Below are 42,183 nucleotides of genomic sequence, written 5' to 3' on the forward strand. Positions count from 1 at the left end.
TCTCTCGGATCGTATCGGTAGAACCCCGATCCTACTGGTCGTGCCGGTCACCGTTCTCGCCATCGCCTTTCCCCTGATGAGCTGGCTCGTCGCGGCACCGACATTCGGAGCGCTTGCAGCTGTTCTGCTGACTTTCTCCGCATGCTTTGGACTCTATAATGGGGCGCTCATCGCGAGACTCACCGAGATTATGCCTCCCGCCATTAGAACCCTTGGCTTCTCGCTGGCGTTCAGTCTCGCGACCTCGCTGTTCGGCGGCTTCACCCCATTGGTAAGTACGGCGCTAATCCACGCGACGGGCAGCAATTCCGCGCCTGCAATCTGGCTCTGTTTTGCGGCTTTCATCAGCTTCGTCGGTGTGGCCGCATCGACCCGGCTGAGCCGGCCAATCGCCGAAGGCGCCAGATAGGACAATCAGAGAATGCCCGTGCGGCAATGAAGCGAGATTCGGGCGGTAGGTGCGCTGGCGGCACCTCGCGAAGAGCCGTTGCGGACGGCTGAAACGATGATGGTATGAATGGGCTAAGACATGAGAGCAGTAGTTTACCGAAATGGCGAACTTGTCCTGGGGGCCTATGCTGATCCGATACCCGCCGCCGGGCAGGTGCTCGTCAAGACCAGAGCATGCGGCATCTGCGGATCTGACCTTCATTTTTGCGATCATGCGCAGGCGTTTACGAACCTTGCATCGCGGGCGGGTATCGCCTCTATGGAAGTTGATTTGTGTCGAGACATCGTTCTGGGGCATGAATTCTGTGGCGAGATTATGGAGTTCGGGCCCTCTGCGGATCGTCGCTTCAAACCCGGACAGCTTGTGTGCTCGCTGCCGCTGGCGATCGGTCCGACCGGAGCGCGGACGATTGGCTACTCGGATGAGTATCCCGGCGGGCTCGGCGAATATATGGTCCTCACGGAAGCGCTCTTGCTGCCTGTTCCGAACGGCCTTCCGGCGACCTGCGCGGCGTTGACGGAGCCGATGGCGGTGGGATGGCATGCCGTCGAGATCGCGCAGGTTCAACCACATCACATCCCTGTGGTGATCGGGTGCGGACCGGTCGGGTTGGCAGTCGTCGCTGCCCTGAAACATAAGCAAGTTGCTCCGATTATTGCGTCGGATCCATCGCCCGATCGGCGTGCTCTTGCTCTGCGGATGGGCGCCGACGCCGTTGTCGATCCGCGCGAAGAATCACCCTTTCGCCAGGCCGAGAAGATCGCACGCCCGGTCGGACAAGGTGGGGCCCTGTCCAGCTCATTGCTGTCAAAGTCTCAAATGATATTCGAATGCGTAGGGGTGCCGGGCATGCTTCGGCATGCGATGGACGGCGCGTCCGACGGGTCCGAGATCATGGTCGTTGGCGCATGCATGCAGCCGGACGCGATCGAGCCCATGATCGGGATGTTTAAAGCGCTCACGATCAAATTCTCGCGAACTTACACGGGTGAGGAATTCGCCGCGGTGCTTCACATGATAGGTGAGGGCGCACTCGACGTATCTCCGCTCGTTACCGATGTGATTGGCCTGTCCGATGTCCCGTCCGCGTTTGAGGCTCTACGGAGTCCAGGCGCCCAAGCAAAAGTGATTGTGGACCCTTGGCGCTGAGCCTGAGGATGCCAAGGGTGCGACGTTGGGCATCGTCAAAGAAGGCGACGTTGACCCGGTATGTGAACATCCCCATATTCTTCCGCAGCTGAAGCAGTTGGTAAACATGCCAAAATATGAACTGTAGTATTGCGTCGGGGTTCTCATTGTGGGGTTTGCCATTGTCATCGCTCGCACCCGGCGACAAAGATTAGATGTACTTCCGATAATCCGTGCTCTCGACCTGGCCTTCCTTCATATATTTCAGGACCTCTCCGACCATGCGTGCGGCGCGGATCGGGATCGGCAGGCGTTGGTTCATCTGGGTCGAGTTCCAGTTGATCTTCGTAAGAGAGAACACCTCCTCGGCTAACTGCGCCGCGGTACTATCGCAGGATCCGTGCGGGCATAGGAGCAGAGGGCGAGGATCATATTGCCCAGGATAGGTGCCGTAATAGGGCATGCTGCCATTGGTATAGAGCAGTCCGTTGCTACCGAGTTCCACGAAGGTCCCGCGCAGAACTGGATAATTGCCGTCGCGTAGCAGCTTCGCCGAATAGGATTCCTGTATCCATACCAAGTCCCGGAGCTCAGTTCCTGCCTCGTCGAGCGCTTCGAGGATGCCTTCGGCTTCCTCGTCCTTGAAGCGCGAGGTCTTGAGCACGATCACCCGGGCCGGAAGCGTCTTGTGGTGGGTCTTGTAAGCGGCGAGCACATTCTTGACGATATCGCGCGCATCGTCGCGCGTCATATAGGGATGCCGGCCTCGGCTTTCGGTGTGCGCACGCTTGCCTTTCAAGACGAATCCGCGACCGCGCTCGTCGAACATCTGCGCCGCGCTGGTGAAAAGCTGTTGTCCGCCAGCCTCGCGATAGAAGCTGATCCCGATATAGCAGGAAGTGAATTCGCCTTCCTTGGGCATGCGCCGCCAAGGGATGCGGCCGCTGCCCTTGTAGTAGAGCGTTGTCAGCAGGTTCCAACTGCGTCCAGCCAAGTCCTGGATATTGCGGGCACTGCTCTCCTTGATCTTCTGAGGGATCGCGACCTTGTCGTCGACGACATCTTCCCACACGATTTGGATCGGGAAGCTCAGACCCATTGCCCGTGCCTTCAGCATGCCGCGGAAGTTGGGGGCGTCCGTGCCACTGCTATCATCGGATTCCACCGTGCCGCTAGCGTCGACCTTCGCGTTCCAGACCCGCTCAAGCAGCCGAACCGGCAAGGTGATTATGGCGACGTCAGGACGATGTCCGCCTTCGTCGAGGGATCGGAGTTCGGCAATAATCTCGTCGACCGCCATTTCAACAGCGCGTTCGTGATCCGGCTCTTTGGCGATCTTGTCGAGCTTGCTCTGCGAAAGAGCTGCTGTCGCACCATCCTCGATCTCGAAACGGCATCGATAGGGACTCTGGTTGCCCAAGCCAGGGAAGGCTGGATGCATGTTCGGATGCTTTTCGGACTTTCCCTCGATACCCTTTGACGCGGTGTCGAGGAATTTCTGGGTGTCCTCGATCGTCTTGGCGCTTCCGACAACGCCGATCTTGATGACGTCGCCCACATAGGGCTGTAGCGGCCCCGCTTCGAAAAGCCCGAGCCGGGGGTCGGGATGATGATGATGGTCGCCAAACTCGAGCTCGGGCTCCGCGAAGACTCGGGTGTCAAAGGTGCTCACGCGAAAAGATCCGCGGGCGTTTCGATAACTTCCGGCTTCTTCTGTCCACCGCCCCAGCCATCATCTGGCACGCGTGTTTCAAGCTCAACGGTCGGCGGTTCGCCAAATTGCAGCCTCGGCTCGGTCGCCGATACGATGCCGAACAGGCCGTTGGCATCGCGTTCGGCGGCACGATCAGCCTGAGTCAGGTGGCGGTGCCACATGATCACCTGGCCGCGCAATGCCGCGCTTTTGTCGAGGCGCTTCTTACCGGCGAGCAACGCACTGGGGTAGGAGTGCGGCGTGAAGCCGTTGGTGGTGAAGAAATATGTGGGTGAGATTATCAGGTACCAGATGTCGCCCAGCCGTTCGAAACGCGGCGTGAACGCATGGTGTCGGACAAAAGAGACTTTGCCTTCCTCTTTGTCGCTCATGGCCACCGTAACGACGTCGGCGTCGGTCTTCTTTTTCACGGAATCGTAAGCGAAATTCCGCGGCGCGTCCGCTTCGATGGCACGAAAATAAAGGATCTTGCGATCTTTGCTCCAGTTCAGATCCTCACGCGTCTGATGGCGGAGAGCTTGGCGCAACAGGTGCATGAAACGGTTCTGTTCATCGGCGTCATCGTGAAATGCCAGATCGGCTGTGTCGATGGCGTCCACTTGGTCTACGTCGATGATCTCGCGGCAGCAGGAGGTGCGTGGGTCATGGAACGACCAGAAACTTCCGCCAGAAATGGACCAGTCGAACCGTGCGGGCTCGTCGCCGTCCAGCAGGATCGCCGTCGCCCGCCTGCCGTTATAGGGCGTCGACGAAACATACATTTCGGCCGGGAGTTTGATGGGCAGGATGTTGACCAGTGCTTGCTCGCCACCGCCAAGGGCAGGGACGTAGTAGCCGAAGCCCGCCTTCGGAACCGTCAACCCGGCGAGGCGGTTCACCGTACTATTGTCCAACACGTCGAGGGTCTTGTCTATTTGAAGGCGGCGATCATTCTGGCCGTGGTCGCGCGAGACTTCCTTCCAATAGAAGCTGTCGTCGGACCTGCGGTAGAAGACAACGATCACCGGCAGGTTCGGCCCTTTCCAATAATCGAGATCCTGCATTCGAAGGAGGTAGGTGAAACCCTCGTCGGTTTCCGAGGCATACCGGCCCTCATCCGTCGATTTGACTTGCACCGCGATCATACGAGCCAACGGGCGCCCGTTCTCCATCACCTCAGCGATGCCATCCACACCAGCCTCCAGCCGAGATCGTCCGTCAAACTGGAAGCCCATAGTCAGAAAGCGGCCGCGGACCGCATTCTCCCCAATCTCGCCGATGATCTGATTTCGTGTAAGGAACTTAGGCATGCATCTACCAAGTTAGAACATTTGAAGAACTTTTGATAGCAGATTCGACATGGCAAATCGGTGAGCGACCGCCAACCCGCCTGACATGCCCCAAGATCGCACCGATAGTGAGATGCGCGTGACGAGAAAACCGAAACAAGCTGGACGACCCGCGACTATTGCGCTGAAATGCATGTTGCTGGATTGATGGCCGATCTTGGCTGAAACGTCTGTTTTCCGCATCGCGATCAAGGCTTTGACATGATTGCGACCTATTCGGACGGGGATGGAACCATCGTTCGTCAGATTCAGGTGAAGAGCAAGTATCCTACCTAAGGCAAGACCGATAAGGCGCGCTACGGCTACCGGTCGCTTCGTGTCATTTCATAAGTGCTTACAGCGAATGTCAACTTACCGCGATCTCCGTCTGAAAGCGGTCTGGCCGCAAGCGGCCAATTTTGGCAAAAAACGGACGCATCTGAGAGCGGACCGGCCGTTTTTGGGCAGTGGAAGCGGACGTCCAACTGCGTTTGATTTCCCTGATATTTGCCATGAATTCCTCCTGCCGCACCGAACGGCAGAGTAGGTTCGATAATTGCAAACAGGCGCGTTGACCCCACATCATTTGGCGGGCGGGAAGAGCGGACGTCGGGCGGACACCGGCGAAGCAGTGTAGCGGCAATTCTTCTCGACCCCATTCGATGCGATTCTCTCCGGATCAGGACGCCCCCGTCCTCCCGGAGCTGAATCGTGACCCCTACCAAGCTGCTCATCGGCCAAATCCTCGTCGTGTTCGCGATCGTCATCCTGGGCGTGTGGGCCGCGACGCAATGGTGTGCCGCGCAGCTTGGCTATCAGCCGCAGCTTGGAAACGCATGGTTCACCCTGTTCGACATGCCCATCTATTGGCCGTGGGCGATATTCCCGTGGTGGTATCGCTACGAAGCCTATGCGCCAGAGGTGTTCGACAAGGCCGGGATGATCGCCGGAGCCAGCGGCTTTCTTGGCTGCGCGTCCGCCATTGCCGGGTCGCTCTGGCGCGCGCGCCAGTCGCGCCACGTCACGACATATGGTTCGGCGCGCTGGGCGACGAAGCGCGAAATCGACCGCGCCGGACTGCTCAGCGACAGCGGCGTCTTTCTCGGCCGCAAGCGGTGGCGCTACCTTCGCCACGACGGCCCGGAGCATGTCATGGCCTTCGCGCCGACGCGCTCGGGCAAAGGGGTCGGCCTTGTCATCCCGACCCTGCTGAGCTGGACCGGCTCGGCTATCATCCACGACATCAAGGGCGAGAACTGGCAGCTCACAGCGGGCTGGCGCGCGCGCTTCTCGCATGTCCTGCTGTTCAACCCGACCGATCCGCGTTCGGCCAAATATAATCCGCTGCTGGAGGTCAGGAAGGGCGCGAACGAGGTTCGCGATGTTCAGAACATCGCGGATATTCTCGTCGATCCCGAGGGCGCGCTGGAACGGCGCAACCACTGGGAAAAGACCAGCCACAGCCTACTGGTCGGCGCGATCCTCCACATCCTCTATGCCGAGGAAGAAAAGACCCTCGCGCGGGTCGCGACCTTCCTGTCCGATCCGCAGCGGCCGTTCGTGACGACCCTGCGCCGGATGATGACCACCAATCACCTCGGCACGAAGGACACGCCACAGGTTCATCCCGTTGTCGCCAGCGCGGCGCGCGAGGTGCTGAACAAGAGCGAGAACGAACGCTCGGGCGTCCTCTCCACCGCCATGTCGTTTCTCGGCCTCTATCGCGATCCGACCGTCGCGGTCGTCACGTCGCGCTGCGACTGGCGCATCGCCGATCTCGTCGAGGGCGACCATCCCGCCTCGCTCTATCTGGTCATTCCGCCATCGGACATTTCGCGGACGAAGCCGCTCGTGCGCCTGGTCCTCAATCAGATCGGGCGCCGGCTGACAGAGAAGCTGGACGCTGACGGCGCACAGGGGCGCAAGCACCAGCTTCTGATGATGCTCGACGAGTTCCCGGCGCTCGGGCGGCTGGACTTCTTCGAGACGAGCCTGGCCTTCATGGCGGGCTACGGTGTCCGCGCTTTTTTGATCGCCCAATCACTCAACCAGATCGAGAAGGCGTATGGCGAGCATAATAGCATCCTCGATAACTGCCACGTCCGCGTCGCCTTCGCGACCAACGACGAGCGGACGGCCAAACGGATTTCCGATGCACTCGGCGTCGCGACCGAACAGCGCGCAATGCGCAACTATGCCGGGCATCGCCTCGCGCCCTGGCTCGCGCACGTCATGGTCAGCCGGCAGGAAACCGCGCGCCCGCTGCTGACGCAGGGCGAGGTCATGCAGCTTCCGCCTGCCGATGAGCTGGTGCTGATATCGGGATTGGCACCGATCCGGGCGAAGAAGCTGCGCCACTTCAAGGATCGCAATTTCACGGCGCGTGTGATGCCGCCGCCCGCACTTGCCAATGGCGACTATCCTGATCGCCCGAAGGGTCGCCCCGATGACTGGACGGGGCTGGTCAGCGCCACGGATAACAGGCTCGGCAAGGCGGATGAGGAATCCGGCGCCGACGAGGACGGCGGGTTGCAGCAGCAGCGGCATCCCGGCCTTGGCGACGAAGCGGCGAAAAAGCCCGAAACGCCCAAGCAGCTCGATCTGCTCGGGCTCGATCGCGACGACGCCGATCCGGTTTCGGACAAAGTTGCCATGGACCGGGCTGGCACAACCGGCACGCTGATCCGCGCGCACAGCATCAATCAGGGTCGCGATAGCGACACGCTGCCGAGCTTCTGACGATGGCCGCGACCAAACCCAGGCGCATTCGCTACCAGCTTTTCTTGCTGGAGGAGTTGAGTCAGCGTTTCGAGGCGCTAGCGGCAGCGCCCGGCGCGTCCAAGTCGGCGATCCTGACCGACGCGCTCACCGCCTGGCTGAACCGGCAGGCGGCAAGCGAGCTCGAAAACCGCTTCAATCACCGGCTCGACCGCATGTCGATGGCGCTCGGGCGCATCGAGCGCGACGGCCACATCCTGCTCGAAAGCCTCGCGCTGTTCATCCGCTACGAACTGATGGTGCAGGCACCGCTTCCCGACGCCGACGAGGCGGCGCGCGCGATCGGCCGCGACCGCTTCGAGGCATTCGTTACCCGCGTGGGCGAGGCGCTGGCGAGCGGCCAGCGCACCTTTGCCGCACCCCCGACAGACAATGGAGGCTCAAGATGAGCGACGCGCTTTCTTCTGATCGCCGCCGCGCGATGCTCCGCACCGCTATGGGACCGGGCATCGCCGCCGCGCTGTCCGACCCCGCCGTTATCGAGATCATGGTGAACCCCGATGGGGGCTTGCGGCTCGATCGGCTCGGCGAGGGCCGTATCGACACCGGCGCCCGCTACGACTCGGCGCAGATCGAACGCATCATTCGGCTGGTTGCGAGCCACGCGCGAACCGAGGCCCATGCGGCGGCGCCAATCATTTCGGCCGAACTTCCGCCGCACGGCGAAGGTGCGGGCGAGCGGTTCGAGGGCGTCCTGCCGCCCGTCAGCCTCGCACCCTGCTTCTCGATCCGAAAGCCCGCCGCGCGCATTTATACGCTGCTCGATTATGTGAACGACGGCATCCTGCCCGCCGATACGGCGCGGCTGCTGTCGATGGCGGTCGTCGAACGGCGGAACATCCTGGTCGCGGGCGGCACATCATCGGGCAAGACGACGCTCGCCAATGCGCTACTCGCCGAAATGGCCGGCCTCGATGAGCGCGTCATCATCATAGAGGACACGCGCGAGCTTCAATGCGCCGCGTCCGATGTCGTCGCGCTCCGCACCCGCGTGATCGGCCCGACCGAAGCCGGCGCGGTCACGATGGCCGATCTCGTTCGCTCGACGCTTCGGCTGCGTCCCGACCGCATCATCGTCGGCGAGGTTCGCGGGCGCGAGGCGCTCGACATGCTCAAGGCATGGAACACCGGGCATCCGGGCGGCATCGCGACCGTCCATGCGAACAGCGCGGTCGCCGCGCTCTACCGGCTCGAACAGCTTGTCCAGGAAAGCGTCGTCACCGTTCCGCGGCGACTGATTGCCGAAGCCATCGACATGATCGTCTTCATATCCGGGCGCGGCCTCGCCCGCCGCGTCGAGACCGTCGCGCGCGTCGGCGGCCTCGACGCGCAAGGCCATTACGCCGTCCACGACCTCACCCCCGATCAAAAAGGAGAATGACCATGCGGCTATCCCGCGTTCCCGATTGCCAATCTGCTCTGCTCACCACCGCGGCCATCGGACTCGGCCTTGCCCTTGGCGCCACGGCACATGCCGCCGGATCAGGGATGCCGTGGGAGGAGCCGCTGCAACAGGTCCTGGAATCGGTCCAAGGCCCGGTCGCCAAGATCGTCGCCGTCATCATCATTATCGTGACCGGGCTGACGCTGGCGTTCGGCGAAACGGCGGGTGGATTCCGCAAGCTCATCCAGATCATCTTCGGTCTGTCGATTGCGTTCGCGGCGTCGAGCTTCTTCCTGTCCTTCTTCTCCTTCGGCGGCGGGGCGCTGATCGCATGATCGGCCCAAACACCTACAACTCGCAGCACATGGAGGGCTTCGAGGCGCCGCTACACCGCGCGCTGGCCGAGCCTATCCTGCTCGGCGGCGCGCCGCGCACCATCGCGATCGTCAATGGCACGATCGCGGCCGCGCTCGGTCTCGGCCTCCAGCAATGGATTGCGGGCCTGGTGATGTGGGCGCTCGGCCACACGGTCGCGGTGTTCGCGGCGAAACGTGACCCCGATTTCGCGTCCGTTCTGGTGCGACACCTTCGCCAGCGGGGGTATCTGACATGCTGAACCTCAAGGAATATCGCAGCCGGGCGGACCGGCTTGCCGACCATCTGCCGTGGGCGGCGCTGGTCGCCCCCGGCGTGGTGCTCAACAAGGACGGCAGCTTCCAGCGCACCTTGCGCTTTCGCGGTCCGGACCTGGAATCCGCCACGGAAGCCGAACTGGTCGCCGCGTGCGCGCGGGCGAACAACGTCCTGAAGCGTTTCGGATCGGGTTGGGCTTTGCACTTCGAGGCCGAACGCCGCGAAGCCTTGGGCTATCCGGGCAGCGACTTTCCCGACCCGGCATCCTGGCTGGTCGATCAGGAGCGTGCGGCGGCGTTCGAGAGCGCGGGCGCCCATTTCGAGAGTCGCTATCATGTGACGCTCACCTTCCTGCCGCCGCCCGATCAGGCGGACACCGCGGGCCGCGCGCTGGTCGAGCGCAGCGAGGATGTGAAGGGCCGCGACTGGCGGCAGGTGCTCGCGAGCTTCGTCGCCGAGACCGATCGCGCGCTCGATCTCTTTTCGGGCTTCATGTCCGAGGTGCGGGCGCTGGACGACAGCGAGACGCTGACCTTCCTCCACGGCACGATCTCGCCGCGCCGTCATGCCGTCTCCGTGCCAGACACGCCCATGTATCTGGACGGCCTGCTTGCCGATACGCCGCTGACCGGCGGTCTCGAACCCATGCTGGGCGATGAACACCTCCGCACCCTGACGATCCTCGGCTTTCCGAATGTCAGCAGGCCGGGAATCCTCGACGCACTCAATCACGAGGATTTTGGCTACCGTTGGGTGACGCGCTTTATCGCGCTCGACAAGACCGACGCGACCAAGGCGCTCACGAAGCTCCGCCGGCAATGGTTCAACAAGCGCAAGTCGGTGACGGCGATGCTGCGTGAGGTCATCTACAATCAGCCCGCGCAGCTGCTCGATTCCGACGCCGACAACAAGATGCTCGATGCCGACATGGCCTTGCAGGCACTCGGCGGGGATCATGTCGCCTTCGGCCATCTGACTACGACGATCACGGTTGCCGACGAGGACCGGGGCCGCGTCGAAGAAAAGGTGCGTGCCGTCGAGCGCATCATCAATGGGCTCGGCTTCACTTGCATCCGCGAGAGCGTCAACGCTGTGGAGGCGTGGCTAAGTTCGCTGCCCGGTCACGTCTATGCCAATGTCCGGCAACCGATCGTCCACACGCTCAATCTCGCGCATCTGATGCCGCTGTCGAGCGTTTGGGCGGGACCGGCCCGCAACGCGCATTTGGGCGGCCCGCCCTTGCTCACTGCCGAAACCAGCGGATCGACACCGTTCCGGCTCAGCACTCATGTCGGCGACGTCGGCCATATGCTGATTGTCGGGCCGACGGGCGCGGGCAAATCTGTCCTCCTGGCGCTGCTCGCGCTCCAGTTCCGGCGTTACCCGGATTCCCAAGTCTATATCTTCGACAAGGGGTATTCCGCCCGCGCCGCGGTGCTGGCGATGGGCGGCACGCATCATGCGCTCGGCCTTGGCGGCGACAGCGGTCATGCTGACGACGAGGGTGGCCGCACCATCGCCTTTCAGCCGTTGCGCCATATCGACCGTGCTGACGAGCGGGCATGGGCGGCCGAGTGGATTGGCGCATTGCTCGCCCATGAATTGATCGTGGTGACGCCGGAGATCAAGGAAGCCGTCTGGTCGGCGCTGACGAACCTCGCGACCGCGCCGGTCGAGGAACGAACGCTCACCGGCCTGTCGCTGCTGCTGCAATCCGCCCCGCTGCGCTCCGCGCTGGCACCCTATACGCTCGAAGGGCCATTCGGCCGCCTGCTCGATGCCGCCGAGGACGATCTCGTGATTGCCGATGTCCAATGTTTCGAGACCGAGGCGCTGATGGGCCAGGCGGGCGTCGTCGCCCCCGTCCTGACATACCTGTTCCACCGGCTCGAAGAACGCTTCACCGGGCGGCCGACCCTGCTCATTCTCGATGAAGCCTGGGTGTTCCTCGACCACCCGCTGTTCGCGGCGCGCATCCGCGAATGGCTCAAGGTGTTGCGCAAAAAGAATGTGTCGGTGGTGTTCGCGACGCAATCGCTAGCCGACATTGCGGATTCCACCATCGCGCCTGCGATCATTGAATCCTGTCCACAGCGGATATTGCTGCCGAACGATCGGGCGATCGAGCCGCAATCGCGCTCCGCCTATGAGCGCTTTGGCCTCAACGACCGACAGATCGAGCTGGTCAGCCGCGCCGTGCCGAAGCGGCAATATTATCTGCAATCGGCGCGCGGCAATCGCCTGTTCGAGCTTGGGCTAGGCCCGATCGCGCTCGCGCTATGCGGGGCGTCCGATCCCGAGACGCAGAAGGCCATCGACAGGGTCCTGGTCAAACATGGCGTGGACGATTTCGCCGCGCACTTCCTGACCCAAGCCGGCCTTGCATGGGCGGCCGAGCTGCTTGGCCGATTCCCCGCCGTCCAACCTCCAGCAGAAAAGGAATAGCATCATGCCCCGCTTTCCCCTCCGCAAATATCTGATCGCGTCGGCGCTCGGCCTAAGCGCGGTCGGCGCCGCCATCGCCGGCGTCGGCATGACGAGTGTGCCGGCCTCCGCGCAGATCAGCGTGTTCGACCCGACCAACTACCGGCAGAACCTGCTCACGGCCGCTCGGACGCTCCAACAGGTCAACCAGCAGATCCAGTCGCTTCAAAACGAAGCGCAGATGCTCATCAACCAGGGCAAGAATCTCGCGCGTATCGACTTTCCGCAGCTCGACGAGCTTCGCCGGACGCTCGGCGAGATCGACAAGCTGATGGGGCAAGCGCAGGGCATCGACTTCCGCGTCGATCATCTGGGCGAGCAATTTCGCCGACAGTTCCCCGACAGCTTCGCGTCGGTGATGAAGCGCGACCAGCGGCTTGCGGTCGCCAAGCAGCGGCTCGATAATGAAATGGCGTCTTTCCGGCAGACAATGGCGGTGCAGAGCGGCATCGTCGAGAATGTCCGCGACGACACGCAGGCGCTCGCGGCGATTGTTGCCAAGAGCCAGGGCGCCGAAGGCAGTTTGCAGGCGCAACAAGCCACCAATCAGCTTCTCGCGCTAGCGACCAAGCAGCAGTTCCAGCTTCAGACCCTGATGGCGGCGCAGTTCCGAAAGGAATCGCTCGAAGCCGCGGCGCGCGGACAGAGCGCACGCGAGGCGCGCGCCCGAACGAACCGATTCCTCGGCGACGGCAAGGCCTACACGCCGCGCCAGTGAGCTTGGGCGGCGCTGCGCCCCAGCTCCCCGGCGAGCGCCGTCCCGTCGTGGGGGCCGCATGGCTTCTCCTCTCCAGGCCAAAGCGGCTCCCGCGACACCCATTCCCTTTCCGCGAAGGAGTCTGCGCGTGCAGGATCTCAACGTCATCGACCAGTTCATGCAGGCGTTCATCACCTACATCGACAGCGGCTTCGGGCTGCTCGGCGGTGACGTTGGGTTCCTGACCACGGTCCTGATCGGCATCGACATCACACTCGCCGGCCTGTTCTGGGCGCTCGGCGGCGAGGATGATGTCATCGGCAAGTTCTTGAAGAAGATTCTCTATGTCGGCGCCTTTGCGCTGATCTTGAACAGTTTTCCGCTTCTCACCGACATCATCTTTCGCAGCTTCGCCGGGCTGGGACTGACCGCCGGCGGCAGCACGATCGGCGCGCAGGATCTGCTGATGCCCGGGCGACTCGCGGGAACCGGGTTCGACGCGGCCTGGCCTCTTCTCGTACAGGCGGCCGAGCTGGTCGGGCCGATCGATTTCTTCGACAATTTTGTCCAGATCGCGGTGCTGATGATCGCCTGGGTCATCGTCATCGCCGCTTTCTTCATTCTCGCGATCCAGCTCTTCATCACGATATTGGAGTTCAAGCTGACGAGCCTTGCCGGTTTCGTGCTGGTTCCCTTCGCCTTGTGGAACCGGACATCGTTCCTCGCCGAACGCGTGCTCGGCAATGTCGTCAGTTCTGGCATCAAGGTCATGGTATTGGCAGTCATTGTTGGCATTGGTTCCAATTATTTCACCGACTTCACCAGCGCGATCACCGGCGACGAGGTGTCGATCGAACAGGCGGTGTCGCTGATGCTCGCCAGCCTCGCACTGTTCGGGCTCGCGATCTTCGGCCCCGGCATCGCCTCCGGCCTCGTCGCGGGCGCACCGCAGCTTGGCGCGGGATCCGCGGTCGCGACCACGGCGCTCGCCGCGGGCGGCCTTGCGATGGGCGGCGGTGCCGCCGTCGCCGCCGCGCGTGGGTTGGGCGGCGCCGGTCTCGGCGCTGTTCGGGCCGGCACATCAATGGGCTCGGCAGCATCCACCGCCTACAAGCTCGGGCAGGAAACCTCGGGTTCCAACACCGTCGGCGCCGGTATCGGCGGCATGGCGAACGCCGCCAAAGGCGCCGCGGCCAACAGGATGCAGGGCGCCTTCGGCCTTCGCGCTGCCGCGACACGCGGTCAGCAAGCCGCCTGGGCTGCGGGAACCAGCGGAACGGCGTCAGCAGGAAGCGGCGAAGCGACGGCGGGCGCTGGCGGCACAACACCGCCCGCATGGGCGCAGAAGCTCCATTCCACCCAGGCCAGTCGTCACCGGCGTCAGATGGCGATTCACGCGATCCAGGCTGGTGACCGCGGCGGCGCAGGCATCACACCCGACATCAAGGAAAGGGACTAATATCATGAAATTCCGTCGTGCCATCCAGCGATACGGGCAGACGCCCGAACCCGAGACCCCCTATCAACGCGCGGGCCAGCTATGGGACGAGCGTATCGGCGGTGCCCGCGTGCAGGCGAAGAACTGGCGGCTGATGGCCTTCGGCGGCCTGCTGCTCACCACGGGCCTGTCGGCGGCGCTGATCTGGCAGTCGATGCAAAGCCGCGTCGTTCCCTATGTCGTCGAGGTCGACCAACTCGGCGAGGCGCGCGCGGTTGCGCCCGCCGCCACCGAATATCAAGCGACCGATCCGCAGATCGCTTGGCACCTTGGCAAGTTTATCGCCAACGTTCGATCGCGCTCGCTCGATCCGGTGTTGATGCGCGAGAACTGGCTGTCGGCCTATGACTTCGCAACCGAGCGAGCATCACTGTTCCTCGGCGAATATGCCCGGTCCGACAATCCGTTCGCCGAGGTCGGTCGCCGCACCGTGTCGGTGCAGGTCACGAGCGTCGTTCGGGCGTCGGACACCAGCTTTCAGGTCAAATGGACCGAGCAGGCCTATGAGCGCGGTAGCTTCGCCGGCACCTCGCGCTGGACCGCGATGGTGACGATCAAAGTGCAGCCGCCGCGCTCATCCGACGTGCTGCGCAAGAACCCGCTCGGCCTCTATGTCGATGCGATCGACTGGAGCCGCGAACTCGACTCCGATGTCCTGAAGCAGCTCGAACCCTTTCCGACGCCGGAGGAGCTGGTCGCGCCGCTATCCCCAGAGGCGCCGTCGGCAGAGCCGTCCGGCCTCCCGCTCGGCCCGCAGCTGGATCCCGACCCGTCGCAAATCCCCGAAAGGAGCGAACCATGATCCGTGCCGTCATTCTGTCGGCGAGCCTTCTCACGCTCGCAGTTCCCGCCGCGGCGAAACCCGTCACCGCTCAGCCTACCGCGAAGGTCGTCGCCGCGAACAAGGCCGCGCTGCGCGAACCGTCGAGCGCCGGCTTTGTCCGCGCCGTGCAGGTCTATCCCTATGCCGAAGGCGCGCTCTATAGACTCTATGCCGCGCCCGAGCGCATCACCGACATCGCCTTGCAGCCAGGCGAGACGATCACCTCGGTGGCCGCCGGCGACACGGTGCGCTGGACCGTCGGCGATACGACCAGCGGCAGCGGTGCCGACCAGCGCAAGCATATCTTCGTGAAGCCCTTCTCTGCCGGGCTTCGCACCAATCTCGTCATCACCACCTCCCGGCGCGTCTACCACGTCGAGCTGGAAAGCCGATCGACCGGCGCGATGGCGGCGCTGTCCTGGACCTATCCGCAGGACGAAATGATCGGGCTGCGTCGGCGGCAGGACGCGGCCACCGCCGCGGCGCCGGTCGCATCGGGCCTCGCGGTCGAACGGCTGAACTTCAATTATGCGATATCGGGCGACAAGCCGGCATGGCGACCGCTTCGCGCATTCGACGACGGGCGGCAGACCTTCATCGAGTTTCCGCCGTCGATCGCCGTCGGCGAAGCGCCGCCGCTGTTCGTCATCGGCGACGATGGCGAAGCCCAGCTCGTCAATTATCGCATGGCCGGGCGCTATTATGTCGTCGACCGCCTGTTCGGCGCCGCCGAACTGCGCCTCGGCGGCAAGAAGCAGAAGATCGTGCGGATAGAGACGGTGCAGCCCAAGCGGAGGCGCGGCCGTGACTGAACCCGTCCAACCGCCCGCCAAGGACGCACAGCCCAAGGCAGCGCCGCCCAAGGCCGACCCCGAAACGCTCGTCCTGCGCGCGGCGCCGGGGCGTGTGACCCGTTTTCGGCGCGGCGCGATCATCACCATTGCCGCCGTCGGATCGACCGCGATCGTTGGCGTCGCCTGGCTGGCATTGAAGCCCGCGAGCATTGGCATAGTCCTCCCGGCAGATGGCAAGGCGGTGGGTGCGAAGGCGCCGCCCGATGCCCTCGCGGGCGCGCCGACCAGCTATGGCGATGTGCGGCCGCTCGGGCCGCCGCTTCCCGGTGATCTAGGGCGACCCATTCTTAATCATCAGCGCGGGCTGGACATGGCGTCGGAGGACGACGGCGACGAGGCGGCACGGCGGGCAGCCCAGGAGGCAGAGGCCGAGCGCCAGCGCATCGCGGCCGAACAGCGCGCGGCGCGCGAATCCGGCGTGATGTTGCAAGTCGCCGGCAGTGCGGCTTCCGTCCGTCCCGCAACTGTCGCAGCAGCGACGGCACCCGAGTTGCCGATGCCTGCAAAGGCCGCAGAAGCGTCTGACCCGAACGGACAGCTGCGCAAGAACGCGATAATAGGTCGCGCTAATGATGACGGTGACGTGAACCCGCACGCGCTGACGCCGCCTATCTCGCCCTGGACCTTGCAGGCCGGGAGCGTCATCGCGGCGAGCCTCATCACCGGGCTGAATTCCGATTTGCCGGGGCTGTTGACGGCACAGGTCACCGAAAATGTCTATGACAGCGCGACCGGGCGGTCCCTACTTATCCCGCAGGGCTCGCGGTTAATTGGCAGCTACGATAGCGTCGTCGCCTTCGGTCAGAGCCGCGCGCTGGTGGTATGGCAGCGGATCATTCTTCCCGACGGCTCGTCGATCGGCATCGACAATGTTCCGGCGACCGATACGCAGGGTTATGCGGGCCTGTCCGACAAGATCGACCGGCATACATGGCAGCTCCTAAAGGGCGTCGCGCTCTCCACCCTGCTCGGGGCCGGGACGGAACTCGGATGGGGCGAGAGCGAAAGCGACCTTGTTCGTGCGATCCGGGAGTCCACACAGCAAAGCGGCGCGAGGGCAGGGGATCAGCTTGTCACCCGCAATCTCAATATCCAACCGACGCTGCGTGTTCGTCCCGGTTGGCCGCTCCGCATCGTCGTTCATAAGGATATTGTCGTCGGGCGGGTTTGGGGCGGCGCGCATGGCTGATCTCAAATTGCCGAAGTTGCCCGATCGGACTCCGGTGAAGATCACGATTGCCGTCTTGCCGGATCTCAAGCGAACACTGGACGAATATGCCCTCTTATATGCAGCCAGCTATGGGCAAGACGAATCGGTTGCCGACCTGATTCCGGCCATTCTCGAGACCTTCCTCGCTGGAGACCGGGCATTCGCCAAAGCGAAAAAGCGCGCGGATGCGGCTCGATGACACATCGCAGCGCAGCCATGTCGAAATCCGCCTCAAGCATCCGAGGTCACGGCAGAAGAGGACATACACCGAATGGACGATGACAATCTCTGGACGCCCCGGGAGCTAGCGAAGTTCCTGGGCTACACCGAAAGCACGATCTGCCGGATGGTTTCGCAGTGTCCCGATCGGCTGCCGCCTCGTGTCGCAACGCTCGGACGACCGCGGTGGCTTCCTGCCGTCGCGCGCGAATGGGCAATGACAAATAGCGATCAGCCGCCAGGGCGTGGGGGGCGGCCGCGAACTATCCGGTGATGAAAAATGGTCGGCCTGAGGGTGTCGCTCATCGCGCAATTTAAACGGCTCACAGATTTCTCCGTGTGCCAAATTGTGCCAAACCCCCTAAAAAACCCTTATATTTCAATGAAAATTGGTGCGGTCGAGAAGACTCGAACTTCCACGGCCTTTCGGCCACAACGACCTCAACGTTGCGCGTCTACCAGTTCCGCCACGACCGCACATCATGATGGTCCGGACGGGCCGGCACCAGGTAGGAGCGGGCGCCTAGCAAAGACTTTGGGGCGATGCAAGCGAGCTTCGCCGCTTTTATTTCGCCGCATGGCAAAGCGCGAGCCTGCGCGCTTGTGCGGATGTCACCGAACCGACTCCGAAGCGTCATCGGACTGTCACGGCTCTGGCGTCAGACCGTCATCGAATCACCCTAGTGGCGGCGTCACCGGGGGCGGGGCGGCTCATCTCCTCCTTTGTTCGCCGGTGGTTTTTCACAGCGCCCCTCGTGCGCACACCGGGAACGGAGAATTTCATGGCGGCTTTCGCACGCGTTCGTCTGATCATGCTGACCAGCGTGGCCTGTTCCACCCTTGCCGCCTGCGGCGCCGACGATGTGGCGTCGCCGGGCGAGGGGGGCACGATCATCATCAACCCCACGCCTACCCCGACGCCGACCCCCACCCCCACGCCGACTCCGACGCCGACCGTCACTCCGGCCGCGGGCTGCCCGACGATCGCCGACCCGCAGGGTCTGACCGACATCGGCACGATCAACAATCCGGCGATCGGCACCTTCCGCGTCTGCACGCTGCCCGCGCGCATCAAGAGCAGCATCACGCTGCCGAAGATCGCCGGCCTCGTTTATCAGATCGATGGCCGCGTCGACGTCGGCTACGATCAGGGGCCGACCGAGGAGTCGACCGACGAAGCGGACGTGACGCTGACGATCCAGCCCGGCGTCATCCTGTTCGGCAAATCGGGTCCGTCGTGGGTCAACGTCAATCGCGGCAACAAGATTCAGGCCGTCGGCACCGCGGCCCAGCCGATCATCTTCACCAGCCGCGACAATATCCAGGGCCTCAACACCGAAAACTCGTCGGGCCAGTGGGGCGGCGTGGTGCTCAGCGGCCGCGCCCCGGTCACCGACTGCGACGTCCCGGCCGCGACGCCGGGCAGCATCGCCTGCGAACGCAAGACCGAGGGTGCGGTCGATCCGGCGCTCTATGGCGGCGCCACCAGCAACGACAACAGCGGCCGGATGAGCTATGTCCAGATCCGCTTCTCGGGCTATGTCCTCTCGTCGAACAGCGAGCTTCAGTCGCTGACGTTGCAGGGCGTCGGATCGGCGACGCAGATCGACCATATCATGTCGTACAACAGCTCCGACGACGCGGTCGAAGTGTTCGGCGGCCACGCGCATGTGAAGCATTTCATCTCCGTCGGCGCCGAGGACGACAATCTCGACACCGACGTCGGCACCAAGGCGAATTTCCAGTACGGCATCGTCGTGCAGCGCCCGAACGTCGGCGACGCGATGATCGAGGCCGATACCGACAATGCGCTCGACGGCAACAATCCGCGCCAGAACACGCGCGTCGCGAACTTCGTCTTCTTCCAGAATTCGCAGAACGCCTCGTCGGACAAGGCGTCGATCCTGCTGCGCGGCGGCACCGATTACGGCATCTACAACTCGGTGCTGGTCAGCCCGACCAACCCCTGCATCAACATCAGCCGGACGCAGACCGCATCGGGGACGCAGAATGCCGCGATCGACGAATATGGCGCGCCGATTTTCCGTTCGGTGCTGATGCAGTGCGCGTCGCCCAAATATATCGACAGCGGCATCACCGCGGGCGCGGTGGCGTCGATCTTCGGCACCGGCTCGAACGGCAATGACGACGCCTATACGCCGACCTTCGCCAGCCTGTTCATCAACGGGGCGAACGAGACCAAGGTGGCGGCGTTCGACGTTTCGACGCTGAACGGACAGATGTTCAACGGCATCGAACTGACCCGCGCCGGCTTCTTCGACAAGACGAGCTATATCGGCGCGGTCAAGGATGCCAGCGATACCTGGTATCAGGGCTGGACCTGCAACAGCACTACCGCCGACTTCGGCACCGGCAACACGGGTCTCTGCACCTCGCTGCCGACCACCTGAGGCTTTTGCTTCGAAGGGGAGGGAGCGGTTGGCGCCGCTCCCTCTCACGCATATTTCTGCCCGTCTTCTGGGGATATCGTCATGTCCAAGCCGCTCCGGCTCGTCCGCCTGTTGTTGATGTCCACCGCGCTCGTCGCGCCCGCCGCGGCGATGGCGCAAGCAGAGCCCGCGGCGGAGACCCCCGCGCCGGCCGCCGCTGCCGACCCGGCGCCCGCCGATGCGGCCGCTCCGGCGGATGACGAGACCGACATTTCGATCCCCGGCGCCGATATCGTCGTCACCGGCCGCCGCACCGCCAATATCGAACGCAGCGCGCCGCAGGTGGTCTCGGTCCTCGGCGCCGCCGACATCGCGCGGACGGGCGAGGGCAATATCGCCGGCGCGCTCGGCCGCGTCACCGGCCTCAGCGTTGTCGGCAACGGCTTCGTCTATGTCCGCGGGCTCGGCGACCGCTATTCGCTAGCGCTCCTCAACGGCTCGCCGCTGCCGAGCCCCGAGCCGCTGAAGCGCGTCGTCCCGCTCGATATCTTCCCCTCCAGCATCATCGCCTCGTCGCTGGTGCAGAAAAGCTATTCGGCGAATTTCCCCGGCGAGTTCGGCGGCGGCGTGATCAACCTGACGACCAAGGCGGTTCCGCGCGAACCCTTCCTCGAGATCGGCGCGAGCATCGGCGGCAATTCGGAAACCACCGGCCGGCTCGGTTACACCTATTACGGCACCGGCAGCGACTGGACCGGCTTCGGCGACGGCGGCCGCAAGCTGCCGCCCGCCTATGCCGCGTGGCGCGCCTCGGGGCTGCGCATCAACGACCCCGGCGTCAACCAGCAGGCGATCGCCGGCCAGTTCGTCACCGCGCGCAACGGCATCGTCCAGCGCAACGACGACATGCCCGTCAACTGGGGTGCGAATATCACCGGCGGCAAGGCGTGGGACCTCGGCGGCACCGAGATCGGCCTGATCGCGACCGCGGGCTATACCAGCAAATGGCGCAGCCGCGCGGTGACGCAGCAGACCGCGAACGCGCTCGACCTGTCGTCGCTCAACACGGACATCCACCGCGTCATCACCGACAACCGCGTCGTCGCGAACGCGCTGCTCGGGCTCAGCGCCGAGTTCGGTGAGAACAAGGTTCGCTGGACCAGCCTCTATATCCGCGACACGATCAAGCAGGCGCGTCTCGGCGCCGAGGACCGCCCCGACACCGCCGACGCGAACCCCGGGGTCAGCTTTCAGTATCAGGACACCGCCTGGTATGCGCGCCAGCTCATCGACACCCAGTTCGTCGGCGAGTTTCAGCCGTTCGACGACCTCGGCATCGACGTCCGCGCGGGCTATGCCAATTCGCAGCGCGAGGCGCCGTTCGAGCTGAGCTTCCTCTACAGCCGCTCAAACAGCCCGACCGACCCCTATGGCCAGTTCTTCACCAACACGCTGAACACGGGGCAGCGGCCGGGCAGCGCGTCGATCGCCTTTTCCGACCTCAACGAGGATCTTTATTCGGCGGGGATCGACCTGACGTGGGAGATCGCGCCGCGCGTCAAGGCGGTCTACGGCTATGCCTATAGCGACACGAACCGCGTCACCGAGCGCCGCGACTTCCTGTTCCAGGGCAACAATAATATCCCGATCGCGGTCGCGCTGCTGCGGCCCGACCTGCTGCTGTCGCAGACGATGATCTGCTTCCCGCCGCTCAATCCGCCGACCGACCCCGATTGCCCGGCGAACCCCAGCCCGACGGGGATCAGCCTGGTCGACAGCACCGGGTCGAACCCGACCTTCCGCGCGACGTTGCGCAATCATGCGGCCTATTTCCAGATTCAGGCGGACCTGCTCGACCAGCTCAACGTCAATATCGGCGCCCGCTATGAGAGTGCGACCCAGCGCGTGTCGCCGGTTCAGGTCTATACGGTCAGCCCGACGCTGCCGCCGCCGACCAACCTCAGCCGCGACTATCTGCTCCCCGCGGCGACGCTGACATATGAGATTCAGCCGCAGATGCAGATCCGCCTCAGTGCGTCGAAGACGATCGCGCGGCCGCAGTTCCGCGAACTGGTGTTCCAGACCTATTACGACCCCGACACCAACCGCAATTTCCAGGGCAATCCGCTGCTCGTCGACAGCCAGCTTTATAATGCCGAGGGCCGTTTCGAATGGTATTTCGCGCCCGAACAGCGCGTGTCGATCGGCGGCTTCTGGAAGAAGATCAAGAATCCGATCGAAACCTATGCCAGCTTCGACGGCAACAGCGTGACGACCCGCTTCGCCAACGCGCCCGAGGCGACGCTCTATGGCGTCGAGTTCGAGTTCAAGAAATATGTCGACCTGAGCGGCTGGGGCGACGGCTTCTGGGCCAACCGCCGCGCCGTGTTCATCGGCAATTACACCTGGTCGCAGTCGAAGCTGAAGGTCGGAGCCGACGACCCGGTGCAGGCCTATCCCTTCACCGGCGCGACGCTGGCGAGCCAGTTCTTCCGCGACGGCGCGCCGCTGACCGGCCAGTCGGACCATCTGGTCAACGTCGAGTTCGGCCTGGAGGATACCGAACGCCTGTCGCAGCAGACGATCCTCGTCTCCTATGCCTCCGACCGCGTCACGCGGCGCGGGCCGTCGGGCCAGCCCGACATCTTCGAGCGGCCGGGGGTTCAGCTCGACTTCGTCGCGCGGCAGGGCATCCGGATGTTCGGCAAGGAGCTTGAGCTGAAGTTCGAGGCGCGCAACCTGCTCGGCACCAAATATAAGGAAATGCAGGAATCGGGCGGCAACCGGATTTATTATAATCTCTACAAGCCCGGCGCGACCTTCTCGCTCGGCGGGTCGGTGAAGTTCTGAGCCGCCCGCAAGCCCCTCCTCTTTAGAGGAGGGGTTGGGGTGGTGGACGCCGGTGCTGAGCACCACCCCGCTGCGACTAGCGAGCAAGCTCGCAAGTCTCGCTACCCCTCCTCTAAAGAGGAGGGGCTTGAATTGGGGCGCGTCGGCGGACTCGCCCCTCTGACAAAAAACTGTAATCTTCCCGTCAACTGATTGTCATCGATCGCGCCTAGGCGATTCGCGATGCAGCCTTTCAGTTGGGGGACAGGGACGACGCCATGGCAGAGCTGATGACCGGATCGGCCGTTCGGCTGCCGCGCGCGCTGCCGTCGTGGCTGCGCATCGGCAAACGCGCGCCGCGCGACGTCCTGCCGCTGCTGCTCGTCGGGCTGCTCGGTGTCTTGCTGATCGGGCAATGCATTCGCCTGCTCTGGGCGCTGGCGGTGCCGCTGTCGCCGCTCGGCGCGTGGCAGCCGCAAACGGCGGTGATCGCGTCCCCGGCGGAGCGGCGTGCGCTCTTTTCCAGCATCGACCCCTTCTTTCGCACCGCGCAGCAGGGGCCGGCGAATGCGACCGTCACCGCGCTCGGCCTGACGCTGTTTGGGGTCAATCTCAACGAGGCGACCGGCGGCGGGTCGGCGATTATCGCGGGCGAGGACGGGGTGCAGACCAGCTATGCCGTCGGCGACGAGATCGCGCCGGGGGTGAAGCTCGCCGGCGTCGCCTTCGACCATGTGCTGCTCGACCGCGGCGGCACGCGCGAAAGCCTGTTCCTCGATCAGAGCGGCGAGGCGCCGGTCGCCAATCCCACGCTGCCCGCGCCGACGCCCGAGGTCGGCAGCGCCCCGGCGGCGGCGGAAGGCGCGATGACGCCCGAGGCGCTCAAGGCCGGGGTCGGCTTTGCGCCGCGGACCGAAAATGGTCGGATCACCGGCCTCGTCGTCCAGCCGCAGGGCGACGGCACCGTCTTTCGCACCGCGGGGCTCCGGCCCGGCGACGTCATCCGCTCGGTGAACGGCCGCCCGATCGCCTCGGCGGGCGATGCCGCCGCTCTTGCGAATCAGTTCGCGCCCGGCGTGCGCCTTTCGCTCGAGGTCGAGCGCGGTGCCAGTGTCGTTCCCGTCGCCATCCTTTTGTCGAAATAGGTCCCATGCGTCTCAAACTGTCCCTGATGCTCGCCGCCGCGCTCGTGTCCGCCACGCCGGGCCCGGCGCTCGCGCAATATACGCTGAATGTCCGCGACGCCGACATCCGCGCCTTCATTCAGGATGCGGCGCGGATCACCGGGCGCACCTTCGTCATCGACGGGCGCGTCAACGGCAAGGTGTCGGTCGTCACCGACCGGCCGCTGTCGCGCAGCGAATATTTCGAGATTTTCCTGTCGACGCTGCGCTCGAACGGGCTGGTCGCGGTGCCGGGGCCGAACGGCGCCTATCGCATCCAGCCGATCGACGGCGCGGCGGCGCAGCCGGGGCGGATCGGCAGCGACCGCGCGGCGCAGAACCAGTTCGTGACCGAGATCATCCGCCTCAAGCATATCGACGCGGTCGCGGCGGTCGAGACGCTGCGCCCGCTGGTCAGCCCGCAGGGATCGTTGACCGCGAACCGCAATGCCAACAGTCTGGTTGTCGCCGATTTCGCCGACAATATCCGCCGTATCCGCGCGCTGGCATCGAGCATCGACCGCGACAGCTCGACCAGCCAGATCGTCACGCTGAAGAATGCCGGCGCGCGCGAAATCGCCGCCGCGCTCACCGCGCTCGTCCCGGCGGCGGGCGAGGGGGCAAAGGCGCCGCTCGCGATCGTTCCGATCGACAGCAGCAACGCCATCGCGCTGCGCGGCGACCAGACGCTGGTCGCGCGCTTCGTCTCGATGGCGAACGACCTCGATGCGAAGGCGGCGGGGGGCACCGAACTTCGCGTCTATTGGCTCGAACATGCCAATGCCGAAACCCTGCTGCCGACGCTGCAACAGCTTGTCGGCGGCGGCAGCGATCCGGCGCAGAAGGCGGGCTTGCCGCCGGCGACATCCTCCTCCTCGACGACGGCGGGCGGCAGCACGCCGGCTCCGAGCGCCGCGCCCGCGACGCCGACGCCGACGTCGGTCAGCGGCTCGGGCGGCAGCATCGCGACGCGCGGCCCGGCGATCGTCACCCGCTACGAAGGCGCGAACGCGATCATCGTCGCCGCGAACAGCGAAGTGCAGCGGATGCTCGGCGAGCTGATCCGCCAGCTCGACAGCCGCCGCGAACAGGTGCTGGTCGAGGCGATCGTCGTCGAGATCGGCGACGATGCGGCGAAACGGCTCGGCGTCCAGTTCCTGCTCGGCGGCAAGAACATCCCCTTCGTTGCGACCAATTACAGCAATGCGCAGCCGAACATCTTCACCCTCGGCGGTGCCTATGCCGCGACCAAGCTGACCGAGGACAAGACCACGGTCGACGGCACCACCGTCGTCACTCAGACGTCGAGTGCGCTCGGCAGCAGCCTGCAGGAAGCGGCGGCGGCGTCGCTGCTGTCGGCCACCGGCGGCTTCGCGGGCTTTGCGGGCGACATCGGCAAGAACACCGTGTTCGGCGCGATCATCAACGCGGTGAAATCCGACACGACGTCGAACCTGCTCGCGACCCCGCATATCGTGACGCTCGACAATCAGGCCGCGAAATTCCTCGTCGGGCAGGAGGTGCCGATCACGACGGGCGAGGCGCTGAGCAAGAATTTCGACAACGCCTTCCGCACCGTCCAGCGCGAGGAGGTCGGCATCAAGCTGGAGGTCACGCCGCAGGTCAACGGCGCGGGCGAGGTCAAATTGTTCCTGCGCCAGGAAGTGTCGAGCGTCGCCGGGCCGGTGTCGTCGCGCAACAGCGATCTCATCCTCAACAAGCGGTCGTTCGAGACGGTGCTGACCGTCGACGACGGCGAGATCCTCGCGATCGGCGGTCTGCTCAACGACGACGAGCGCCGGACGATCGAGCGCATTCCGTTGCTCAGCGACATTCCGCTGATCGGCGAACTCTTCAAGTCGCGCAGCCGCAGCCGGTCGAAGACGAACCTGATGGTCTTCATCCGCCCGACGATCCTGCGCAGCCGCGAGGATAATGCCGCGCTCACCGCGCGCCGCTACGGCTATATCCGCGACTTCCAGCTCCAGCGGAACCCGAATGAGGAACCCGCGATCGACACGCTGGTGCGCGACTATATGGGGACGACCCCGCCGTCGCCGCCGACCGCCGACGACGTGACCGTCGGTCCGGTCGATCTGCCCGCGCTGCGCGGGCAGGGCGGTACCGTCGCGCCGGCCGAGGTTCCGCCTTCGATTTCGCAGGCGCCCGCGCCTCCGGCCGGAGACAATCCGTGACCGACGCCGAACCGGCTGCGCCGCCAGCGGCGCCGGTCGATATTCCCTATGCTTTCGCGCGCGCGCACGGCGTCGTCATCGCCGAGGACGAGGGCGAGCACTGGCTCGCGACCTTGCGCGAGGGCAGCGATCCGGCGGTGCTGATCGAGGTGAAGCGCTATCTTGCGCAGCCGATCCGCGTCGCGACCGCGAGCCCGGCCGACTTCGACCGGCTGCTCTCCGACCATTATGCCGTCGATGCCTCGGCGGCGGCGATGGCGGGAACGGTGGGCGGCAGCGACCTCGAACTCGGCATCCCGAGCGCCGAGGATCTGCTCGACAGCGCCGACGACGCCCCGGCGATCCGCCTGATCAACGCGATCATCGCCGAAGCGGTGCGGCAGGGCGTCAGCGACATCCATGTCGAGCCCTATGAGAGCGGGCTCGTCGTGCGGATGCGCACCGATGGCGTGCTGCGCGAGCATCTGCGGATGCCGCCGCACGTCGCCCCTGTCGTCGTCAGCCGTATCAAGGTGATGGCGCGCCTCGACATCGCCGAGCGCCGCGTGCCGCAGGACGGGCGCATCGCGCTGACGCTGGCGGGCAAGGCGGTCGACGTTCGCGTCTCGACGCTGCCGAGCCGCGCGGGCGAGCGCGTCGTGATGCGTATCCTCGACAAGGACACGGCGGGGATCGACTTCGACGTCCTCGGCCTCTCGGGCGAGGCCGACCGGATATTGCGCGAGGCGCTGGCCGAACCCAACGGCATCATCCTCGTCACCGGTCCGACCGGATCGGGCAAGACGACGACGCTCTATGCCGCACTGAAACAGCTCAACGACGGCCAGCGCAATATCCTGACCGTCGAGGACCCGGTCGAATATGCCGTCGACGGCGTCGGCCAGACGCAGGTCAATGCCAAGGTCGGGCTCGATTTCGCGGCCGGGCTGCGCGCGATCCTGCGCCAGGACCCGGACGTCGTGATGGTCGGTGAAATCCGCGACCGCGAAACCGCCGACATCGCGGTGCAGGCGTCGCTGACCGGGCACCTTGTCCTCTCGACCGTCCACACCAACGATGCGGTCGGCGCGATCACGCGCCTCAAGGATCTGAAGGTCGAGCCGTTCCTGCTTGCCTCGACGCTGCGCGCGGTGCTCGCGCAGCGGCTTGTGCGCAAGCTTTGCGACCATTGCCGCGAACCGGTGCAGGCCGACAACGGCATCGCCGCGGTGCTGGGTCTCGACATCGGCACGGTGATCTGGAAACCGAAGGGGTGCGGCGAGTGCGGCGGCACCGGCTTCAAGGGCCGCGTCGGGGTGTTCGAGGCGATCCGCGTCGACGAGACGGTGCGCCGCTACATCTACGCCGGCGGCGACGAGGCGATGATCGCGAAGCACGCCTTCCTGAAGGCGCCGACGCTCGCCAGTGCGGCGCGCGCGATGGTCGCGAAGGGGCTGACGACGCCCGAGGAGGCGATCCGCATCGCGCGGCGCGAGGACGTCGATGCCTGATTATCGCTATGTGGCGATCGATCCCCAGGGCCGCGAACGCAAGGGGCGGCTGACCGCTGCGAACGACGATGCGGCGCGCGCCGGCCTGATCGCGCGCAAATTCCATATCGTCGCGGTCGAGGAGGCGGGGGCGAAGCCCGCGGGCCGCTCGCTGCTCGCTTTCCGCAAGGACAAGCTCGGCCACAAGGAACTCGCGCTCTTCACGCGCCAGCTCGCGACGCTCGTCGAGGTCGCGCCGCTCGAAGAGGCGCTGCGCACGCTGACGCGGCAGAGCGAGGCCGAAAGCGCGCGTGCGGTGATCGGCGACGTTCATGCGGGGCTGCTCGAAGGCCGCCGCCTCGCCGACGCGATGGCGCGCCAGCCCGCCAGTTTTCCGCCGCTCTATCGCGCGATGGTGGCGGCGGGCGAGACGACGGGGAGCCTCACCACGATTCTCGCGCGCCTCGCCGACCTGCTCGAACGCCAGGCCGAGGTGCGCGGCAAGCTGATCGCCGCGCTCGCTTATCCCGTCGTGCTGGCCTTCGTCGCGGTCGGGGTCGTCGCGGCGCTGATGATCTTCGTCGTCCCCCGCGTCGTCGAGCAGTTCGACGATGTCGGGCAGCAATTGCCGTTCCTGACCCGCGCGGTGATCGCGATTTCCAGCTTTGCGGCGAACTGGTGGTGGCTCGCGCTGCTGCTGATCGCCGGTGCCGTTTTCGGCTGGGTTCGCGCGCTGCGGCGCCCCGCGTTCAAGGCGGCGGTCGATGCGCGCCTCTTGCGCCTGCCGCTGATCGGCCGGCTGCTCCGCGACCTTTATGCCGCGCGTTTCGCCCGCACGCTGTCGACGATGGTGTCGAGCCGCCTGCCGCTGGTCGAGGGGCTGCGGCTGACCGTGCCGACGATCCGCAACGCGGCGCTGGCGAGCGCGACCGCGGGCATCGTCGATCAGGTGCGCGCGGGCGGCAGCCTGTCGGCGGCGCTGCGCGATGCCGGGGTCTTCCCGCCCTTGCTCGTCTACATGACCGCGAGCGGCGAAAGCGCGGGGCGGTTGGAGCAGATGCTCGAACGCGCCGCCGACTATCTGGAGCGCGAGTTCGATCGCTTCACCGCCGCGTCGATGGCCTTACTCGAACCTGTCATAATTGTCGTTATGGGGTCGTGCGTCGCACTCATCATCCTCTCCATCCTGCTGCCGATCCTCCAGTTGCAGAACCTTGCGGGGTTATAATATCATGTCGCTGATGCAGCTTTTCCTTCGCCTGATGCTCGACTCGTCGCGGCCCATTCGCCGCAGGAAGGACGAGCGCGGCTTCACCCTGACCGAGCTGATGGTCGTGATCTTCATCATCGGGCTGCTTGCGACGGTCGTGATGATCAACGTGCTGCCGAGCCAGAACAAGGCGATGGTGACCAAGGCGAAGGCCGACATCGCGACGCTCGAAAGCGCGCTCGAACAATATCGGCTCGACAATCTGGCCTATCCTGCGACCACCGACGGGCTGAACGCGCTCGTCACCGCGCCGCCCGCGCTCGCGCAGCCCGAGCGCTATCGCCGCGGCGGCTATATCAAGAAGCTGCCGAGCGACCCCTGGGGCCGGCCCTATAATTATCAGGCGCCCGCCGCGAACGGAAAGGCGTTCGACGTCTGGTCGATGGGCGCCGATGGCGCGCCGGGCGGAACCGACGACAATGCCGACATCCACGGAGAAGGTTGAGCCGCACCCCGGTGAGCGCGGCTTCACGCTCGTCGAACTGATGGTCGTACTCGCGATTCTCGGCCTCGCCGCAACTGCGGTCGTGCTGACGCTTCCCGGCGAGGAGCGGACGGTGCGGAGCGAAGCCGACCGGCTGGCCGCGCGCCTCGCCGCCGCGCGCGATGTCGCGGTGATCGAGGGACGCAGCATATCGGTGAATTTCGCGCCCTCGGGCTATGGCTTCGAGCGGCGGATCGACGGCGCGTGGCAGCCGCTTCCGGGTCGCGCCTTCGCACAGCGGAACTGGCCGAACGGCATCCGCTTCACCGCGGGCGACGGACAGGCGGCGGCGCGCGTCCGCTTCGACCGCATCGGCACCAGCCCGACGCCGCAGGCGGTCGTGCTCAGCGGCGGCGACGCGCGCGAAGTCGTGCGTATCTCCGCTATGGGGGAGGTCAGCCGTGGCGAATGACGCGCGCGGCTTCACCCTGCTGGAAATGCTCGTCGCGCTCAGCATCATCAGCATCGCGGCGCTGACGCTGGTGCGGCTCGACGCTTATGCCGTGCGCACCGCGGGCGATCTCGACGAAAGCACGATGGCGGGCATCGTCGCGCAGAACCGCGCGGTCGAGCTGTGGACCGACCCCGCGCCGCCGGCGATCGGGGCGAGCGCGAGCAGCGTCGCCAATGCGGGGCGGAGCTGGCGCATCGAACAGCGCGTCGCGCCGACCGCCGACGCCGCGCTGCTGCGCATCGACCTGATCGTGCGGCCCGAAAGCGGGCGCGGGCAGGCGGCGCTGACGATCATCAGGCCGTCGCGGTGAGGGAGGATCTGACCCCACCGTGTGTCCCCGCGAAGGCGGGGACCCAGAGCGTCCTCGAGCGACGGCGCGCGCTCTCTCTCTGGATCCCCGCCTTCGCGGGGGAACATGAAAGGGGTGATGCGCGCGGCTTTACGCTCGTGGAAATGCTCGTCTCGTTGTCGATCTTCGCGGCGATCGCGGCGATGGGCGTCGGCCTGCTCCGCAGCAGCGTCGATACGCAGGACGCGGTGCAGCAGCGTTTGAAAGGCATGAGCGGGCTCAACCGGGTGCGCGCGGTGATGGCGAACGATCTGGCGCAGGCGGTGCCGCGCTCGACGCGCGGCCCGTCGGGCGAGGCCGTGCCCGCCTTTCTCGGCTCGTCGTCGGGCTTCGCTTTCGTTCATGCCGGTGCGCCATCGGATGGCACGCGGCCCGACATCGAGCGCGTCGGCTATGCGCTGGTCGGCGGCGAATGGCGGCGCGCGACGCAGCCGATGCTCGACGGCACCGCGCTCTCCGATGGCGACCGGCTGGTCGATGAAGTCGCAGGCGTCGCCGTCCGCTATCGCGACGAGCGCGGCAACTGGTCCGAAAGCTGGACGAGCGACCCCGGCGATCGCCTGCCGCGCGCGGTCGAGGTGCGGCTGACCCGCACCGGCCGCGCGCCGCTGACGATGCTGTTCCTGACCGCGCCCGCCGTCCCGCCGCCGCCCGTAGTGCAGGCGGCTGCGCCATGATGCGCGGCGGACAGGGGGAGCGCGGCGCGGCGCTGCTGGCGGTGCTGCTGCTCGTCGCGGTGATGGCGGTGATCGCGGCGACCGCGCTCGACCGGCTGATGCTGGCAACGCGCATCGCGGGCAGCGCCGCGACGGTCGATCAGGGCCGCGCCTACGCCTTTGCCGCCGAAGAGATCGCGCTGCGCCGCGTCGCCAGCCTCGTCGCGCGCGATCCGGCGCGGCTGACGCTCGACGGCGGCTGGCTGGGGCGCGATTTCACCCTGCCGCTGCCAGGCGGCGAAGGGCGGGCGCGGCTGACCGACGCGAACAACTGCTTCAATCTCAACAGCCTGGTCGCCGAAGTGACTCCGGGCCGGCTCAGCCGGCGATCGGGGGCGATCGCCCAGTTCGCGGCACTGATGAGGCTCGTCGGCATCGATGACGGGCAGGCGCAGCAGATCGCGGGCGCGACCGCCGACTGGATCGACAGCGACAGCAATGAAGGACCGCTTGGCGCCGAGGATAATGTCTATCGCGGAACGGCGGAAAATTATCTCGCCGCCAACCGCAAGATGGCGGACATCAGCGAGCTGCGCGCGGTGCGCGGCGTGACCCCCAAAATCTATGCGCAGCTCAAACCCTGGATATGCGTGCTGCCCGAGGCCGATCCGGTGAAGCTCAACGTCAACACGCTGGCGCCCGAACAGGCGCCGCTGATCGCGATGCTGATGCCCGGCGAATTGACCGCCGCCGATGCGCGCGCGGCGCTGGCGACACGGCCCGCCGGCGGCTATGGCAGCAGCGTGAGATTCTGGGATGCGCGGGCGTTCGAAGGGCGCAAGCCGCCGCAGGACGTCGCCGAACAGGCCCGGGTGAACAGCCGCTGGCTGATGCTGACGACAAGGGTGACGATGGGGGACGGAGTGTTGACGGCAAGATCGCTCATCGATGCCAATGGCGGCGCGGCCGGTGCCGGGCAGGCGTCGCCGCTGATCGTCCGCCGCGACTGGGGCGAGAGCGACTGAGATGAGCCGCGCCCTGATCCTCTGGCTGCCCCCGGTGGCGGCGCTCGCGGACGGGACGGCCGCGCGCCCGGCGTGGCTGCGCGTCGATGACGGCGTGATTGTCGATTCGGGGCAGGACGACGGCTGGGTCGATGCGTGGGAACGCCCGCGCGATGATGCCGCCGATGACCGGCTGATCGCGCTGGCGCCCGCCGCCGACGTGCCGCTGCGCTGGCATCACTATCCCGATGCCGCCCCGGCACAGGCGGCGGCGGCGGCGCGGCTCGATGCGCTGAAGGACAGTCTGGGCGAGGCGGCGGCGCTGCACGTTGTCGCGGGCCAGCCCGCCGAGGCGGGGCAGGTGGTTCCGGTCGCGGTGACGACGCACGCGGCGATGACGGCGTGGACCGGCTGGCTGGCGGCGCAGGGATTGTCGCCCGACGCGATCCTGCCCGCGGCCGCAGCGGTGCCGCCGCCCGAGGCGGAAACGCTATGGGCGGCCGAGGTGGGGGACGAGACGATCGTCCGCACCGCCGATCGCGCCTTTCTGTCCGACCCCGAACTCGATCCGCTGATGGCCGGGGATCGGACGATCGCGCCGCTCGACGCGGCGCAGATGCGCGAGGCGCTGCTGCTCTCGCTTGCCGCCCCGCCGCTCGACCTGCTCAGCGGCGCGTGGAAGCCGAAGCGGAGCTGGGCGGTCGATCCGGCGCTGCTGCGGCTGGCGAAGCGGCTGCTGATCGCGCTGCTCGTCATCAGCCTGATGGTGCCGCTCGTCCATGCGATCCGGCTGATGTCGGATAGTAGCCGCGCCGACGAAGCGACGGTAGAGATAGCGAAAAAGGCAGGAATTACCGCGCCCGACGCCGAGGCGGCCGAAGCGGAGATCGACCGGCGCCTCGCGACGGCGGGCGGCGGGCCGCTCGCTTTCTCGGTCCCGGCGTCGGCGCTCTACGATGCGATGCGCGACACGCCGGGCGTGACGCTCAAGAGCCTGGCGCATCGCACCGACGGCACGCTGACGACGACGCTCGCCGCGCCGCGCGTCGACGACATCAATACGGCGCTGCTCGCGCTGCAGGCGCACGGCTATCGCATCACGGCGCAGCCGATGGCGGGAACCGACGGCCAGCAGATGGCCACTGTGACGATCCGGGCGGTGCCATGATGGATGCGGTGAAAAATTGGTGGGGCGGCCTGTCGATGCGCGAGCGCTGGCTCGTCGGTGTCGCGGGCGTGCTGGCGGCGCTGGTGCTCGGCTGGGCGCTTGGGCGGCCGGCGGTGGCTGCTTTCGCCGGCCTCGAAAGCCGGCACAGCGCCGCGATCGAGCGCGAGGGGCGCGTCGCGGCGAAAGTGCAATTGCTCGCGCAGCGACCAGCGAAATCACTCGCCGCGGCGGTCGATGCGGTGGCGGTCGATCAATATCTCGCGCAGTCGGCGGGCGAGATCGGGCTGACGCTCGACCGCAACGAGGCGCGCGGGCAGGGGCAGGCAACGATCGCCATCGCGGCCGCCAAGGCGCCGGTGCTGACCGGCTGGCTCGCTTCGCTCGAGGGGCAGGGTTTCGTCGTCGATCAATTGACGATCACCCCGGCGGCCGACGGCACGGTCGGGATGACCGCCGAGCTTAGAAAGGCCGGACAATGAGTGAGCGCAGGCGTTGGATCGTCGGCGCGGCGCTGCTCGCCCTGCTGCTCATCGTACTGACCTTTCCGATGCGGCTGGCGCTGTCGCTGTCGGGCGCAGGCGATGCAGGCATCGCGGCGCGCGAGGTTCGCGGGTCGGTGTGGTCGGGGACGCTGATCGACGCGCGGCTTGGCGCCTTGCCGCTCGGCACCGTGCGCGCGAGCCTGTCGCCGCTGGCGCTGCTCGGCGGCGATACCGAACTCGCCTTCACGCGCGCCGACGAGCGGCTCGGCGCCTTGTCGGGGCGGCTCCACGGCAGCGACCCGCGCGGTATGTCCGACGTCAACGGCGTCACCTCGCTATCGGGCGGGCTCGGCATCGTCCCGGTCGATACGATCCGTTTCGAGGGCGCGTCGGTGCGTTTCGACGGCGCCGGAAAATGCGTCGAGGCGGCAGGGCGGCTGCAATTGATGGTGACGGCGCCGATCGCGGGGCTCGACCTGTCGCGCGGGCTGTCGGGGCCGATCGCCTGCGCGAACGGCCGCGCGCAGGCGGCGCTCGCCAGCCAATCGGGGATGGAGCGGCTGACCTTGTCGTTCGACGCGCGCGGCGCTTATCGCGCGCAGTTCGCGATCAACGTCGATCGCGACCCGGCGATGGCGGCGGCGCTGACGGTGCTGGGGTTCAAGCCGGGGGCGAACGGATATGTGCTGACGGCGGCGGGGCGGTTCTAGAACCCATGCCGGGACTATGATCCGATTCCCCGAGCGAAGCCGAGGGGCGATGCCGAGCGAAGTCGAGGCCGCGACGGTGCGGGTTCTCGCTACGCTCGAACGAGCCTCTCGGCTTCGCTCGGGGAATCGGGGGAGAAGGAAGCGGTGAATCGCATCCTTTCCTGTTTCGACGCCCGCCGATGATTATGGGCGTATTTTTCGCAGGCCTCATCGGCCTGATCCTCGGCAGCTTCATTGCGACGCTCGTGCTGCGCTGGCCTGCCGGACGATCGGTGCTCGGCCGCTCGCAATGCGACGGGTGCGGCCGGCCGCTGCGCGCGTGGGAGCTGGTGCCGTTGCTGTCGGCGCTCGGGACGCGCGGGGCGTGCGCGCGGTGCGGGGCGCGGATCGATCCGTTTCACTGGTGGGTCGAGATCGCTTCGGGGCTGATCGGCGTCATCGCGCTGGCGCTTCTGCCCGGCATCGCGGGCTGGCTCTGGGCGCTGTTCGGCTGGCTGCTGCTGCCGCTCGCCTTGCTCGACGCGCGGCATTTCTGGCTGCCCGACCGGCTCAATGCCGTGCTGGCGATTGTCGGGCTGCTTCTGGCCGGCCCGATGCTCGGCGCCGGTCTGCTCGATCGCTGGATCGGGGCGCTAGCGGGCGGGCTGGTGCTTGCCGGTATCGCCTGGACCTATCGCCGCCTGCGCGGCGATGACGGAATGGGCGGCGGCGACCCCAAGCTCGTCGCGGCGATCGGCTGCTGGCTCGGCTGGCAGGCGCTGCCGCTGATGCTGCTGCTCGCCAGCCTCGGCGGGCTGCTCTGGGCGCTTGCCGCGCACGGAAAAGGGGACCAGCCGCTGGTCCAGCGGCGGGTCCCCTTCGGTCTCTTCGCCTGCACCGCCGCCTGGACGGCGGTGCCGCTATGGCCGCTGCTTATCGCGCGATGACGACGGTCACCGCGCGGCGGTTCTGCGCCCAGGCTTCTTCGTTCGAGCCGAGCGCCGCCGGGCGTTCCTTGCCATAGCTGATGACATCGATCCGGCTCGGATCGACGCCCAGCGTTGCGAGATAATTTTTCGCGGCATTGGCGCGGCGTTCGCCGAGCGCGATGTTGTAGTCGCGGGTGCCGCGTTCGTCGGCATGACCCTCCAGCGTGACGCGCACCGCGGGGTTGCGGGCGAGCCATTGTGCCTGGCTCTGCAGCGTCGCCTGATCCTCGGCATCGACATTGTACTGATCGAAACCGAAGAAAATCCGGTCGGACGAAACATTGGCGACAAAGTCTTCCTGCGATCCGGGGACCACGCCGCCGGTATTCGTTCCTGTATCGGTGCCGGTTCCTTCGGGCGCTGGCGGCAGTTGTTCCGGCGCCTTCTTCGCACAGGCACCCACAGCAAGCATGGTGATCGCCGCGATCATCGCGGTGGTTTTGCGTATCGTCATGTCTTCTGTCCTCTTGTTGTTGCGTTTTTCAGTCGTGACCGCGTGGGATTAACCCGCATTGAACGCAAAGAGTCAAACCCCGCGGATTTCCTTTGGTTCCGCGGTTGCGGTCAGGGCAGGATCGGCCCCCAGCTCGGGTCCGACCCGTCCTGCGGCGTCGGCAGGCGGCGCAGGTTCACGCCGGTCAGGTCGACCTGCCACAGCGACGATTTGCCCGCCTTGCCCGGCGTGGTGCGGAAGAACTGGATGACACGGCCGTTCGGCGACCAGGTCGGCGCTTCGTCCTGCCAGCTGTTGGTAAGCAGCCTCTCGCTGCCGCCCGAAGGCGTCATCACGCCGACACGGAACTCGCCGCCGCCCATCTTGGTGAAGGCGATCAGGTCGCCGCGCGGCGACCATTCGGGGGTCGCATAGCGCCCGCCGCCAAAGCTGATCCGCTGCTGGTTCGATCCGTCGATGTTCATCGTATAGATTTGCTGGCCGCCCGAACGATCGCTTTCGAACACGATCTTTCTGCCGTCGGGCGAGAAGCTGCCGCCGACGTCGATCCCCGGCGTGCTGGTCAGACGCACCGGCGTGCCGCCCTCGGCCGAGATGCGATAGATGTCGGTGTTGCCGCCGACCGCCATCGAATAGAGGATCTGGCGGCCGTCGGGCGACCAGCGCGGCGCAAAGGTCGCATTCTTGCTTTCGGTCACCAGCTTCTGCGTGCCGGCATTGACGTCGTAGATGAAGACGCGGACGCGGTCGTTCAGATAGCTGACATAGACGATCTTCTTGTAATCGGGCGAGAAACGCGGGCTTAGCGCCAGCGCCTGGCCGTTGGTGATGAAGCGGTGGTTGCCGCCATCCGAATCCATGATCGCCAGCCGCTTGATGCGGTTCCCCTTGGGGCCGCTCTCGGCAATATAGGCGACGCGGCTGTCGAAGAAGGGCGATTCCCCCGACAGGCGCGAATAGATGGCGTCGGCGCATTTGTGCGCGGCGCGGCGCCAGTCGGCGGGCTGAATCTCGTAACCCTGCCGCACCAGCTCGCTGCCGAGGTCGGTGTCGTAGAGATAGCAGCCGACGACGAGCCCGCCGGTGCCGCTCGCCTGCACGAAGCCATGGACGACATTCTCGGCGTTCCGCGCCTGCCAGTCGGCGAATTGCGGCGCGCGTACCTCCGCCATCGTGATCGCGCGGACGCTGCCGGGACCGAGCGGGGCATAAAGCCCGCTGCGTTCGAGGTCGGCGGCGATCACGTCGGCAATCTGCTTGCCGAGGCTGGCGGTGTTGAGTCCGGCGACATTGACCGCCGCCGGGGTCGCGAAGGCCGGGACCGCGATGACGGTGCGGTCCTGCGACAGCGTGCCGGTGATCGATTCGCGCGGGCCGTCCGCGGGCGGTTGGACGACGGGCGGCTGCACGGGTGGTGTCTGGGCGACCACGGGGCTGGCAACCGTCATCAGGAGGCCGGCGATCAAATATCTCGCAAGAGTCATGCTCATCTCACCTTGTCGAAGTCCAATGTGTAATTCTGCCAATAGCTGTAATTTTCTTCGGGCAAATCGAAGGGTGCAGCCAGTTCGACCGCCTTTTTCGCGCATTCCTGGTGGCGTGCGACCTGGAAGCGGTTGCTGTCATTCTGGCCCGACGTCGTCACGCTGGTGAAGCCCGCGAGCGCGCCCGCGGGAGTCAGCCGGAACTTCACGACGGTGTTCAGCTTTTCGACGTCGACGCCGCTGACCTTGCAGCGGTCCCAGCGCGGGCCGACCTTGGCCTTGATACTGACGTCGATCGAGCGGCGGACCTCGGCGGAGGTCGTGGCGGCGGGGGCGCCCTTGCTCGCGGGCTTCTTGGACTGCGTCCGAGACAGGCCGTCGACGATGCCGTCGAGGCGGCCGGTCGGGCGACTCGTCGGCTTCTTCGCCGGCGCCTTCGGTGCTGGCTTCGGCGTCGCCTTTTGCGCGGCAGGAGGCGTCTTCTTGGGCGGCGCGGGAACGGCGCGCGTGACCTGCTTCGGCGCGGGGGCCGGGGTCGGGCGCACGACCGGCTCGGGCAGCGGCGGCGCGGGGACAGGCTCGGGCGGCGCGGCGATGTCCTCGGCATCCTCTTCGCCCAGCCGCGGGGCGGGCGGGGTGTCGCTGATCACCGGCGCGGAGGATTGCGCCGCGGTCTCGGCGACCAGATCGACTTCCATCGGCGGATTGTCGAAGCGCCGGTCGCCGCCGGTCCACTGGATCGACAAGAGGCCGATCACGACAACGTGCAGCGCCACCGCGATCGCGATGCCGGCCTTCTGATTCCCCCGTGGTGCCGTTTGCGCCGCCATGGTCACAACCTACGGATTCGTCTCTGAACCATCGGTGACCGCCGCTTCGGCCGGGGCCGGGACATCCGATCCGGTGGTGACGAGCGCGATCCGGGTCAGCCCGGCGCGGTTGAGCTCGCCCATCACGCGCATCACGCGGCCATAGTCGAGCCCCTTGTCGGCGCGCAGCATGATCTGGCGCGGCTTGTCGCCCGCTTTCTGCGCGCCCGCGATCGCATCGAGCCGCGCGGGCAGCTCGGCCTCGGGAACCACCTCATCGCCGATATACAGCGTGTCGTCGCCGTTGATCGAAAGCTGGATCGGTTCCTGCTCCTCGGTCTCGACCGGCTTCGCCCGGCTTTCGGGCAGGTCGATCGGGACGGCGGAGGCGAGCAGGGGCGCGGTGATCATGAAGATGATCAGCAGCACCAGCATGACATCGACGAGAGGGGTGACGTTGATGTCCGCCATCGGCGCGCGGCGTCCGCCGCGCCCGCGCCGTCGGCTCATACCGCCCGAAGGTCCGGTCATCGCCATCAGGCCTCGACCTCCAGTTCGCGGCTGAACATCGCGTGGAGCCCGTCGGCGAAGCGGCCAAGCCGCGATTCGAGCCGGTTAAGCCGCTGCGAGAAGGCGTTGTAGGCGATCACCGCGGGAATGGCGGCGAACAGGCCGATCGCGGTCGCGAACAGCGCTTCGGCGATGCCGGGGGCGACGACCGCGAGGCTGCTGTTGTTCGACGCGGCGATCGCGGTGAAGCTGCGCATGATGCCCCAGACGGTGCCGAACAGACCCACGAAGGGTGCGACCGCGCCGATGGTGGCGAGGGTGCCGATCTTTTCGGCCAGCCGGTCGACTTCGCCCGCGACGGCGCTGTTCATCGCGATGCCCAACCGCTCGCGCGTGCCCTCGCGGTCGACATTGCGGCCCTTGGTCGATCGGCGCCATTCGCCGATCCCCGCCGCCAGAATCTTCGCGCTCGGCAATTCCTCGCCGCTGTTCTTGTCATAGAATTTGTCGATATTGTCGGCGCGCCAGAAATCGCGCTCGAACCCCTCCGACGCGCGCATCAGCTTGCCGACGCTGCGGCCGTGCGTGATGATCACCGCCCAGACATAGATCGACGCGAGCAGCAGCCCGATCATCACCGCCTTGACGATAATGTCGGCCTGAATGAACAGCGCGATGGGGGACAGCGTCGCGGCGTCGGCGGCCAGCTTGATATTGTCTAGCAAGGGTTGGTCTCTCCATTCATGATGGCGGTGAAGCGGTCGGCCCAGCCCGCGGGCTGGCGGCGCGGCCGGCCTTCGGGCGACAGGAAGGCGGCGGTAACACGCCCGACTGTTAACTCATCCTGACTGCGAAGGATGCGCTGCGCGATGATCACGCTCGCCCCGCGCACCGCTTCGACGGTGCTGACGACGGTAAGATCGTCGTCGAGCTTCGCGGGGCTACGATATTTTATGGTCAGGTCGGTGACCGCCCAGGCGCCCTCGCCGCCCTCCATCGCCGCGCGCTGGTCGATGCCAGCGAGACGCAACATATCGGAACGCGCGCGCTCCATATAGCGCAGATAATTGGCGTGATAGACGATGCCCGACAGGTCGGTGTCCTCGAAATAGACGCGCGCCCGGTAATGATGCGCGGCCCCGACGAAGGCGCCGGGGACGAAGGGGGGAGGAACGGTCGCCATGATCAAGACCGATAGCGGGGCATCGACTCGCCGCAAAGCCCTCTTCAACGGTTCGTCGCAAGTCGCGGCCGATTGGTGGATGAAAGGGGCAGGAAACCGGGATTCCTATTTGTCGAATAATCCGTCCTGCGTCCCCGCGGGCGGGTTGAGCCCCAGATGCTTCCACGCGCTGGCGTTGAGCATCCGCCCGCGCGCGGTGCGGGCGATCAGGCCAATCTGGAGCAGATAGGGCTCGATCACATCCTCGATCGTGTCGCGCGGCTCGCTGAGACCCGCCGCGAGCGTGTCGGCGCCGACCGGGCCGCCGCGATAGATGTCGGCGATCATCGTCAGGTAGCGCCGGTCCATCGCGTCGAGACCGAGCGCGTCGACCTCCAGCCGGTTGAGCGCGGCATCGGCGACCTTGGCATCGACGACCTGTGCCCCCGCGACGGTCGCGAAATCGCGCACGCGGCGGAGCAGGCGGCCCGCGATACGCGGCGTGCCGCGCGAGCGCTTCGCGATCTCCAGCGCGCCGTCGGGCGCGATGCCGAGGCCGAGCAGCCGCGCGGCGCGGCCGATCACCTGTTCGAGTTCGCCGTGCGTATAGAAATTGAGCCGCACCGGAATGCCGAAGCGGTCGCGCAGCGGCGTCGTCAGCAGGCCCTGCCGCGTCGTCGCGCCGACGAGGGTGAATTTCGGCAGGTCGATGCGGACGCTGCGCGCCGATGGCCCTTCGCCGATCATGATGTCGAGCGCGCGGTCCTCCATCGCGGGATAGAGGATTTCCTCGACCGCGGGAGCGAGGCGGTGGATCTCGTCGATGAACAGGACGTCGCCGTCCTCGAGGTTGGTGAGCAATGCCGCAAGGTCGCCCGCTTTGGCGATCACCGGGCCTGAGGTGGAGCGGAATCCGACGCCGAGTTCGCGCGCGACGATCTGCGCGAGCGTCGTCTTGCCGAGCCCCGGCGGCCCGAAGAACAGCACATGGTCGAGCGCGTCGGACCGCGCCTTGGCGGCCTCGATGAAAATCCGCAGATTCTCGCGCGCCGCCGCCTGCCCGACGAACTCGGCGAGCGACTTCGGACGCAGCGCGGCGTCGGCGTCGTCGGGGGTGCGCAGGGGGGTGGTGAGGGCCGGCTCAGTCATAATGCTCTATTGCCTCGCCGGTGATCGAAACCCAAGGCTCCATCCGGTCCTCGTAAACCGAATAATCGGGCGCGAAGCCGTGGCCGGGTTCGAAAAGGCCGAGCGGGATCGCATAGGCCTCATGGTAGGGCCGCGCCTTGTACCAGACGCCCGAACCGCAGGTGCCGCAAAAAAAGAAGTCGGCGGTGTTGCCGCTCGCGCCGGTATACTGCCACATCTTCGCTTCGCCTTCGGTGCGGACCTGCTCGGCGGGGAAACGGACCTGTGCGGCAAAGGCGCTGCCGCTGCGTGCTTTGCACTCGCGGCAATGGCAGACCGACACACGGATCGGCTCGCCGGTGCAAGCGATGCGAACCTGGCCGCAGCGGCACGATGCGTGGCGCACCCGCTCGGTCATTTGGCGGCTTTTTTGAGGGCAACCCGGACGAGCGCATCCAGCGTCGCGCCCGCGCCCAGTTCCTCGCTGGCGGCCGCGACCGCGGCGCTCGCTTCGCCGGGCTTGAAGCCGAGGCCGGTGAGGGCAGCGACGGCGTCGCCTAGCGGGCCGGATGCGGCGGAGCGGGAGGGATTCGAACCCGCGATACCGCCCAGCGCCCCGGCCTTGTCCTTAAGCTCATGCGTGATCCGCTGCGCCAGCTTCGGCCCGACGCCGTTGGCGCGGGCGATCATCGCGCTGTCGCCGCTGGCGAGGGCGTGTTGCAGGTCGGCGACTTCGAGCGCCGACAGGATCGCCAGCGCGACCTTGGCGCCGACGCCCTGCACGCTGGTCAGCAGGCGGAACCAGTCGCGCTCCTCGGCGCGCGCGAAGCCGAGCAGGCGCAGGAAATCCTCGCCGACGAGCATTTCGGTGTGAATGGTGACGTCGCCGCCGACCGCGCCCAAGGCGTCGAGCGTGCGCGCCGACGCCTCGACCAGATAGCCGACGCCGCCGACGTCGATCACGGCATGGCCTGCGCCGCTGCTGTCGAGCCGTCCGGTGAGTTTCGCGATCATTCGCCGTGCCTAGCGCGGTGGGAATGAAAAGGGAACAAATTTGGTTCGGGGGGCGGTTTGGATAATGGTTTCACGCGAAGACGCGAAGAGCTTGTGCCTGCCGCGAAGCGGCTTTTGCTTTCAAAGGTCGCACAATGACGCGACATTGGAAGAAAAATGGGGCCTGACGGCCCGAGCCGCCTTCTTCTTCGCGCCTTCGCGTCTTCGCGTGAAACCCTCAAAAGCGCCCACGATGATTGGCGTGACAGATCGCCACCGCCAGCGCGTCCGCTGCGTCGGCTCCCGCGACCTTGGCGCCCGGCAATAGGACGCGGAGCATCGCCTGCACCTGTTCCTTCGCCGCACCGCCGGTGCCCACGATCGCTTTCTTGACGAGGCGGGGGGCATATTCGGCGACGGGTAGCCCACCCCGCGCGCAGGCGAGCAACGCGACGCCGCGGGCGTGGGCGAGCTTCAGCGTCGATTGCGGATTGTCGTTGACGAAGACTTCCTCGACCGCCGCGCAAAGCGGTGCGTGATCGGCGATCACCGCCGCGAGCACCGTGTCGAGATAGGCGAGCCGGTCGGGCAGAGGTGCCTTGGCGTCGGTCTTGATCTGACCGTTAGCGATGTGACTGATCCGGCTGCCCTCGACGCGGATGACGCCCCAGCCGGTGCAGCTGAGCGAAGGGTCGAGGCCGAGGATGATCATGTTTCTAGCCCCTCCCCTTCAGGGGAGGGGTTGGGGTGGGGGCTGTCGAGGTTGCGCAAGGCTGCGGAGGGCGCGCCCCCCCCCCCCCCCCCCCCGCGCGGGGGGGGGGGGGGCGGGCCCCCAAGCACAAGACACCCAGCGGGGGGGGGGGCGTGGCCCC

Annotated in this window: 41 protein-coding genes and 1 tRNA gene (1 of these 42 cut by a window edge); 29 read left to right on the forward strand and 13 right to left on the reverse strand. The window is 66.2% G+C overall.

The window, feature by feature from the left end:
• Together OJI97_RS12115 and OJI97_RS12120 are read left to right on the forward strand one after the other, a co-directional pair.
• A protein-coding gene (locus tag OJI97_RS12115; RefSeq protein ID WP_297663806.1) for an MFS transporter crosses the window boundary here: on the forward strand, positions 1-409 show its 3' end. Its footprint begins 887 nt before the window's first position; 409 of the gene's 1,296 nt are visible here — the last part of the coding sequence; the start codon falls outside the window, past its left edge; it ends in the stop codon at positions 407-409.
• Between the two features lie 120 nt (positions 410-529).
• The gene (locus tag OJI97_RS12120; protein WP_297663808.1) at positions 530-1,600 is read left to right on the forward strand and encodes a zinc-binding dehydrogenase; all 1,071 of its coding nucleotides are present in this window, start codon (positions 530-532) and stop codon (positions 1,598-1,600) included.
• Positions 1,601-1,790: 190 nt separating this feature from the next.
• On the opposite strand, the gene OJI97_RS12125 is transcribed toward OJI97_RS12120, so the two are convergent.
• A complete protein-coding gene (locus OJI97_RS12125; RefSeq protein WP_297663809.1) occupies positions 1,791-3,251 on the reverse strand; it encodes a hypothetical protein in 1,461 nt (486 codons plus the stop codon).
• Entirely contained in the window at positions 3,248-4,582 is a 1,335-nt protein-coding gene (locus OJI97_RS12130) for a DUF4365 domain-containing protein (RefSeq protein ID WP_297663811.1), read from the reverse strand. Before OJI97_RS12130 ends, OJI97_RS12125 begins: the two co-directional genes overlap by 4 nt.
• A 729-nt stretch (positions 4,583-5,311) precedes the next feature.
• Between OJI97_RS12130 and OJI97_RS12135 the strand changes: the two genes are divergently transcribed.
• The 12 genes from OJI97_RS12135 to OJI97_RS12190 all read left to right on the forward strand — a co-directional run bounded on the left by OJI97_RS12135 (position 5,312) and on the right by OJI97_RS12190 (position 17,160).
• A complete protein-coding gene (locus OJI97_RS12135; RefSeq protein ID WP_297663813.1) occupies positions 5,312-7,339 on the forward strand; it encodes a conjugal transfer protein TraG in 2,028 nt (675 codons plus the stop codon).
• A gap of 2 nt (positions 7,340-7,341) precedes the next feature.
• A complete protein-coding gene (locus OJI97_RS12140; protein WP_297663815.1) occupies positions 7,342-7,767 on the forward strand; it encodes a CopG family transcriptional regulator in 426 nt (141 codons plus the stop codon).
• Positions 7,764-8,759, forward strand: a complete 996-nt coding sequence (gene trbB, locus OJI97_RS12145) for a P-type conjugative transfer ATPase TrbB (RefSeq protein ID WP_297663816.1) — start codon at positions 7,764-7,766, stop codon at positions 8,757-8,759. Before OJI97_RS12140 ends, trbB begins: the two co-directional genes overlap by 4 nt.
• 2 nt (positions 8,760-8,761) lie before the next feature.
• Positions 8,762-9,097, forward strand: a complete 336-nt coding sequence (locus tag OJI97_RS12150; RefSeq protein ID WP_297663818.1) for a TrbC/VirB2 family protein — start codon at positions 8,762-8,764, stop codon at positions 9,095-9,097.
• Positions 9,094-9,378 carry a VirB3 family type IV secretion system protein gene (locus OJI97_RS12155; protein WP_297663820.1) on the forward strand — a complete coding sequence of 95 codons (285 nt, stop codon included), beginning with the start codon at positions 9,094-9,096 and terminating at the stop codon, positions 9,376-9,378. Before OJI97_RS12150 ends, OJI97_RS12155 begins: the two co-directional genes overlap by 4 nt.
• A complete protein-coding gene (trbE, locus tag OJI97_RS12160) occupies positions 9,372-11,840 on the forward strand; it encodes a conjugal transfer protein TrbE (RefSeq protein WP_297663822.1) in 2,469 nt (822 codons plus the stop codon). Before OJI97_RS12155 ends, trbE begins: the two co-directional genes overlap by 7 nt.
• A 4-nt stretch (positions 11,841-11,844) precedes the next feature.
• Positions 11,845-12,597, forward strand: a complete 753-nt coding sequence (gene trbJ / locus OJI97_RS12165; RefSeq protein WP_297663824.1) for a P-type conjugative transfer protein TrbJ — start codon at positions 11,845-11,847, stop codon at positions 12,595-12,597.
• Positions 12,598-12,724: 127 nt separating this feature from the next.
• The gene (trbL, locus tag OJI97_RS12170; RefSeq protein WP_297663825.1) at positions 12,725-14,035 is read left to right on the forward strand and encodes a P-type conjugative transfer protein TrbL; all 1,311 of its coding nucleotides are present in this window, start codon (positions 12,725-12,727) and stop codon (positions 14,033-14,035) included.
• A gap of 4 nt (positions 14,036-14,039) precedes the next feature.
• Complete coding sequence (gene trbF / locus OJI97_RS12175; protein ID WP_297663826.1) at positions 14,040-14,876, forward strand: conjugal transfer protein TrbF; 837 nt, start codon at positions 14,040-14,042, stop codon at positions 14,874-14,876.
• Positions 14,873-15,709, forward strand: a complete 837-nt coding sequence (gene trbG, locus OJI97_RS12180) for a P-type conjugative transfer protein TrbG (RefSeq protein WP_297663828.1) — start codon at positions 14,873-14,875, stop codon at positions 15,707-15,709. Before trbF ends, trbG begins: the two co-directional genes overlap by 4 nt.
• Positions 15,702-16,940 carry a TrbI/VirB10 family protein gene (locus OJI97_RS12185; protein WP_297663830.1) on the forward strand — a complete coding sequence of 413 codons (1,239 nt, stop codon included), beginning with the start codon at positions 15,702-15,704 and terminating at the stop codon, positions 16,938-16,940. The genes trbG and OJI97_RS12185 overlap by 8 nt, the downstream gene beginning before the upstream one ends.
• Positions 16,933-17,160, forward strand: coding sequence for a DUF2274 domain-containing protein (locus OJI97_RS12190; protein WP_297663832.1), 228 nt, complete (start codon positions 16,933-16,935; stop codon positions 17,158-17,160). Before OJI97_RS12185 ends, OJI97_RS12190 begins: the two co-directional genes overlap by 8 nt.
• A gap of 410 nt (positions 17,161-17,570) precedes the next feature.
• Here the strand turns inward: OJI97_RS12190 and OJI97_RS12195 are convergent.
• Positions 17,571-17,657 (reverse strand) — tRNA-Leu (locus tag OJI97_RS12195).
• A gap of 305 nt (positions 17,658-17,962) precedes the next feature.
• Between OJI97_RS12195 and OJI97_RS12200 the strand changes: the two genes are divergently transcribed.
• The 15 genes from OJI97_RS12200 to OJI97_RS12270 all read left to right on the forward strand — a co-directional run bounded on the left by OJI97_RS12200 (position 17,963) and on the right by OJI97_RS12270 (position 34,729).
• On the forward strand, positions 17,963-19,591 hold the full coding sequence (locus OJI97_RS12200) for a hypothetical protein (protein WP_297663834.1): 1,629 nt from the start codon (positions 17,963-17,965) through the stop codon (positions 19,589-19,591).
• 81 nt (positions 19,592-19,672) lie between these two features.
• Positions 19,673-22,420: a TonB-dependent receptor gene (locus tag OJI97_RS12205; RefSeq protein WP_297663836.1), complete on the forward strand. Its 2,748-nt coding sequence runs from the start codon at positions 19,673-19,675 to the stop codon at positions 22,418-22,420.
• A gap of 257 nt (positions 22,421-22,677) precedes the next feature.
• Entirely contained in the window at positions 22,678-23,544 is an 867-nt protein-coding gene (locus tag OJI97_RS12210) for a type II secretion system protein N (RefSeq protein WP_297663838.1), read from the forward strand.
• A gap of 5 nt (positions 23,545-23,549) precedes the next feature.
• Positions 23,550-25,757 (forward strand): type II secretion system secretin GspD, encoded by a 2,208-nt coding sequence (gene gspD, locus OJI97_RS12215; RefSeq protein ID WP_297663839.1) that lies wholly within the window; start codon positions 23,550-23,552, stop codon positions 25,755-25,757.
• Positions 25,754-27,247 (forward strand): ATPase, T2SS/T4P/T4SS family, encoded by a 1,494-nt coding sequence (locus OJI97_RS12220; RefSeq protein WP_297663842.1) that lies wholly within the window; start codon positions 25,754-25,756, stop codon positions 27,245-27,247. Before gspD ends, OJI97_RS12220 begins: the two co-directional genes overlap by 4 nt.
• Entirely contained in the window at positions 27,240-28,454 is a 1,215-nt protein-coding gene (gene gspF, locus OJI97_RS12225; RefSeq protein ID WP_297663844.1) for a type II secretion system inner membrane protein GspF, read from the forward strand. The genes OJI97_RS12220 and gspF overlap by 8 nt, the downstream gene beginning before the upstream one ends.
• 4 nt (positions 28,455-28,458) lie before the next feature.
• Positions 28,459-28,941 (forward strand): type II secretion system major pseudopilin GspG, encoded by a 483-nt coding sequence (gene gspG, locus OJI97_RS12230; protein ID WP_297663846.1) that lies wholly within the window; start codon positions 28,459-28,461, stop codon positions 28,939-28,941.
• Positions 28,916-29,392, forward strand: a complete 477-nt coding sequence (locus OJI97_RS12235) for a GspH/FimT family pseudopilin (protein ID WP_297663847.1) — start codon at positions 28,916-28,918, stop codon at positions 29,390-29,392. The genes gspG and OJI97_RS12235 overlap by 26 nt, the downstream gene beginning before the upstream one ends.
• Positions 29,382-29,744 (forward strand): type II secretion system minor pseudopilin GspI, encoded by a 363-nt coding sequence (gene gspI / locus OJI97_RS12240; protein ID WP_297663849.1) that lies wholly within the window; start codon positions 29,382-29,384, stop codon positions 29,742-29,744. Before OJI97_RS12235 ends, gspI begins: the two co-directional genes overlap by 11 nt.
• Before the next feature lie 83 nt (positions 29,745-29,827).
• Positions 29,828-30,460 (forward strand): type II secretion system minor pseudopilin GspJ, encoded by a 633-nt coding sequence (gspJ, locus tag OJI97_RS12245; RefSeq protein WP_297663930.1) that lies wholly within the window; start codon positions 29,828-29,830, stop codon positions 30,458-30,460.
• Positions 30,457-31,464: a type II secretion system minor pseudopilin GspK gene (gene gspK, locus OJI97_RS12250; RefSeq protein ID WP_297663851.1), complete on the forward strand. Its 1,008-nt coding sequence runs from the start codon at positions 30,457-30,459 to the stop codon at positions 31,462-31,464. Before gspJ ends, gspK begins: the two co-directional genes overlap by 4 nt.
• A gap of 1 nt (position 31,465) precedes the next feature.
• A complete protein-coding gene (gene gspL / locus OJI97_RS12255) occupies positions 31,466-32,611 on the forward strand; it encodes a type II secretion system protein GspL (RefSeq protein WP_297663853.1) in 1,146 nt (381 codons plus the stop codon).
• Positions 32,611-33,090, forward strand: a complete 480-nt coding sequence (gene gspM / locus OJI97_RS12260; RefSeq protein WP_297663855.1) for a type II secretion system protein GspM — start codon at positions 32,611-32,613, stop codon at positions 33,088-33,090. The genes gspL and gspM overlap by 1 nt, the downstream gene beginning before the upstream one ends.
• The gene (gspN, locus tag OJI97_RS12265) at positions 33,087-33,803 is read left to right on the forward strand and encodes a type II secretion system protein N (RefSeq protein WP_297663857.1); all 717 of its coding nucleotides are present in this window, start codon (positions 33,087-33,089) and stop codon (positions 33,801-33,803) included. The genes gspM and gspN overlap by 4 nt, the downstream gene beginning before the upstream one ends.
• A gap of 185 nt (positions 33,804-33,988) precedes the next feature.
• Complete coding sequence (locus tag OJI97_RS12270) at positions 33,989-34,729, forward strand: A24 family peptidase (protein WP_297663858.1); 741 nt, start codon at positions 33,989-33,991, stop codon at positions 34,727-34,729.
• Here OJI97_RS12270 and pal read toward each other — a convergent pair.
• The 10 genes from pal to ruvC form a co-directional block, all read right to left on the reverse strand.
• Positions 34,716-35,225: a peptidoglycan-associated lipoprotein Pal gene (gene pal / locus OJI97_RS12275; RefSeq protein WP_257543670.1), complete on the reverse strand. Its 510-nt coding sequence runs from the start codon at positions 35,223-35,225 to the stop codon at positions 34,716-34,718. The two genes, OJI97_RS12270 and pal, sit on opposite strands and share 14 nt — an antisense overlap.
• Positions 35,226-35,335: 110 nt before the next feature.
• Complete coding sequence (gene tolB / locus OJI97_RS12280) at positions 35,336-36,673, reverse strand: Tol-Pal system beta propeller repeat protein TolB (RefSeq protein WP_297663860.1); 1,338 nt, start codon at positions 36,671-36,673, stop codon at positions 35,336-35,338.
• A gap of 38 nt (positions 36,674-36,711) precedes the next feature.
• Positions 36,712-37,539, reverse strand: coding sequence for a hypothetical protein (locus OJI97_RS12285; protein ID WP_297663862.1), 828 nt, complete (start codon positions 37,537-37,539; stop codon positions 36,712-36,714).
• 9 nt (positions 37,540-37,548) lie between these two features.
• A complete protein-coding gene (tolR, locus tag OJI97_RS12290; protein WP_297663863.1) occupies positions 37,549-38,055 on the reverse strand; it encodes a protein TolR in 507 nt (168 codons plus the stop codon).
• The gene (gene tolQ / locus OJI97_RS12295) at positions 38,055-38,753 is read right to left on the reverse strand and encodes a protein TolQ (RefSeq protein WP_257543662.1); all 699 of its coding nucleotides are present in this window, start codon (positions 38,751-38,753) and stop codon (positions 38,055-38,057) included. Before tolQ ends, tolR begins: the two co-directional genes overlap by 1 nt.
• Positions 38,747-39,211 (reverse strand): YbgC/FadM family acyl-CoA thioesterase, encoded by a 465-nt coding sequence (locus OJI97_RS12300; RefSeq protein WP_297663864.1) that lies wholly within the window; start codon positions 39,209-39,211, stop codon positions 38,747-38,749. The genes tolQ and OJI97_RS12300 overlap by 7 nt, the downstream gene beginning before the upstream one ends.
• A gap of 105 nt (positions 39,212-39,316) precedes the next feature.
• Positions 39,317-40,339: a Holliday junction branch migration DNA helicase RuvB gene (gene ruvB / locus OJI97_RS12305; protein WP_297663865.1), complete on the reverse strand. Its 1,023-nt coding sequence runs from the start codon at positions 40,337-40,339 to the stop codon at positions 39,317-39,319.
• Positions 40,332-40,736 (reverse strand): GFA family protein, encoded by a 405-nt coding sequence (locus OJI97_RS12310; protein ID WP_297663866.1) that lies wholly within the window; start codon positions 40,734-40,736, stop codon positions 40,332-40,334. Before OJI97_RS12310 ends, ruvB begins: the two co-directional genes overlap by 8 nt.
• Positions 40,733-41,332 carry a Holliday junction branch migration protein RuvA gene (gene ruvA / locus OJI97_RS12315; protein ID WP_297663867.1) on the reverse strand — a complete coding sequence of 200 codons (600 nt, stop codon included), beginning with the start codon at positions 41,330-41,332 and terminating at the stop codon, positions 40,733-40,735. Before ruvA ends, OJI97_RS12310 begins: the two co-directional genes overlap by 4 nt.
• 217 nt (positions 41,333-41,549) lie before the next feature.
• Positions 41,550-42,023, reverse strand: a complete 474-nt coding sequence (gene ruvC, locus OJI97_RS12320; RefSeq protein WP_297663868.1) for a crossover junction endodeoxyribonuclease RuvC — start codon at positions 42,021-42,023, stop codon at positions 41,550-41,552.
• Positions 42,024-42,183: the final 160 nt, after the last annotated feature.

Source organism: Sphingopyxis sp. (assembly GCF_025869345.1).
Lineage (GTDB): Bacteria > Pseudomonadota > Alphaproteobacteria > Sphingomonadales > Sphingomonadaceae > Sphingopyxis.

Excerpts from the sequence above, each read along its gene's own strand:
- OJI97_RS12140 (WP_297663815.1), top strand. The coding sequence starts at position 7,342 with ATGGCCGCGACCAAACCCAGGCGCATTCGCTACCAGCTTTTCTTGCTG.
- gspF (WP_297663844.1), top strand. The coding sequence starts at position 27,240 with ATGCCTGATTATCGCTATGTGGCGATCGATCCCCAGGGCCGCGAACGC.
- trbB (WP_297663816.1), top strand. The coding sequence starts at position 7,764 with ATGAGCGACGCGCTTTCTTCTGATCGCCGCCGCGCGATGCTCCGCACC.
- OJI97_RS12285 (WP_297663862.1), bottom strand. The coding sequence starts at position 37,539 with ATGGCGGCGCAAACGGCACCACGGGGGAATCAGAAGGCCGGCATCGCG.
- gspL (WP_297663853.1), top strand. The coding sequence starts at position 31,466 with ATGAGCCGCGCCCTGATCCTCTGGCTGCCCCCGGTGGCGGCGCTCGCG.
- gspD (WP_297663839.1), top strand. The coding sequence starts at position 23,550 with ATGCGTCTCAAACTGTCCCTGATGCTCGCCGCCGCGCTCGTGTCCGCC.
- tolR (WP_297663863.1), bottom strand. The coding sequence starts at position 38,055 with ATGGCGATGACCGGACCTTCGGGCGGTATGAGCCGACGGCGCGGGCGC.
- OJI97_RS12270 (WP_297663858.1), top strand. The coding sequence starts at position 33,989 with ATGGGCGTATTTTTCGCAGGCCTCATCGGCCTGATCCTCGGCAGCTTC.
- pal (WP_257543670.1), bottom strand. The coding sequence starts at position 35,225 with ATGACGATACGCAAAACCACCGCGATGATCGCGGCGATCACCATGCTT.
- OJI97_RS12120 (WP_297663808.1), top strand. The coding sequence starts at position 530 with ATGAGAGCAGTAGTTTACCGAAATGGCGAACTTGTCCTGGGGGCCTAT.
- trbJ (WP_297663824.1), top strand. The coding sequence starts at position 11,845 with ATGCCCCGCTTTCCCCTCCGCAAATATCTGATCGCGTCGGCGCTCGGC.
- ruvB (WP_297663865.1), bottom strand. The coding sequence starts at position 40,339 with ATGACTGAGCCGGCCCTCACCACCCCCCTGCGCACCCCCGACGACGCC.
- OJI97_RS12310 (WP_297663866.1), bottom strand. The coding sequence starts at position 40,736 with ATGACCGAGCGGGTGCGCCACGCATCGTGCCGCTGCGGCCAGGTTCGC.
- OJI97_RS12200 (WP_297663834.1), top strand. The coding sequence starts at position 17,963 with ATGGCGGCTTTCGCACGCGTTCGTCTGATCATGCTGACCAGCGTGGCC.
- OJI97_RS12130 (WP_297663811.1), bottom strand. The coding sequence starts at position 4,582 with ATGCCTAAGTTCCTTACACGAAATCAGATCATCGGCGAGATTGGGGAG.
- OJI97_RS12190 (WP_297663832.1), top strand. The coding sequence starts at position 16,933 with ATGGCTGATCTCAAATTGCCGAAGTTGCCCGATCGGACTCCGGTGAAG.
- OJI97_RS12300 (WP_297663864.1), bottom strand. The coding sequence starts at position 39,211 with ATGGCGACCGTTCCTCCCCCCTTCGTCCCCGGCGCCTTCGTCGGGGCC.
- OJI97_RS12235 (WP_297663847.1), top strand. The coding sequence starts at position 28,916 with ATGCCGACATCCACGGAGAAGGTTGAGCCGCACCCCGGTGAGCGCGGC.
- OJI97_RS12205 (WP_297663836.1), top strand. The coding sequence starts at position 19,673 with ATGTCCAAGCCGCTCCGGCTCGTCCGCCTGTTGTTGATGTCCACCGCG.
- OJI97_RS12155 (WP_297663820.1), top strand. The coding sequence starts at position 9,094 with ATGATCGGCCCAAACACCTACAACTCGCAGCACATGGAGGGCTTCGAG.
- OJI97_RS12150 (WP_297663818.1), top strand. The coding sequence starts at position 8,762 with ATGCGGCTATCCCGCGTTCCCGATTGCCAATCTGCTCTGCTCACCACC.
- trbF (WP_297663826.1), top strand. The coding sequence starts at position 14,040 with ATGAAATTCCGTCGTGCCATCCAGCGATACGGGCAGACGCCCGAACCC.
- gspK (WP_297663851.1), top strand. The coding sequence starts at position 30,457 with ATGATGCGCGGCGGACAGGGGGAGCGCGGCGCGGCGCTGCTGGCGGTG.
- trbE (WP_297663822.1), top strand. The coding sequence starts at position 9,372 with ATGCTGAACCTCAAGGAATATCGCAGCCGGGCGGACCGGCTTGCCGAC.
- OJI97_RS12210 (WP_297663838.1), top strand. The coding sequence starts at position 22,678 with ATGGCAGAGCTGATGACCGGATCGGCCGTTCGGCTGCCGCGCGCGCTG.
- gspM (WP_297663855.1), top strand. The coding sequence starts at position 32,611 with ATGGATGCGGTGAAAAATTGGTGGGGCGGCCTGTCGATGCGCGAGCGC.
- tolB (WP_297663860.1), bottom strand. The coding sequence starts at position 36,673 with ATGACGGTTGCCAGCCCCGTGGTCGCCCAGACACCACCCGTGCAGCCG.
- gspG (WP_297663846.1), top strand. The coding sequence starts at position 28,459 with ATGTCGCTGATGCAGCTTTTCCTTCGCCTGATGCTCGACTCGTCGCGG.
- gspN (WP_297663857.1), top strand. The coding sequence starts at position 33,087 with ATGAGTGAGCGCAGGCGTTGGATCGTCGGCGCGGCGCTGCTCGCCCTG.
- trbG (WP_297663828.1), top strand. The coding sequence starts at position 14,873 with ATGATCCGTGCCGTCATTCTGTCGGCGAGCCTTCTCACGCTCGCAGTT.
- ruvC (WP_297663868.1), bottom strand. The coding sequence starts at position 42,023 with ATGATCATCCTCGGCCTCGACCCTTCGCTCAGCTGCACCGGCTGGGGC.
- ruvA (WP_297663867.1), bottom strand. The coding sequence starts at position 41,332 with ATGATCGCGAAACTCACCGGACGGCTCGACAGCAGCGGCGCAGGCCAT.